The sequence below is a fragment of the Kitasatospora sp. NPDC101447 genome (genome assembly GCF_044767225.1).
Taxonomy (GTDB): domain Bacteria; phylum Actinomycetota; class Actinomycetes; order Streptomycetales; family Streptomycetaceae; genus Kitasatospora.
On sequence record NZ_JBIWNL010000031.1, the window covers coordinates 57,672 to 103,066 of the forward strand.

Consider the following 45,395-nt stretch of genomic DNA (forward strand, 5'->3'; position numbering starts at 1 on the left):
GTAGGCGCCGAAGCCGGCGCCGTAGCCGAAGGCCTGGGCGGGGACGGCGTCCATGGTCCGCCGGTGGCGGTGCCAGACGATGGCGTCCGGCGCGTAGGCGATGGCGTGGCCGGCGACCAGGATGCGGAAGAACGAGAGCAGGTCGTCGCCGCCGCGGGCCGGGGTGCCGGTGCCGGTGGCGGGGTCGAAGCCACCGAGGGCGCGCAGCCGGGCGGTGCGGAAGGCCATGTTGGCGCCGGAGCCGAAGCGGCCCGCCGCGAACGGGAAGAGCGGGTCGGCGGGCCCGTCGGCGAGGGTCCAGGTGCGGGCGGCGAAGCCCTTGGCGAAGCCGCCGTGGCACTCCAGGGCGGCCTGGGCGGGGGTGTCGAGTTCGGCGGGCAGGATCAGGCCGGTGACGCAGCCGATCCGCCGGTCCTCGGCGAAGGTCTGGGCGAGGGCGGCGATCCAGCCCGGGTCGACGAGGGTGTCGTCGTCGGTGAAGGCGGCGATCTCGCCGCGGGCGGCGGCGAGCCCGGTGTTGTGGGCCCGGGCCAGGCCCGCCACCGGCTCGCGCAGGTAGCGGACCCGGCCCCGGTACCGGTCGCGGATCAGTCGTTCGGCGGTGTCGTCGGCGGGGGCGTTGTCCACGACGATGACCTCGAACCGCGGATAGCCGTTCCGCAGCAGGGAGTCGAGGCACGATCGCAGGAGGTCCGCCCGGTTGTGAGTCGCGACGATCACGCTGACCGTGACCGGGTCCGCGGGCACCCGGGCGCGGCCTACCCGACCAGGGCGCGCCGCGGGTGTCGCGGTGGACAGGGAGGGAACTCGCAGTTCCCGGTGAGCGGCGTCGACCAGCGCCCGACGCAGCGCGGCGCTGTGGCCTGCTGCCCCGGTGGCCGTGACCAGACCGAGCGGGTGTCCGTGCAGCCGCACCAACGCCAACACGCGTCCGTCCGGGGCGGCGGCACCGAGACCTCCGGGCGAGCGCAGCCCGCTCGGTTCGTCCAGGTCAAGGTCGACGACACGGACGGGGGTGTGGAGCGAGTCACGAGCGGCGGGGCGCGGGCAGGCGGCTGCGGCGCGCCGGTCGGTGCCATTCATCAGCGCTCCCCCGCGGGGGCGTCCGCCGAGGACCGGGCACCGGGGCGCTCGGCGATCAGGGTCCTCAGCACCCGGCGGCCGTCGGAGACGGCGTGCAGGTGCGAGCGACCGCTGCGGCGGGGGAGTTCCAGGCTCGGCACTTCGGCGATCCGCAGCCCGGAGCGCAGCGCGTGCGCGACCATCTCGGCCTCGATCTCGAAGCCGGTGGACCGCAGGTCGAGCGCGTCCAGGAAGGAACGGCGGAAGGCGCAGTAGCCATAGCACAGGTCGGTGAGGCGCGCGCCGTAGAGCCGGTTCACGACGGCGAGCAGGGCGCGGTTGCCGAGCGAGCGGACCCGGGTGAAGTCGAGCGAGCCGCCGCCGGCGATGCAGCGCGAGCCCTTGACGAAGTCGAACCCGTTGTCCAGGAAGTGCAGGAAGTGCGGGATCTCGCCGGGCCACATGGAGCCGTCGGCGTCCATCATGACGATGTACTCGCCGCCGGCGGCGGCGAACCCGGTGCGCAGCGCGTCGCCCTTGCCGCGGCCGCGCTGCTGCACGCTGCGCACCGTCGGCAGGCAGTACCGGGCCATCGGGACGGTGGCGTCGCTGGACGCGCCGTCGACCAGGATGACCTCGTCCACGCAGCGGGGGATCTGTTCGAACACCCAGGGGATGTTGCGGGCCTCGTTGTGGGCCGGGATCACCAGGCTGACCGTGTGGGTGGGGACGACGCCGTCGCCGGAGCGGCGCATCGGCCGGTCGGTGCGGCGGCGTCCGCCGCGGTCCTCGGCGCGCCGGTTCGGGTGGTCCGGCACGGCCCGGTCGGAGGCCGAGGGGGCGGCGGGGGCCGAGGGGGTGGCGGCGGGGGTCGTCGGGGCGGTCAGGGCCGTCGGGGCGACCGGAGCGGCTGGAGCAGCCGGTGGGGCGAGGAGCGCCGCGGAGGGGGCGGCCTCGGGTGAGTGGCCGGGCGAACCGTCGGCGGATGCGTCCGCCGTGGCGGTGGGCGACCCGTCGGGCGCGGTGTCGGGCGCTCGGCGGCCCGGTCCGGCCTGCGCCGGCGAGGAGCCGGAACTCCGGGCACGGCGGGAGTCTGCGTCAGGGGGCATGGTGATGCTCATGGAGCGGCCTCTCGGGGGGAGGCGGTGGGCGGGCGCCGGCGGGGCGCGGGCCTGGATTATGGCGAACGGGCGACCACGCGGGCGGATACGCGCGGGTCGAGCCCTGCGGGGAAGCCCGGGGAAGGGCCCCGGAGCTGCCGATACGATGCGGAGAGCACTGGGGCGGCCGAAGGGGGTGCGCACCGCCGTCGCGCTCCCGGCGCCCAAAGGCGCCGATCGTACGAACTGGCCTATGTCCTCCCACCCCTGCGGGTGGGGGCCAGACCCCATCCTCGTCCAGTACGGACAGTCACGTCAAGGGTGTTTTGCCCGCTTTTACAGCAACTTTTGGTGACGTTCAGTGATAGTCGGCTGAACCAGGCCTGACCGGGAACCCCGCCCCGACCCCGCCCCGCGGACGGCTCAGCTCTCGACAGGACGGCCCTTCGGCTCCTCCACGATCCGGCGGGCGATCTCGGACGGCCGCACCGGGCGGCCGAAGTGCCAGCCCTGCGCCCAGTCGCAGCCCATGGTCCGCAGCCGTTCGGCGTCCTTGGCGGTCTCCACGCCCTCGGCGGTGACGTTCAGTCCGAGCGCGTGCGCCATCGACACCAGACCGCTGACGATCCGCCACCCGGTGGACTCGTCCTTCCCCGGCTCGTGCAGGTCACCGACGAAGGACCCGGCGATCTTCAGCCCGGAGACCGGAAGGTCGCGCAGGTAGGCGAGGTTGGACCAGCCGGTGCCGAAGTCGTCCACGGCCAGCGACACCCCGAGGTCGACCAGACCGTGCAGGCTGCGCAGCGCCTCGTCCTCGGGCCCGACCACCGTCGACTCGGTGATCTCCAACTGCAGCCGGGCCGGGTCGAGTCCGGTGCCGTCCAGGATCCGGGCGAGGTCGTTGACCAGTGCGGCGTTGCGGGCCTGACGGACCGCCAGGTTGACGTTGAGCTGCGGCGCGTCGTCACCGAACCGCTTGATCCAGTCCGCGGCCTGACCGCACGCCTGCTCCAGCACCCAGCGGCCGAGCGGCATGATCAGGCCGGTCTCCTCGGCGGTGGTGACGAACTCGTCCGGGCCGAGCACGCCCAGCTGCGGGTGACGCCAGCGCACCAGCGCCTCCACGGCAGCCAGTCGGCCGTCCGCCAGCCGGTAGAGCGGCTGGTAGTCGATGAAGAACTCGCCGCGGTCGAGGGCCGCGGGCATCCGCACCGACACCGCGTAGCGGCTGACCGCGCGGGCGTTCTCCTTGGGGTCGAACAGCGTCCAGCGGCCGCGGCCGGCCTCCTTGGCGCGGTACAGCGTGAGGTCGGCGGCCCGGACGGCGGCGCCCGGGGTGGTGGTGGACACCCGCCGCTCCAGCACGCCGACGCTGGCGCCCACGGCGAGCTTGTGGTCGCCGATCAGCACCGGCCCGGCCAGCGCCGCCAGGACGGTCTTCGCCGCGGCCACCGCCTCCTTCTCGCCCCGGCACTTCTCCAGCAGGACGACGAACTCGTCGCCGCCGAGCCGGGCCACCAGGTGCCCCAGCGGGGTGAGGGCGGCCTTCAGCCGGGCGGCGACGGCGGACAGCAGCTGGTCGCCCATGTCGTGGCCGAGGCTGTCGTTGACCACCTTGAAGCCGTCGAGGTCGACGTAGCAGAGGCCGAAGCGGGCGCCCGGCTCCGGGTCCTCGAACAGCTTCTCCAGCCGCTCGAAGAAGGCCGCCCGGTTGGGCAGGCCGGTCAGCGGGTCGTGGGTGGCCTGGTGGCGCAGCCGCTCCTGGAGCCGGTAGCGGTCGGTGACGTCCTCCAGCATCGCCACCTGGTACTGCGGGGTGCCGTCGTCGTCGCGGATCAGCGAGACGGTCAGGTGGGTCCAGACCACCTCGCCGTCCTGGCGGTAGTACGGCTTGTCGAACTGGAAGTACTCGCGCTTGCCGCTGATCAGCTCCTCGTACGCCTCCCAGACGCCCGGGGTGTCCTCGGGGTGCACCAGGTCGCCGACCCGGCGGCCGACCATGTCCGCGGGCCCCGCGCCGAACAGCTCCTGCAGGGCCCTGTTGACGGCCAGGATGTTGCCGTCGGTGTCGCCGATGCCGATGCCGATCGCGGCGCTCTCGAACAGCGCGCGGAACCGGGCCTCGGAGGCGCGCAGCGCCCGCTCGGCCTCCTTGCGGGCGGCGTCCGCGGCGGTGCGGATCGCCTCCTGCTCGCGCAGCGTGCGCTCCCGCAGGGCGGCTGCCCAGCCGGAGGCGAACGCGCCGGTCAGAGCGGGGCCGCGGTCGTCGGTGAGCGACTGGGCCTGGAGCAGCTCGACCGCCCGGGCCAGCAGCACCGGGTCGGTGAAGTGCGCGTCGACCAGCTCGGCGCCGGCCTGCGCGGCCAGCTGCGGCTCGAACGGCGCTTCCTCCTGGGCGCGGTGCAGCAGGGCGGCGGTGCGGGCCACCAGGCGGTTGAGCAGGCCGGGGTGGACGACGATGCCGTGGTCGGCGGAGAGCAGCCGGGACCACTCCTCGTGGAACCGCTCGGCACTGCCGACGGGGGTCCCGGTCATGTCCGTGCCCCTGTCGGTGTCCGTGCCCCTGTCGGTCCGGCGGACCTCGTGGGCCCCGCGTGCGGCGGGCGGGGCCCGGCTCCGGTCCCGGCTCCGATCCCGGCTCCGGTCCTGCCCCTGGTCACCGCGCAGCACCGTACGGCCGCCGCCCGGTGCGCCGCCCGGCCGTCGGTCTCCCGCTCGCTGCCTCCACTCAAGGGCGGAACCCCACGCCCGCCACCCCGGTCATCCGCTCGGGGTGCTCGCCGACCGACTCCGGCTGGTCCGGGCGCCACTGCGGCAGGTAGACCACGCCCGGCTCGACCAGCTCGAAGCCGTCGAACATCGAGGTGATCTGCTCGCGGGTGCGCATGGTCAGCGGGGTCGGCGTCATCCGGTAGAGCTTCTGGTGGTCCTCCGCCTGGTCCGGGCGGCCCTCCAACGAGGCGTGCGAGAGGACCAGGGCGCTGCCGGGCGGCAGCACGTCGCGGATCGCGCCGATCAGCTTCCACGGGTCCTCGGCGTCGCTGACGAAGTGCGCCACGGCCACCAGCAGCACACCCACCGGCTCGCCCTCGGCCAGCAGCCCGGCCACCTCGGGGCGGGCCAGCAGATCGTCGACGTCACGCAGGTCGGCCTGGACGACGGCGCAGGCCCCGTCCCCCTCCAGCAGCAGGCGGCTGTGCGCGACGGCGACCGGGTCGCGGTCGACGTAGACGACCTTCGCCTCGGGGCGGATCGCGCGGGCGATCTCGTGCACCGCGCCGAAGGTCGGGATGCCGGAGCCGATGTCCAGGAAGCGGGTGATGCCCTGCTCCGCGAGGAAGGTCACCGCGCGGCGCAGGAAGGCGCGGTTGGAGCGCATGATCTGCGGCAGCTCCGGCCACAGGGCCATCGCCTTGCGGGCCATCTCCCGGTCGACCTCGAAGTTGTGCGAGCCCCCGAGGTAGTAGTCGTAGACCCGCGCGGCGTTCGGTTTGTCCAGGTCCGTACCCTCCGGTACCCAGCTCGGTCGCCGCATGCCTGTGACTCCTTCACTCCGGTCAACGGGGAGGCAGTGCCGCGAGGGCACTCCTGTGACAGCTGAGACTACAAGCACAGAAGATCCTCCTCCGCACCCCGAACGGGTGCAAGCGGAGTGCCGGGCTCCTGGCGACCGACGGACCGTACGGCCGGTCCGGGCGGGCCGCAGGGCGTGCCGGGGCGTGGCGCCCCGCGGTGTACCGGCCGGGCGTGTCGCGTCGGCGTGGCGCCTCCGGCAGGCCGGGGCGCTCCTGCCGCGCCGGGGGCACGGGCATTCCTGCGGTGCCGCGGGCGCGGGCGCGTCCCACAATGAGCTTGATGACCTTAGCCATCGAGGACTACGCCCTCATCGGCGACCTGCAGACCGCCGCCCTGGTGGGCCGGGACGGATCGGTCGACTGGCTCTGCCTGCCCCGCTTCGACTCCCCCAGCTGCTTCGCCGGGCTGCTCGGCGACCAGCGCCACGGCGCCTGGCGGCTGGCCCCGGCCGGCGCAGCCGAGTGCCACGCCCGCCGCTACCGGGGCGACAGCCTGGTACTGGAGAGCGAGTGGCAGGCCCCCGACGGGCGGGTGCGGATCACGGACTTCATGCCGCAGCGCGGCCAGGGCCGGCAACGCGACCCCCAGCTGATCCGGATCGTCGAGGGCCTGGACGGCACCGTCCCGATGCGCGGCACCCTGCGGCTGCGCTTCAACTACGGGCGGATCGACCCGTGGGTCCGGCGCACCGAGCACCACCGGGTCGCCGTCGCCGGGCCGGACTCCGCCTGGCTCCGGGTGCCCGCGGGCGTCCACACCTACGGGCTGGACGGCGTCACCGTCTCGGAGTTCACCGTCACCGCCGGACTCCGCGTGCCCTTCGTCCTCACCTGGCAGCCCTCGCACCTGGCCTCCGCCCCGCGCACCGACCCCGAGCAGGCGCTGCTCGCCACCCTCGACCGCTGGCAGCACTGGGCGTCCGGCTGCCGGTACCAGGGCGAATGGCGGCCGGCCGTACTGCGCTCGCTGCTCACCCTCAAAGCCCTCGCCTACGCCCCCACCGGCGGGATCGTGGCGGCCGCCACCTCCTCCCTGCCGGAGCGGATCGGCGGCCTGCGCAACTGGGACTACCGGTTCTGCTGGCTGCGCGACTCGTCGATGACGCTCTCCGCCCTGCTGCGCGGCGGGTTCCGGGAGGAGGCCGCCGCCTGGCGCCGCTGGCTGCTGCGGGCCATCGCCGGCGGCCCCCGGCACGTCCAGGCCGTGTACGGGGTCGCCGGGGAGCGGGTGCTCGGCGAGACCACCGCCGACTGGCTGCCCGGGTACGAGGGTTCACGGCCGGTCCGGTTCGGCAACGCCGCCGTCAACCAGCTCCAACTCGACGTCTACGGCGAGGTGGTGGACACCCTCCACCTCGCCCTGCTGGCCGGGCTGCCGATGGAGCGGCACGTCTGGACACTGCTGCGCTCGCTGATGGACCACCTCGAACGGCACTGGCGCGAGCCGGACGAAGGGCTGTGGGAGGTGCGCGGCGGGCGGCGGCACTTCGTCCACTCCAAGGTGATGTGCTGGGTGGCCGCCGACCGCGCCGTCCGGCTCGCCGAGGCCACCGGGCTGCCCGCGCCGGTCGACCGCTGGCGGGCGCTGCGCGACACCGTCCACGCCGACGTCTGCGCGAACGGCTACGACCGTCGGCTCGGCGTGTTCGTCCAGCACTACGGGGGACGGGGGCTGGACGCGGCCACGCTGTTCGTGGTCAAGAGCGGCTTCCTGCCGCCGGACGACCCCCGGGTGGTGCGTACCGTGGACGCCGTCCGGGACGGGCTCGACCACGGCGGACTGGTGCGCCGCTACCGCGCCGGGCCGCACGGCGACGGGCTGCCGGGCGGCGAAGGCGCCTTCCTGGCCTGCTCGTTCTGGCTCGCCGACGCGCTCGCCGCGACGGGGCGCACGGACGAGGCGCGGACGCTGTTCGCGCGGGTGGTCGGGCTCGCCAACGACGTCGGGCTGCTCTCCGAGGAGTGGGACCCGTACGCCGGGCGTCAACTCGGCAACACACCGCAGGCGTTCAGCCATGTGGCGCTGGTCAACACCGCGTTCGCGCTGGCCGAGCCGCGGTAGCGGCGGGGCGGACGCGTCCGGGTCGGGTCGGGTGAGGTGGCGCGGGGCTAGGGTGGCCTCGTGGATCCCAACCACTACCGGTTCCGGGGCGTGTGGCGATTCGCGGCGCCGACGCCCGCGGTGTTCGCCGCGCTGGAGGACGTACGGAGCTACCCGCTGTGGTGGCCCGAGGTCCGGGAGGCCAGGCCGACCGGGGAGGACTCCGGGGAGGTGGTGGTGCGCGCCCTGCTGCCGTACCGGCTGGTGATCGGCCTGGAGAGACGACGGCGCGACCCGGCCGCCGGAGTCCTGGAGGCGGAGATGCGGGGCGACCTCGTCGGGTGGCTGCGCTTCACGGTGCGGGCGGAAGGCGCGGGCGGGAGCGGCAGCGTTGGCGGGGCCGGCAGCCGCGTGCTGTGCGAGCAGGACACCCGGCCCCGGAAGGCGCTGCTGCGCCGGCTCGCCCTGCCGCTGCACCCGGTGTTCCGGGCCAACCACGCGGTGATGATGCGCCGGGGGCGGCGCGGTCTGGCGGCGTACCTGGCGAGCGGGCCGGAAGGCGGGGCACGGCGAACGGGCGACGGCGGACGACTTTCAGCGGACGGATGACAGCTGACAGATTTCGAAATCTGTTATCTGTTCGCTGTCATCTGTCATCTGTTCGCTGATATCTGTTCGCTGTCGGCTGTCAGCTGTCGGCTGTCCGCGGCCGCCCGGGCGCCGTGGCGCCTCACCCTCATTCCTTCGCCCCCGGGAACAGCCACCGCCGCAGCGCCCGCGTCACCACCGGCAGTGCCGCGTACGTCATCAGCACGCTGATCAGCGGTGCGGTGACCAGCGGCCGGACGGCCACCGGCAGGCCCGTCAGGTGCGGCCCGATCACGATCGCGGAGACCACGACCAGGGGCGCGATGGCGACCGTGGAGGCCACCGCCATCTTCCACCGCACCGGCGGGCGGCGCTGCGCGGCCCCCGGAGTGGTGGCGAACCAGCCCTCCATCCCGTGGATCTCGTGCCGGTGCACCTCGTGGTGGTGGCCGTCGGCCGCGACGAAGCAGGCCGCGCGCACCGGGGAGGTCTGCCAGGAACGGAACGCCTCGGCGTCCCGGAAGTGCAGCAGGAGGTGCCAGGGCTCGCCCGGGCCGGAGGGGCGCAGCAGCCCGGTGCCGAGGTTGCCGGTGTGTTCCGTGGCGGCGGCGAGGATGTTCTTCGCCCACAGCTCGAAGGCCTCCTCGTAGCCCGGCTCCACCCGCCGCGCCACGAACAGGGTGAACTCCTCGGCCTGCCCGTCCTGCTCCTCGACCGTCCCCTGCGCCGTCGCCGCCATCCTTGCCGCCCCTCTCCCCGTACGTCGCCGTGGCAGCCCGTGCGTCCCCGCACGTCCCCGTCACGTCCCGAACAACCCGTACGTCCCGGACAACCCGTACGTCCCCGTTGTGTGCGGCCGCGCGTCCGACCGGCCGCGAGCCGCGGGGCAGCCTACGGGCCGTCCGGTGTTCCGCCCACCCGTGCCCGAAGCGTGGGACGCGCGTTCCCCTCCGGGGCTAGCGTGGCCGGAGCGTCCCCACGCACCGGAGGCCCGCCCATGACCGCCACGCCCGTCCCACCTCCCGACCCCGCCGCCGTTCCGGCTCCCACCGGCCCCGAGGGCTTCGACTTCACGTCCCCGTTCAGCCGCGCCGGCACCGGCAGCAGTAAGTGGGCCCGCGCGGGCGGAGCCCCCGGGGTGATCCCGATGGGCCTCGCCGACATGGACCTTCCCGGCCCGCCCGCCGTGGCCGAGGCCCTGCGGCAACGCGCCGGCCACCGCGCGTACGGGTACACGGTGTGCGACCCGGCCGGCCGCACGCTGGTGGCCGACTGGTACCGCGCCCGGCACGGCGTCGAGGTGGATCCGGACTGGGTCCTGCTGCTGCCCTGCGGCCCGCGCACCGCCCTGCGCATCCTGCTGGAGACCGTACGGGCGGACACCGGTCGGCCGCAGCCGCCCGTCCTCTTCCCGACCCCCGAGTGGGGCGGCTTCGCCCAGCTCTGCCGCGCCGCCGGCCTCCCGTACCGGGAACTGCCGCTGCACCTCGGCCCGGGCGGGTACCGGATGCCTCGCGGCCCGTTCCCCCGCCCCGCCGCCGCCGTGCTGCTGAGCAGCCCGCACAACCCGTCGGGCATGGTGTGGCCAAGCGGCTTCGTCCGCGGCCTGGCCGGCTGGGCGGCGGACAGCGGCGCGTTGCTGGTCTCGGACGAGGTGCACGGCGACCTCACCCACCCGGGTTTCAGGCACTCGGTGGCCGTCACGACCGCCTCCCCGGAGGACCGGCACCGCGTCGTGACCCTCAACTCGGTCGGCAAGACCTTCAACTTCTCCGGCCTCCCGAGTAGTTGGGCGCTCGTCCCGGACCCGGCCCGGCGCACCCGGTTCACCGACGCCCTGGCCGGCTACGGCCTGTGGGAGGGCGGTCTGCTGGAGCAGACCGTGCAGCAGGCGGCGCTGCGCGAGGGCGGCCCGTGGCTGGACGCGCTGCTCGCCCACCTGGTCGCCGCCCGCACCCGGCTCACCGACCGGCTCGGGCCCGCCGTCCGTTCGGCCCCGCGGGCCTCCTACCTGCTCTGGCTGGACGCCGCCGCCCTCGGCCTGCCGCCCGCCTCCGCCCGGCAGGCGCTGCTGGAGCGCTGCGGCCTGGAGTCCTCCGACGGCTCCGAGTTCGGCCCCGGCGGTCACGGTTCGCTGCGGTTGAACTACGCCCTGCCGGGCTCGGCGCTGGACACCGTCCTGGCGCGGCTGGAGCGGCTCGACCCCGGATGGGGACAGCCACCGACGACCCGCCGGTGACCACGGCATGTGCCCCGGACAAGCACGCCGGGTGCACGCCGGATCCACACCGCGCGCAGACCCTCCCCGAACCCCCGCCTCACCCGTTCGCCACGCCCCTGACCTGCAAAAACGAACGTTCACACGATATTTGCGCAGCGCCCCCGCATGCTCCGTAGCAGACTGGGCAGGGTAGACCGGGCCGCAATCGTGATCCCGAGGATGGTGAGTCCGGTGATACCGATATCCCACACCACTCCGCCCGACCGGCAGAGCGCACCAGCACCCCCACCGGGGGTGACCCCGTTGACCGAATCGGGGGCGCGCAGCCACGTGTCGGGCGTCTGCTTCAAGATCGGACCGCCCCGACTGGTGGGCGTCGAGGTGGAGTGGTTCGTCCATGACGATCGATGTCCGACCCGGCCCGTCCGGCCGGACCTGCTCCACGCCGCACTGGAGTCGCTGCCTCTCGGCGGCGCCGACGGCACCTCGCTCCCCTCCGGTTCGCGCCTCACGCTCGAACCCGGCGGACAGGTCGAGCTCAGCTCCCCGCCCGCCACCGGCCTCGTGGCCTGCGTCGACGACACCCGACGCGACATGACCGCCCTGCGCGCCGCCTTCGCGGCACAGGGCCTGCGCCTCACCGGCACCGGGACGGACCCGCTGGCCCGGCCTCGCCGGATGGTGCTGGACCACCCCCGCTACCTCGCGATGGAGCGCTTCTTCGACTCTGCCGGGCCCTGGGGCCGGATCATGATGACGGGCACCGCATCCGTGCAGGTGTGCCTGGACGCCGGCGACGCGGAGGGCCCGCACGCGGTGGACCGCCGCTGGCAGCTGGTCCACCGGCTGGGCCCGGTGCTGGTCGCCGCCTTCGCCAACTCCCCGCTGCTGGACGGCAGGCCGACCGGCCACCGGTCGACCCGGCAGACCGTCTGGTCCCGGATGGACCCGACCCGCACCCTGGCCCCGGAGCCGGACCACGGCGACCCGCGCGAGGCCTGGGCCCAGTACGTGCTGGACGCCGAAGTGCTGTGCGTGCAACGACCGGAGGGCCTGCCGTGGACCGCCCCTCCCGGACTGACCTTCCGTGACTGGATCCGCGGCGCGGGCGAACGCCCGCCCACACTGGCCGATCTGGACTACCACCGCACCACCCTCTTCCCACCGGTGCGCCCGCGCGGCCACCTGGAGCTGCGGATGATCGACGCCCAGCCCGGGGACGGCTGGATGGTGGTCGCCGCGCTGGTGACCTCGCTCCTGGACGACCCGCTGGCCGCCGACACCGCACTGGCCGCTCTGGAGCCACTGGACTCCACCGACCGGAAGCAGGGGGCCGACGGTCCGCGAGCGCCCCGCAGCGAGGTCTGGCGCCGGGCCGCCACCCTGGCGGTCGCCGATCCCGAGCTGCGCCGCGCCACCCTCACCTGCTTCGCCGCCGCCGACGCCGCGCTGGGCCGCCTGCCCGGCGCCGGGCGGCTGCGCACCGCCGTCGCCGAGTTCGCCGAGCGCTACCCCGCACGCGGCCGCTGTCCGGCCGACGACCAGCTGGACGCCCTGCGCTCCGGCACCCGACGCACTCCCACGGAGGAGGCCGCACCATGACCGACGTCCGACCGAACGGCCCGACCGCAGCCCCCACCGAGGCAGCCGGAACGCCCCGCGCCACCGGGGCGGTCGGCGGAACCGGTACGGCCCGCGTCACCGGGGCAGTCCGCGGCATCGAGGCGGCCCGCGGCGTCGAGGACCTGCGCGAGACCATCGCCGCCGAGCTGCTGGCCGCGCGCGCCCGGACCGCCGCGCTCACCGACTGCGTCGAGGACGGCGACCTCACCGCCCAGCACTCCCCGCTGATGTCCCCGCTGGTCTGGGACCTCGCGCACATCGGCAACCAGGAAGAGCTCTGGCTGCTGCGCAACGTCGGCGGCCGCGACCCGATGCACCCGGAGATCGACGGGCTGTACGACGCCTTCCAGCACCCCCGCGCCGAGCGCCCCGGACTGCCGCTGCTGCCGCCGGCCGAGGCCCGGGCGTACTCCCACGAGGTACGCGGCCGGGTGCTGGACATGCTCGCCGCCAGCCCGCTGGAGGGCGCGCCGCTGCTGGAGGCCGGGTTCGCCTTCGGGATGATCGTGCAGCACGAACAGCAGCACGACGAGACGATGTTGATCACCCATCAGCTCCGCAAGGGCGAGCCGGCCCTGGCCGCTCCCCCGCCGCCGCCCGCGCCCGCCGACGCGGCCGCGCTGCCCGCCGAAGTCCTCGTCCCCGCCGGCCCGTTCACCATGGGCACGGACACCGAGCCGTGGGCGCTGGACAACGAGCGCCCGGCCCACACCGTCGACCTGCCGGCCTTCCTGCTGGACACCACGCCGGTCACCAACGCCGCCTACCAGCGCTTCATCGCCGACGGCGGCTACGACGACCCGCGCTGGTGGACGCCGGAGGGCTGGACCCACCGGCAGCAGGCCGGCCTGAGCGCCCCGCTGTTCTGGCAGCACCGGGACGGCGAGTGGCTGCGCCGCCGCTTCGGCGTGGTCGAGCCGGTCGCACCCGACGAGCCGGTGCTGCACGTCAGTTGGTACGAGGCCGACGCGTACGCCCGGTGGGCCGGGCGGCGGCTGCCGACCGAGGCCGAGTGGGAGAAGGCGGCCCGGCACGACCCGGCGACCGGCCGCTCCCGCCGCTACCCCTGGGGCGACGGGGCACCCGGCCCCCAGCACGCCAACCTCGGCCAGCGCCACCTGCGCCCGGCCGCGGCCGGCAGCTACCCGGAGGGCCAGTCCCCGTACGGCGTCCGGCAGTTGATCGGCGACGTGTGGGAGTGGACGGCCAGCGACTTCCGCGCGTACCCGGACTTCCGGGCCTGGCCGTACCGGGAGTACTCGGAGGTCTTCTTCGGCCCCGAGCACAAGGTGCTGCGCGGCGGCTGCTTCGCGGTGGCGCCGGTCGCCTGCCGGGGCACGTTCCGCAACTGGGACTACCCGGTCCGGCGGCAGATCTTCGCCGGATTCCGCACCGCCCGTGACGCGGAGCGCGCCTGATGTGCCGTCACATCGCCTACCTGGGCGAGCCCGTGGCGCCGCAGGACCTGCTGGTGCACCCGCCGTTCGGGCTGTACCGGCAGTCCTGGGCACCCCGGACGCAGCGGCACGGCACGGTCAACGTGGACGGCTTCGGCCTCGGCTGGTACGCGGACGGCGACGAGGTGCCCGCCCGCTACCGCCGGACCGGGCCGATCTGGGCCGACGAGACCTTCGCCGACCTCGCCCGGGTGGTCCGCACCCGCGCGCTGCTGGCCGCCGTGCGCTCCGCCACCGAGGGCTGCGCGGCGGGCGAGAGCGCGGCCGCACCGTTCGCCGCCGGGCGCTGGCTGTTCAGCCACAACGGCGCGGTGGCCGGCTGGCCGGGCAAGCTGGACGCCCTGGCCTCGCTGCTCCCGCCGGCCGAACTGCTGGAGCTGGAGGCGCGCACCGACTCGGCCCTGCTGTGGGCCCTCACCCTGCACCGGCTGCGCGCCGGCGCCGGGCTCGACGAGGCCCTCGCGGGCACCGTCTCGGATGTCGCCGCGCACACCACCGGGCGGCTCAACCTGCTGCTGACCGACGGCACCGCGATCGCCGCGACCACCTGGGGCGACACCCTGCTGCACCGGACCCTGCCGGGCCTCGGGACGGTGGTGGCCTCCGAGCCGTACGACGACGAGCCCGGGTGGACACCCGTGCCGGACGGCGCGCTGCTGCTGGTCGACGGGCGCGGCGCCGCCGTCCGCCCGCTGCCGAGCCACTACTGACCCCCACCCTCCCTTCATCTTCTGAACAGAGGAACCACCCTGTCATGGACACCTTCGATCTCACCCGACTGCTGCCCGCCGACCACTTCAGCACCGCGCTGCGCCACGACGTGCAGCACGGCCTGACGTCCGAACCCAAGCGGCTGCCGCCGAAGTGGTTCTACGACGCGCGAGGCAGCGAGCTGTTCGAGGAGATCACCCGGCTGCCCGAGTACTACCCGACCCGCGCCGAGCGGGCCATCCTGACCGCCCGGGCCGGCGAGATCGCGGCCGCGACCCGGGCCCGCACCCTGGTCGAGCTGGGCTCCGGCTCCTCCGAGAAGACCCGGCTGCTGCTGGACGCCCTGCGCGCGCTCGATACCTTGGAGACCTACGTCCCGGTGGACGTCAGCGAGAGCGCGCTGACCGCCGCCGGCTCCGCGCTCGCCGCCGAGTACCCCGGACTGGCGGTGCACGGCGTGCTGGCCGACTTCACCGCCCGGCTCGGCCTGCCCCCGGAGGGCGGCCCCCGCCTGGTCGCCTTCCTCGGCGGCACCCTCGGCAACCTGCTGCCCGAGGAGCGCGCCGTCTTCCTGCGCGGCCTGCGCGCCGCCCTCGACCCGGGCGACTTCCTGCTGCTCGGCACCGACCTGGTCAAGGACCCCGCGGTGCTGGTCGCCGCGTACGACGACTCCGCCGGGGTGACCGCCGAGTTCAACCGGAACGTGCTCAACGTGCTCAACCGCGAGCTGGGCGCCGACTTCGACCCGGACGCCTTCGAGCACGTCGCGCTCTGGGACGCCGAGCGGGAGTGGATCGAGATGCGGCTGCGCTCGCTGCGCTCGCAGACCGTGAAGATCCCGGCCCTGAACCTGCCGGTGCACTTCGCCCGCGGCGAGGAGCTGCGCACCGAGGTGTCGGCCAAGTTCCGCCGCGAGCGGGTGGCCGAGGAGCTGGCGGCGGCCGGACTGCGGCTGAGCCACTGGTGGACCGACCCGCAGGGCCGCTTCGGGCTCTCGCTCTCCGCCCCCGCGTAGGCGGCGCCGCGGGGAACCGCCGGGAACCGCCGGGAACCGCGGGGAACCGTCGTGGACCGCCGGGGAGGTGGCCGGGGACCGTCGGGGACTGTCGGGGAGGTGGCCGGGAGGCTCAATTTGCTTGTTCACCTTACGAATTCTTGAACGGCGAATTGGCCTGCCGGTGTACAAGACTTAAACGAACAAGGGTTACGATCTCGACTACCGAGCTCAGTGTTGAGTACCAGGAGTCAGATCGTGAGCGTCACCCAGAAGCCCTCCGGGGCGGTCGAGGCCCCCGCGCCCGGCCGCCTCGGCTTCGTCGTCTTCATCACCGCCGCCGCGGCCCTCGGCGGGTTCCTGTTCGGCTACGACAGCTCCGTGATCAACGGTGCCGTCTCGGGCATCCAGGAGAAGTTCGGCGTCGGCGACGGCGTGACCGGCCTGATCGTCTCCTCGGCCCTGCTGGGCTCGGCCGTGGGTGCGGCGGTGGCCGGCCGGTTCGCCGACCGGTACGGCCGCATCAAGGTCATGAAGGCGGGCGCACTGCTGTTCGCGGTCAGCGCCGTCGGCTCGATGCTGCCCTTCTCCGCCTGGGACCTCGCGCTGTGGCGCGTCCTCGGCGGCGCGGCCATCGGCATCGCCTCGGTGATCGCCCCGACCTACATCGCCGAGGTCGCACCGACCAAGTACCGGGGGCGGCTGGCCTCCTTCCAGCAGGCCGCGATCGTGCTCGGCATCGCGATCTCCCAGCTGGTCAACTGGCTGCTGGCGGACTCCGCCGGCGGGGACACCCGCGGTCAGCTGCTCGGCCTGGAGGCCTGGCAGTGGATGCTGGGCATCTGCGTCGTCCCGGCCGCGGTCTACTTCGTGCTCGCCTCGGTCATCCCCGAGTCCCCGCGCTACCTGATCCAGGCCGCCCGCCTGGCGGACGCCCGCAAGGTGCTCACCGAGGTCGAGGGCGAGGGCGTGGACGCCGACGCCCGGATCGCCGAGATCCAGGGGCTGATCGCCTCCGACCACCGCCCGCGCTTCCGCGACCTGCTCGGCGGCCGCTTCGGCCTGCTGCCGATCGTCTGGGTCGGCATCGGCCTGTCGGTCTTCCAGCAGCTGGTCGGCATCAACGTGATCTTCTACTACTCGTCGATCCTGTGGCAGTCGGTCGGCATCGACCAGAGCAACTCGCTGCTGATCAGCTTCATCGGCTCGGTCATCAACATCCTCGGCACCGTGATCGCGATCGTGCTGGTCGACCGGATCGGCCGCAAGCCGCTCGCCCTGATCGGCTCGGTCGGCATGGCGGTCGCGCTCGGTGCGGCCGGCTGGGCGTTCTCCTCGGCCACCGGCAGCGGCGACAACCTCACCCTGCCCGACCTGCAGGGCACCGTCGCCCTGATCGCCGCCAACGCCTTCGTGCTGTTCTTCGCGATGTCCTGGGGCGTGGTCGTCTGGGTGATGCTCGGCGAGATGTTCCCGAACCGGATCCGCGCCGCCGCGCTCTCCGTCGCCGCCTCCGCGCAGTGGATCGCCAACTGGGTGATCACCGTCTCGTTCCCCTCCATGGCGCGGTGGAACCTGTCGGTGACCTACCTGATCTACGCCGCCTTCGCGGCGCTCTCCATCCCCTTCGTGGCGAAGTACCTGAAGGAGACCAAGGGCATCCGACTGGAGGACATGGGCTGACAGTCGGACATCGGCTGATCCGACAGTCGGACCTTCGGCCCCCGCACCCTAGCGCGATCCGCGCGGGTACGGGGGCCGAATCGTTCACTCTCTGCGGTGGACCGAGCACCTCCGGTACTCCTGTGCGGCAGGAGGGATGTGTCCTTGATCTTCAACCGGCTTCGCACCCGCAGGACCGCAGCCACCGCACCGACCGGCGGCTGCCCGTACGCCCACACCCACGCGCACCCGCAGGCCCACGGCGACCTCTCGACCCCGGGCGCCCACCCGCAGACCGCGCCGACGTCCCTGCCGCCCCAGCCGGACGCGCCGACGCTCTCGCTCCCGCTCCCGCCGTCGGCTTCCGCTTCGACTTCGGCTCCCGTTTCAACTTCCGCTTCGGCTTCGGCTTCGGCTTCGCGGGATGCGCAGCAACTGCCGTCCGAACCGCCGCCGTTCACCGACCCGGCGCAGGCCGCGGACTTCATCCGGCAGTTCCACCACGAGCAGCCCGCCGCCGGGTCGCCGGAGCCGCGACTGCGGGCCGTCCTCGACGAGATCGACCGCACCGGAAGCTACCGGCACACCCCCGCCGAACTCACCTACGGCGCCAAGCTCGCCTGGCGCAATGCCGCCCGCTGCATCGGCCGGCTGTACTGGCGCAGCCTGGTGGTCCGCGACCTGCGCCACCTCACCTCGGCCGACGAGATCGCCGCCGAGTGCTTCGAGCACCTGCGACTGGCAGGCAACCGCGGGCGGATCCGCCCGGTGGTCTCGGTGTTCGCCCCCGACCGTCCGGACCGCCCGGCCGCCCGCATCCTCAACCAGCAGTTGGTCCGCTACGCCGGTCACCGGGTCGACGGGGAGGCCGACGGGGTGGTCGTCGGCGACCCGGCCGGCGCCGCGCTCACCGTCCGGGCCCGCGAGCTGGGCTGGAAGTGCGCCGAGGACCGCTTCGAGGCGCTGCCGCTGCTGGTCCAGGAGCGGCCCGACGAGCGCCCCGCCTGGTACGAACTGCCGGACGACACCACGCTGGAGGTGCCGCTCAGCCACCCCGACCACGCCTGGTTCGCCGACCTCGGGCTGCGCTGGTACGCGGTGCCCGCGATCAGCGACATGACGCTGGAGATCGGCGGTGTCCGCTACCCGGCCGCACCGTTCAACGGCTGGTACATGGGCACCGAGATCGGCGCCCGCAACCTCGCCGACGCCGACCGCTACGACATGCTCGGCACCGTCGCCGAGCGGCTGGGCCTGGACACCTCCAGCGACCGCACGCTCTGGCGCGACCGCGCGCTGATCGAGCTCAACATCGCCGTGCTGCACTCCTTCCAGGAGGCCGGGGTGACGATCGCCGACCACCACACCGAGTCGGAACGCTTCCTCAAGCACGTCGCCCAGGAGGAGCGCCTCGGCCGGCCGACCCCGGCGGACTGGAGCTGGATCGTGCCCCCGGTCTCAGGCGGTCTGACGCCGGTCTACCACCGGTACTACGACCCGGTGGACCCGGCCCTGCGGCCGGCCTTCGTCGCGCGCGACCCCTGGTAGCCCCCGGGTCCGAGGGCTACGGACACGGAGGACGAGGACGACCCCGAGGACCCCGAGGACCCGGAGGGCAAGGAGGCCGCGGAGCGCCGGAGGACGCGGACGCGGAGGCCTACGGGCGCGGGGCGAGGCGCTCGAAGCGCAGCGCGAGCCCGTCGAGCAGGGCCTCCAGGCCGGTCTCGAAGGCGCCCTCGTCGACCGTCCCCCGGTGCCCGGCCAGCCGGTGGGCCTCGCCGAGGTGCGGGTAGTCGGCAGCGTCGTAGACCTCGGCGTCCGCCGGGAAGCCGGCTGCGAAGGAGGCCAGCGCGGAGCCGGTGACGAAGTAGCGCATCAGCGCACCGATCCTGGTCGCCTGGCCGCGCGGCCACCCGGCCTCGACCAGGTGCCCGAAGACCGCGTCGGCCAGGCGCAGCGCGTTCGGCCGCCGCCCCGGGCCCTGGGCGAGGACCGGGACGATGTTGGGGTGGGCGGCCAGCGCGGCGCGGTAGGACCGGGCCCAGTCGCGCAGCGCCTCCGGCCAGGGGGTCCAGACCTCCCCTGCCGCGGCGACCGCCCCGGCGGGTCCGGCCGCCCCGGAGGACCCGGCCGCGCGGGCGGGTCCGGCCGCCCGGGCGGGCCCGAACATCGACAAGTCGACTTCGCCGATGACACTGTCCACCACCGCGTCCAACAGCTCGTCCTTGGTGGCGAAGTGGTTGTAGAGCGAGGGCCCGCTGACCGACAGCTCGGTGGCGAGGCGGCGGGTGGAGAGGGCGTCCAGCCCTTCGTCGTCGATCAGTCGCAGAGCGGTGACGACGATGCGCTCGCGGCTGAGCAGCGGGGTGCGTGGGCGGGCCATCTCGGCGGCGTCCTCCGGTTCGTCCGGTCGGGTGCGGTGGGGACCGATTCTGGCAGGTGCCCCTTCCCAGCGCGGGCCGGGCGGGGCTACAGTCCCCCCATAAAACTTGCAGCGCTAGTTTAATCGGCCCGGACCTCCCCCCCGGGTCCGGATACGGGATTCGGGAGCCGCCATGAACCTGGAGTTGTCCGAGGAGCAGAGCGCCGTCCGGGACCTCGCCGCCGCCTTCACCGACCGCGAGATCGTGCCGTACGCCACCGAGTGGGACCGCGCCGAGTCCGTCGACCGCGCGATCGTCGGCAAGCTGGCGAAGGTCGGCTTCCTCGGCCTGACCATCCCCGAGGAGTACGGCGGCAGCGGCGGCGACCACCTCGCGTACTGCCTGGTCCTGGAGGAGCTCGGGCGCGGCGACTCGGCCGTGCGCGGCATCGTGTCGGTCTCGCTCGGCCTGGTCGCCAAGTCCGTCAACGGCTTCGGCACCGAGGAGCAGAAGCAGCACTGGCTGCCCAGGCTCACCTCCGGCGAGGCGCTCGCCTGCTTCGCGCTCACCGAACCCGGCACCGGCTCGGACGCCGCCAACCTCACCACCCGCGCGGTGCGGGACGGCTCGGACTGGGTGCTCAACGGCACCAAGACGTTCATCACCAACGGCACCTGGGCCGATGTCGCGCTGGTCTTCGCCCGCACCGGCGGCGACGATCCCGAGCAGGGGGGCCACCGGGGCATCACCGCCTTCCTGGTCCCCACCGACCTGCCCGGCTTCACCCGCACCGAGATCCACGGCAAGCTCGGCCTGCGCGGCCAGGCCACCGCCGAACTCTCCTTCGAGGACGTCCGGGTGCCGGACGGCGAAGCCCGGCTCGGCGAGGTCGGCAAGGGGTTCACGGTCGCGATGGCCGCGCTGGCGAAGGGCCGGATGTCGGTCGCCGCCGGCTGCGTCGGCATCGCCCGCGCCTGCCTGGAGGCCGCGGTCCGCTACGCGGGCGAGCGCGAGCAGTTCGGACGGCCGATCGCCTCGCACCAGCTCGTCCAGGAACTGCTGGCCGGCATCGCCGTGGACGTCGAGGCGGCCCGGCTGCTCACCTGGAAGGTCGCCGACCACATCGAACGCGGCCTGCCGTTCGCCACCGAGTCCTCCGTCGCCAAGCTCTACGCGAGCGAGGCCGCCGTCCGGGCCGCCAACAACGCGCTCCAGGTGTTCGGCGGGTACGGGTTCATCGACGAGTACCCGGTCGGCAAGTACCTGCGTGACGCTCGGGTGATGACCCTCTACGAGGGCACCAGCCAGATCCACCAACTGCTCATCGGGCGCGCCCTCACCGGCATCAACGCCTTCTGACATCCATCAGAGCATCCCACCCCTTTCGCCAAGGAGCCCGACGACGTGCGTCCCGTCTACTTCGCCGCAGCCCGCCGCACACCCATCGGCCGGCTGCGCGGCGCGCTCGCCACGGTCCGCCCGGACGACCTCTCGGCCACCGTGCTGCGCGCCCTGCTCGCCGACGTACCCGCCCTCGACCCGGCCCGGATCGACGACGTCTACTGGGGCGCCGCCAACCAGGCCGGCGAGGACAACCGCAACGCCGCCCGGATGGCCGTCCTGCTGGCCGGCCTGCCGGAGACCGTCCCCGGAGCCACCGTCAACCGGCTCTGCGCCTCCGGACTGGAGGCCGTCACCCTCGCCGCCCGGGCGATCGGCTCCGGCGAGGCCGACGTGGTACTCGCCGGCGGCTGCGAGTCGATGACCCGCGCCCCCTTCGTGCTGCCCCGCCCCGACGAGGCGCTGCCGCACCGGATGGAGACCTACGACACCCGGCTCGGCTGGCGGCTCACCAACCCCCGGATGGCCGAGCTGCACGGGGTGCTCGGCATGGGCGAGACGGCCGAGGAGGTCGCCACCCGGTACGGCATCACCCGCGAGCGCCAGGACGCCTTCGCGCTGCGCAGCCACCAGCGCGCGGCGGCCGCCCGCAAGGACGGGCACTTCGACGCCGAGCTGATCCCGGTCCAGCGGCCCGACGGGGTGACGGTCGGCCAGGACGAGGGCATCCGGGAGGACACCAGCCTGGCGAAGCTCTCCGGGCTCAAGCCGGTCTTCCGGCCCGGGGGCACCGTCACGGCCGGGAACGCCTCGCCGATGAACGACGGCGCGGCCGGGCTGGTCCTGGTCAGCGAGGAGGCGCTGCGCGACCTCGGCCTCCAGCCGCTCGGCCGGTACGTGGCCGGCGCCTCGGCCGGGGTGCACCCGGACGTCATGGGCATCGGCCCGGTGCCCGCGACGGCGAAGGTGCTCGGACGGGCCGGCTGGACGCTCGCCGATCTGGAGACGGCCGAGCTCAACGAGGCCTTCGCCGCCCAGGCGCTGGCCTCCGCCGACGGCATCGGGTTCGACCCGGAGCAGGCCGACGAGCTGGTCAACCCCAGCGGCGGCGCGATCGCCCTCGGCCACCCGCTGGGCGGCTCCGGCGCCCGCATCCTCACCACCCTGCTGCACCGGATGCGCCGGACCGGCGCCCGGCGCGGCCTGGCCACCATGTGCGTGGGCGTGGGGCAGGGTACGGCCGTGCTGGTCGAGAACGTCTGACAACGGACCGAGAACGTCTCACAACGGACAGGGACGGACTGTCCGCTGTCGCCACTCACTCTTCCTTCCAAGGAGTTCACATGACCCGTTTCGCGGGGAAGGTCGCCGTCGTGACCGGCGCGGCGCAGGGCATCGGTGCGGCCACCGCCCGTCTGCTGGCGGAGGAGGGCGCGGCGGTCGCCGTCGTCGACCTCAGCGCCGAGCGGGCGGCCGGGACGGTCGCCGAGATCACCGCCAAGGGCGGCACCGCCCGGGCGTACGGCTGCGACGTGGCCGACTACGACGCGGTCGAGGCGGTGTTCGCGCAGATCGCGGCCGACCTGGGCGGGGTGCACGTCCTGGTCAACAACGCCGGGATCACCCGGGACAACCTGTTCTTCAAGATGCCCAAGGCCGACTGGGACGCGGTGCTGACGGTCAACCTGACCAGCGCGTACAACTGCAGCCACGTCGCGCAGAAGTACATGGTGGCGCAGAAGTACGGAAAGATCGTCTCGCTCAGCTCGCGCTCCGCCCTCGGCAACCGCGGCCAGGCCAACTACGCGGCCGCCAAGGCCGGCATCCAGGGCCTCACCGCCACCCTGGCGATCGAGCTCGGCCCGTTCAACATCAACGTCAACGCCGTCGCCCCCGGCTACATCGCCACCGCGATGACCGCGGCCACCGCCGAGCGGGTGGGCGCCACCGCCGAGGACCACCAGACCGAGGTGGCCGCCCGCACGCCGCTGCGCCGGGTCGGGCAGCCGGAGGAGGTCGCTGCGGTGGTCGCCTTCCTGGCGAGCGAGGACGCCTCGTACGTCAGCGGCCAGACCCTCTACGTCAACGGCGGCGCGCGCTGACCTGACGGCGGCTTACCGGGCGCCGGTGAACTTGGTAAAGTTGGCCAACACGGTGAAAACTGTGAAGACGATGGTGATTTACTGACTGATCGTCAGACGGCCGTCCCAGATGCGGGGTTACCTTCCCCTGGGACGGCCTTTACCTTTTCGCGTGGCCGAGCGTGACCATGCTCTTGATCGGACTACCCCACCAAATGACTATGGCATGATCATGTTGCAGTCGATGGGATGGCCGGACCGACCCGACCTGACCAGGTCGGGCCCAGCGTCCCCCTCAAGGAGTCCCATGGGCAGCCCCGCTTCCCTCCGCCGCGCCCTGGCTCTGCTCGCCGTCGGGGCCACCGCCCTCACGGCCGGCACCGTCGCAGTACCGGCCGTCGGCACCGCGACCGCCGCCCCCTCGCACGACCTCGCGGGCGTCCACGTCCGCCCGGCCTCCTTCGGCCACCACAACGCCCAGGCGCGCCCGGCCCCGCTGACCACCACCCAGTGCGTCAGCCAGATCGGCATCCACTGCTACTCGCCGCTGCAGTACCGCGAGGCCTACAACCTCAACCCGCTGTACCAGCAGGGCGTCACGGGCAAGGGCCGCACGATCGTCATCGTCGACTCCTTCGGCTCGCCGACCATCCAGCACGACCTGGAGGTCTTCGACAAGCAGTGGGGCATCCCGGACACCAACGTCGAGGTGGTCAAGTGGGGCAACGTCCCCGTCTTCGACCCGACCAACCCCGACCACACCGGCTGGGCCGGCGAGACCACGCTGGACGTCGAGTACGCCCACGCGGTCGCCCCCGACGCGCACATCATCCTGGTCGAGACCGGCGTCGCCGAGACCGAGGGCACCACCGGTCTGCCCGAGATGATGGACGCCGAGAAGAGCCTCATCAAGCAGGGCCGCGGCGACGTCATCTCGCAGAGCTTCGGCGCCACCGAGAACACCTTCCCGGGCTTCGACAAGGGCGACTTCAAGTCGATCACCGACCTGCGCTACGCCTTCCAGGCCGCCGCCGACCGCAACGTCACCGTGCTCGCCGCCTCCGGCGACAACGGCGCCACCGACGCCAAGGAGAACGGCACCGACCTGTACCCGTTCAAGGTCAACTCCTGGCCGTCCTCGGACCCGCTGGTCACCTCCATCGGCGGCACCCAGCTGACCCTGGACGACAGCGGCAAGCGCACCGCGGACGACAAGGTGTGGCACGACAGCTACGGCGCCGGCGGCGGTGGCGTCTCCGGCGTCTTCGAGCGCCCGTGGTACCAGGCCGGCGTCGCCAACGTCACCGGCAACCACCGCGGCACGCCGGACATCAGCATGAGCGCGGCCGTCGACGGCGGGGCCTGGACCTACGAGTCCTACGACCCGACCGCGGTCGGCTGGCACCTCACCGGCGGCACCAGCGAGGCCACCCCGATCTTCTCGGGTGTCGTCGCGCTCGCCGACCAGCTCGCCGGCTACCGCCTGGGCCAGATCAACTGGCGCCTGTACGGCCTGAGCCTGCTCCCGAGCCAGTGGAGCGGCATCAAGGACGTGAAGGAGGGCGACAACGGCTGGAACGGTGTCACCGGCTACAACGCCACCCCGGGCTACGACCTCTCCAGCGGCCTGGGCACCGTCGACGCGGCCAAGTTCGTCCACGCGATCGCCGGTCGCTGATCGGGTGTCGGCCCGGTCGGGCGGCGGCTGACCGAGCCGGCAGCCGGCACGGCTGACACAGCTGACACATGACAGCGGACAGCTGACAGATTTCGAAATCTGTCAGCTGTCCGCTGTTTTCTGTCTGCTGTGCGCCGACTTCGGTGCGCCGCTTCCCGGCTCCCGTCGCCCGTCAGCCGGTGGCGGCCAGCTGGGCGAGGTAGCGCTCGGCCGCGCGGAGCTTGCGGCCCTCCGGGCCCGGAAGGTAGGCGCGCAGCTCGATGATCTCCGGGGCGATGCGGATGGCCTCCGCGCGGTCGGTGATCGATCGCCAGCAGGCCTCGGCGTTGGTGGCCGCCTGCTGGGTCTCCGGGTGGTCCGGGCCCTGCGAGCGGAGCAGCGTCAGGGCCACTTCGCGGTAGATGTCCGCGGCCTCGGCCGGTCGGCCCGCGAGCCGGCACACGTGTGCGCGGACCTGGCGCACCTGGAGCACCGGCTCGGAGACGGCGCCGTGCTCGGCGATGGCCTCCAGTTCGAGGGCGAAGGCCAGGTCCGTCGCGGCGGCGTGGTCCCCGGCGTCGGCGCTGCGGACGATCCGCCCGATGACCTCGCGGTAGTCCTCACGCGGCCGGCCGTCGGCAGCGGCTTCGGCCGGGGCCGGCGCCTCGGCGGGGGCCTCCGCCGGCGCGGGCGGAGCATCGGCCGGCACCTCGTCCTGCGGCGCCTCGTCCTGCGGAACGGCGTCGGCAGGCACCTCGTCAGCGGGCACGGCGTCAGCGGGCACGGCGTCCGCAGGCACGTCGTCGGTCTGCTCGGTCTCGGGCGTCTCCTCCGTCACCGTTTCCGCGACGACGGCGACGTCGGCGTCCCCGGCCGACTCCACGGCCTCCGCGGTCGCCACCGCGTCCTCCACCGAGGGGAGTTCGGCCTCGACGGCGGCGTCCGCAGCCTCCGGCCGGCCCTTGTGGAGCGTGACGCCCGCCGGGGGCAGGGTGTCTACGGGTGCGGCATCGGCCGGGGCGGGCTTGCGCAGGGTCACGCCCGACGCCACCACGTCGGTCCGGGAGGACCCGGCCGGTTCGAAGGACTCGGAGGCTCCGGAAGACTCGGAGGGCTCGGAGGGCTCGGAGGGCTCGGAGGGCTCGGAGGGCTCGGAAGACCCGGCAGACTCCGAGGACCCGCCCGCCTTCAGCAGGCTGACCGGGCGGGCCGGCCGGGGCGGGGTGGGCGGCACGCCCGGCTTGACCAGGCTCACCGGGCCGCCGACGCCCACCGGAGCGGCGGCAGGGGCCGGCACCGGCGGCGCGGCGACGCCGTCCTGCGGCCGCGCGGGGCGCGGCAGCGACGGTGCCGGGGGCTGCGGAAACTCCGCGGGCACCGCGTCCGCACCCCGGTCCGCGGCCCGCACCGGGTCCGGCACCTGCGGCAGGTCGACCGACGGGCCGTCGCCGCGCCGCGCGGTGTTGCGGAAGACCGGGCGGTCCGGGGTGTGCGTGGCCAGGATGACGACGTCCGGCCGCAGCACCGAGTACACCTGCTGCCGCAGCTGCTCGGGCGCGAGCACCTCGCCCGCACCGGGCCGGCCACCGTGCAGCGCCTCGATCAGCGCGCGGGTGAAGGTGCCGATCTGCTCTGCGTCCGGGCTGACCACGGCCCACAGCGGAATGCCCTCGCTGAGCGGCGAGACGGTGCCCTGGAGGTACGGCCAGGCGTTCTGGTCGGCGCTCAGGTCGGCGATGACCAGGGTCTGCCACTCGGCCGGACGGTGGCTCAGTTCGGCGGCGATGGCCTGCCAGGGCAGACCGTCCTGCTTGGCGTCGCGCAGCGTCAGCTGCAGCTGGCCGCCGCGCTTGTCGGCGACCACGTGGCCGCCCACGTGCACGAGCAGCGGCCCGGGGTGCCGGGAGGCGGCACGCAGGTGGGCGAGGACGGTGTGCGGGTCGCTGGCGCCCGGGAGGTGGACGGCGTCCACCGCGTCGGCCGCGAGCAGCACCTGCGGGGAGACCGCGGCGAGCATCGCGGAGAGCACCGGCGCCTGGGCCGGTCCGCCCCGGCCCCAGGTGCGGCGCCCGGAGTTGCCGTACCCGCCCTCGATCACCAGGATCCGTCCGCGCGGCGCGGCCCCGAGCCCCCCGGCAACGGCGGCGGCCACGCCCGGCAGGCCACTCGGTGCAACGCCCGCGGCCGGGAACGGAGGCGGCGTCACCGGGGACGCCGACCCTGCGGCCGGCAGTCCGGTGAGCGTCCAGCCGGTCGGCGGGACGGGCGGCGCGGCGGGAGGTGCGGCAGGCGGCGCAACCGGAGGCGCCGGCACCTGCGCGGGCTGCTGCGGCACGAGCGGAGCAGACGCGGCAGCAGGCACCGCCGGAGGCACGGCAGCGGGTACCGGAGCAGGCATCTGAGCCGGTACGGCCGGGGGCGCGGGCGGCGGCTCGTAGAGCGCCGCGGGCCCGGGCGGGTGCTCCTCGGACGGGAGGCGCGGGCCCGGCGGCGGTACGGCGTCCCAGGGGCCCGAGTCCGCAGTCGGGTCGGGGCCTCCGGAAACCGCTGTCGTCTCCGCCATCTCCTGGTCACCGCCCCGCCCCGCCGCTCCCGCGGCGTCTGATGCCCTTGCCTGCATGGTGCCAGCCACCACACTCCGTGCGCCGCCACCCTACGAGATCCCGCCGCACCCGATCCAGGCCGGGTGGCCGATCGGCGCGCCACGGCCCCCGCGCCGGCCGCTATCGTGCCGTCATGACCGGTACCGACCGCCCGTTGCTCTTCCTCGACGTGGACGGACCGCTGATCCCCTTCGGCGCCCCGCCCCCGGGCGGCTACCCCACCTACCGCAGCCCGTACGGATCCGGCACGGCCACTGGCGGGAACCCGTTGGTGGCCCGCGTCGACCCCGCACTGGGGCCGCGCCTGCTCAGCCTGCCGTGCGAACCGGTGTGGGCGACGACCTGGCTGGCGGACGCCAACCACTGCCTGGCTCCGTGGCTGGGGCTGCCGCAACTGCCCGTCGTGGACTGGCCGGTGGAGGAGGAGGACGAGCCGGGCGGGGTGCACTGGAAGACCCGCACGCTGGTGGCCTGGGCCGCCGGCCGTCCGTTCGCCTGGGTGGACGACGAGATCACCGAGGCGGACCGCCGCTGGGTCGCGGCCCACTCCCCCGCCCGCACGCTCCTCCACCGGGTGGACCCCCAACGCGGCCTCACCGAGGAGGACTTCACCGCCCTGGACACCTGGCTGCGCACCAGCTGAACACGGGTTCCCCGCACGGGATCCGCACGCGAAGTCCGGACACGAACCGCCGATCGGTCGGCTACGGCGGCGTGCGCAGCCCGACCGTGAGACGATCCGCGCCGGACGCGACGACCGCCGGCACCGCCACTACCGCTTCCTCGAACTCGGCTTCCCGCTCCTTGAGTTCTGGTTCGGTCGGAGCGGCCATGTCGCGCACCGCCCCCGCTCCACGACCGACGACCCGCGCCCCGCGACCCCGCCCGCGCGGCAACGACGGATGCCACGCGGCCGGGGACGGCCCTGCCCTGACGCTGGCCCTCAGGACCCGGCGAGCAGGTCCCGCAGCAGGGCGACGGTGTCGGCGTCGAGGTCGCGGCCGGTGCGGCGGCTGAGGGCGTCCAGCCGGTTGACCGCTCGCAGCAGCTGGTCGCGGGCGCCGGCCGAGGCGTAGGCGTAGAAGAGGTCCCGGTGCAGGAGTTCGACGTCCGGGGCCACCGCGAGGCCGCGGAAGACGGCCGCCTCGGCGCTGCGGTGGTCGCCGTACTGCAGGCGGCGGGCGGCCAGTTCGTGGGCGGTGTCGACGATCGCCGCGATCATGTCCTGGCGCTCGGCCTCGGCCCAGCCGTACGAGGCGGGCGGGGCCTCGGCGAACGGGGCACCGCGGACCAGGGCGAGTGCGTGGGCCAGGGCGGCATCGGCGGTGGCACTGGTGCTGCGCATGCCGCGCCGGTAGAGACTGCGGAACTCGTCCCAGTCGCAGGTGACCGCCGGGGCGAAGGAGTAGCCCTCGGTGGTGTCGGTGGGCAGGAAGGCGCGGCCTTCGGGCGAGGTGCCGAACCAGGCGGCCAGGTCGGCCAGTTTGTCCGGCAGCGGACTCTTCGCGTCGGCCGTGGTGGGGTGCGGATCGAGGTGCGCGGCGCCGGGGTGCAGGTCGTGGTCGAGGGCGTGGTGGTCGGAGCCGGGGCGCAGCGCGAGGTAGACGGCGAGTTCGGTGAGCCGGGGCAGCGCGCCGGCTTCGGCGGTGCCGAGCACCCCGGCGACGTCCACCGGGCCGAGCAGCCGGATCCGCGGCGCGTTGCGCTGGGCGTGCGCCTCCGGGGAGCGCAGGATGGCGAGCAGGTCGTCGCTGTCGCTGCGGCCGGGGGTGGTCCGGGCGACGGGGGCGACGGCTGCGGGACCGGGCTCGGCCGCCGGCCCGGGCTCCACGGCGGGCTCGGGGGCGACGGCTCGGGTGTCCCCGGTCCCCGCCGTCACCACTGTCCCCACCGGGGTTCCGGCCCCGGCTTCGTCATCGGCCTCGACGCCGGCCTCGACCTCCGCCTCGGCCTCGACCTCGGCGGTCGGCTCCGCAGCCGGCACCGACTCCTCGCCCGGGCCGGGCTTCGGCACCACCGGAACCACCGGCACGACGGCGAGCACGGCCGTCGGGGTGTCCACGGCCTCCGCGGCACCGCCGGCGGCACCGTCGGCGGCACCCGCAGCGGCCTCCTCGGCCCCATCGACCTCGGACACGCTCGGCCGGCGCAGATCCCGGGTGGCTTCGTCGCCCGCGGCGTGCCGCCCCTGCCCGTTGACGGCGAACCGGGCCGGTCCGGCCGGAACCGCACTCGACCCGCCGGGAACCGCACCGCCCGACGCCGCACCGCCGGACGCCGTACCGCGCGACGCACCACCCGAAGCCGGCCCGCCCGACGCGCCGCCCGACGCGCCGGCCGGCAGCGGCGCCGGAGCGGGCGTCACCGGGTCCGTGCCCGCGAACGGGCTGGCGCCGGTGCCGATGACCCGGGCGAGCAGCCGCGGGCCGGCGGCCGCGTCCGTACCGCTCTCGTCCGCACCGCCCGAGGCCCCGACGGCGGCCAGCACCGGTACGGCGGCGGGCAGTTCGGTGGTGTCGGTGTCCTCAGGGCCGTCCAGGGTCCAGGCCGGGGCGGGGTGCTGGGTGGTGTCGTCGGCGGCCCGGAGCAGCTCGGCGACCTGGTCGTACTGCCGTCCGCTGAACCGCTGCAGCTCGACGGTGAGGTGCAGGCCGGGGATGGCGGCCTGGCCGGCGGTGGGCAGCGTCCAGCGGGCCACCGGGCCGGTGCCGCGCTCCGGGGCCCGGGTGATGACGGCGACGCAGGTGCGCGGGCGGGCGTCGAGCAGCCGGCCGAGTTCGGCGGGGATCTCGCCGCCGGGCTGTTGGGCGCAGAGCACGATCTCGGGGGTCCACGACTCGTCGGCCTGGCCCCGGCTGCGGGCGTCGCGCGGGCTGGCGGCCTCGGCGGCGACCAGGGTGGCGCGGGCCTTGGCGGTGCGCGGGCCGAGGGCGGCGAGCGCCGCCTCCAGGGTGGGGTGGCGGTGCACGCGTTCGGCGGCCGGGCCGCTGATCGGCACCTCCTCGGCGAGGTCGACCAGGTGCAGGTGGAGCCGGTCGGCGAGCGGGCTGTGGGCGAGCTCGACGGCGAGGGCGCGCAGCACGTCGCGGGCGTCGTCCGGGTGGCCGGAGAGGTGGAGCAGTCGGACGGCCTCCAGGTCGGCGAGGACCACCGAGCCGTCGGGCGAGGTGCCGAGGGTGACCAGCGCGGGGTACGGCGCGGCGGTCTTGCGGGCCTGCGCGGGGCTCAGCATGTCGCCGGAGTCGGCGCTGCACCACCAGACGTTGGCGGCGTGCGCGGCGCGGAACGGCGCGATCGGGGTGGCGGGGCCGGACAGGTGCAGCTCGACGGTGTGACCGGGGGTGATCCGGGCGGCGACGATGGCGGGCAGGCGCTTGCCGCCGCGCACGGTGTTGCGGGCCAGGGTGCGCAGGGCGCGGTCCAGCAGTTCCAGCCCGGCCTGGTCCTGCCGGGCCATCAGCTCGTTCTCGAAGGCGGCGGCCTCGGCGGCGGGCATCGCGATGCGGTGCCGGGGGCGGCGGGCGCGCTGCTGGGTGCCGCGCTTGTGGGCGACGGTGCCGATCATGATGGCGGCGAGCAGGACGCCGACGGTGGAGGCCGTGAGGGCGATGGTGTAGTCGTCGCTGGGGGCCGGGTCGGCGTGTGCGGCGGGGGCCGGCGCGTGGGTGGGCGGCGCGTGCGTCGGCGCCGGGGCCGACTGCGGCGCGCCCTGCGAAGGCGCGGGCGCAGGAGCAGGAGCCGGAGCCGGGGCGGGCGCCGGAGCGGGCACAGGGGCAGGAGCAGGCACAGGGGCAGGAGCAGGCGCGGGCGCCGGTGTGGCGGCTGCCCCCGGCACCGTGAGCACCATCCCCGGCACCACCACGTCCGGGTCGGTCAGCTGCTCCCCGTCCGGCGCCTGCACCCCCTTGTTCGCCTCGAAGAGCTTCGGCCACTCCTCGCCGTCCCCCAACTCCCGCTGGGCGATGGCGGACAGGCTGTCCCCGGACTGCACGGTGACGGTCCGCTGCCCGTTCGAGCCCGCACCCGGTTCCGTGCCGGCCTGCGGTGACGTCGCCTGCGGAGCGCCCTGCGCAGCCCCCTGGGGAGCACCCTGGGGAGCGCCCTGCGCCGTGCCGCCCGACGGGGCGGGCGCCGGCGCCGGGCTCCTCGCCTCGTCCGGCTTGGCGTCCGTCGGCATCAGCAGTTCCCAGCCGGGCTGGATCGGCCGGTCGGCGTCGAAGCGGGTACCCGAATCGTCCATCGCCCGGCCGTCGTTGAGCTTGGCGATCTCCACCCATCGTTCTCCCGAGCCCAGTTGGTGCTCGGCGATGGACCACAGACTGTCGGCCGGCCGGCTGTCCCGCACGGTGTAGGTGGGCTGTTGCTCGGCGGCGGGCGCGAGCGCGGGTGCGGACTGCACGGCGGGGAGCGCGGCGCGCTGCACGCCGGGGGTCAACTGGGCCTGGACGGCGGGGGTGTGGGCCAGTTCGGGGACGGCCGCGAAGGCCGAGCCGGCCACCGGCAGCAGGGCGAGCACCGAGCCGACCAGTCCGGCCGCGAGCCGCTGGCTCCAGCCGAACGCCGGGATCCGGCGGGCGATCCGGCCGCGCAGCTGGGCGGGGATCTCCAGCAGCACGGAGAACGCGAAGCACGCCCAGGCGAGCCAGCCGACCACCACCAGCGCCCACAGGAACAGCCGTCCGTCGTCCGGACTGGTGAGCGCCTCGCCCACGCCGCCCGGCGCGACCTCGCCCATCCCGGCGACCGCGTGGGTGCCGTAGAGCAGCAGCGCGGGAACGCCGAACAGCAGGACGAGCAGGGTGACCAGCGCGGCGAGCGCCGTGAGCAGGGCACCCCCGCGGCCGCGTCCGCGCGGCGGTCGGGGCGCCGGGGCGCCGGGCCGTCGCGCGCCCCCGCCGCCTCGATGTGCGGCCCCGGCCCGGCCGTTGCGGGCCCGGGCGGTTCGGGCCTGGTCCTGGGCGGTTCGGGCCTGGTCCTGGGCGGTTCGGGCCTGGTCCTTGGCACGTGGCGCGGCCATCAGTCGGTCTCCGCTTTCTCGACTCCGTGGACGAGGGTCGCACTGCCCCTGCCCGTTACCTTCCGCTCCCCGAGGGCGCCCAGCAGGACCGGCCGGTAGTCGGCCTGCACGGTGACGGTGACGACCTTGCCGTCGCCGGAGAACTCGATGCCGCCGGCCCGCAGGCCGTACAGGCCGAGGTAGGCGTCGGCGGCGTCCCGCACGTACTGCTCCTGGACCTTGAAGCCCTTCCCCTGCAGCACGGCGGCCTGGTCGAGCTGCTGTCCGCCGACCCGCGCGGCCTCCTGGGCGTAGGCGTCGGTGCGCTCGGCGACCCGCAGTCGGCCACCCGCGTCGATCACCAGGGCGATGACGAGCACGACGTAGGCCGCGCAGATCGCGACGAAGAGGGCCACCGCGCCCCGGTCGGACCGTCGCGCCCGCAGGGCTCGCCGCAGACGGCTCAACACCCGCATCCCCTCCCCCCGATCCGCACGTCCCTCTCCCCACCGGCCCCCACCGGGCGCCACTCGGTACCGTTGTGTCATCCCCCGAGCGCTCTCCGCTTGCGTCTCCCCCGCGCGGGCCGCCTCCAATCCCCCGTTTTCCCGGTGGTGGCGGCGCGCGCCCTCATGCGCCCCGGTAACGGTCCACCACCGAGGTGAACTCTCCGACGAGGTGCTTCGTCACGGGTACCCCGGACGGTCCGCCGATCAGGTCGGCCAGTTCGACGTCACAGACCACCGTGACCTTGACGGTCCGGACGGTGCCGTCCGGCAGCTTCAGCTGCCCGTCCTCGACGTGCACGTCCTGGTTCCGGCAGACCACGCCCTGCTGGCCCAGCGTCGCCAGGGCGGAGTCCTTGGCCTGCGCCTGCGTCTGCGCCGCGGTCGGATCGCGCTGCAGCGAGGCGGTCCGGGCTCCGGCGCGGGCGGCGGCCTCGACGGTGCCGGCCGCGGTCTGCACCCGCCCGGCGGCGACGGCCACCAGGATCAGCCCGACCACCGCCGGGGCGACGATCGCCGCCTCGATCGCGACCCCGCCCCCGTCCCGGCGCAGCCGTCGCCACCGGCGCAGTGCCGGGAACCCCCGGCTCACGGCTTCACCACCGGCGGTACGAAGCGCTCCCGCGGCGCCTCGGCGAACTGCCGGATGACGGGCGCCGAGAGCCCGGGTATCAGCAGCGGCGGCGTCAGCTCGACGGTGACGCGGATGGTGGTGGCCGAGCTGCCGTCGGTCCTCACCTCGTACCCGTGCGCCCCCTGCCGTTCCAGGAAGTCCCGGGCCTGCCGCACCGCCGCGGCGTTCTTCTGCTCGTCCGTCGCGTTCCCCTGCACCCGCCCGGCGTCCACGCCCTCGCGGGCCGCGGTGAGCGCGACCTGCCGGTCGAACCAGATCAGCCCGGCCTGGACGGTGATCAGCAGGAGCAGCAGGACGACCGGGAAGACGATGGCGAGACTGACGCTCATCGACCCCTGGTCGCCACGACGGACCGGACGCTTCATCCCTTGGTGGCCCCGCCCGCGCCGCCGGCGCCGCCCGGCATGTTCGGGTCCTGCTGGACCTTCTGGACGACCTTGTCCTTCAGCAGGTAGAGCGCGGTCGCGACGGCGCCCGCCACGAAGACCAACGCGATGATGGCGAGGGCGAGTTCGATGCTGATGGCGCCGCGGTCGCCGCGCGCGCGGGCGGCCCGTAGCCGGCCCAGCCGCAGTGTGAACAGCAGCAGGGCGAACTGCACGGGCAGCAGCGCGGGTCGCAGCACCCGGCCTGCCAGGTCGGCGAGTCGAACGTACATCGGGTTCTCCCGGTATGTGGTGTGGTGTCAGCTGCTGGGCTGATCGTTCAGTTGAGCATCTGGTGGAGCGCGGGAAAGACGATCAGGACGGTCATCAGCAGCGTCAGGGCGGCCCCCGGCGCGACCATCCGCTCGCTGTCGGCGTTGGCCCTGGCGAGGTCCTCGGCGAGCAGTTCGCCGCGCAGGCCCTTGGCGCGGGCCCGCAGGGTGTCGTACACGGCGGCGCCGTCGGTGCCGGACAGCCGCATGATGTCGGCCACGTCCTGCAGCGGGGTGAGGCCCAACTCCTCGGCCAGCGCGTCGAGTCCGGCCCACGGCGGGAGCCGGTCGGTGGCCGCGCGCTCCAGGGCGTCGCGGATCCGCCGGAACACCACGCCCCGGCCGACCGAAGCGGCCCGGCGCAGCGCCTCGGCGGGGCCGCAGTCGGCGGCCCGCTCCAGCGCGACGAGCTCCAGGTAGGCGGCGATGCCGTGCAGGTACTCGGTACGCGCCTCCTTGGCCTCGCCGCGCACGACGGCGTCCGGGACGAACCACAGCAGGCCGGCCAGCAGCGGCCCGACGACCAGCGGCAACGCGAAGGGCAGGCCGATGTCCATCAGCACGGCCATCGCGCCGAGGTAGGCGGGCAGCACCAGGCCGAGCGCGGCGAACAGCAGCTTGTGCACCATGAACCGGGCCGGGGTGCGACCGATCAGGGCGAGTTCGCGGCGCGGGACGGAGACCCCGCGCAGCCGGACGGACCGCTCGCCGATCCGGTCGTACCAGCGCGGACGTTCGTCCGGGTCCTGCGCGCGGTCCGCGGGTACGGCGTGCAACCGGTCCAGCGCCTGGCGCAGGTCCGGGGGTGCCGGCCGCAGTTCGGCCACCAGCAGGGCGAGGCCGCCGGCCGCGACGGCGCCGGCCAGCACGGACCAGGGGGAGATCACCGGACCTCCCCGAGCTGCTCGGTCGGCTCCTGCTCGCGCGCCGGTGCGCCCGTGCCCCGCCCGCTCCTGCTGCGCCGGTCCGGCGTCAGCAGCCGGGGCACCGGCGGGTGGGAGGCCAGCGCCCGCATCCAGGCGATGATCGCCACGAACAGGGCGGCGACCACGGCCAGGACCAGCTGGCCGAGGAAGGTGCCGTACGGCCGGGTGTACTCGGTGTTGAAGGACCCGATGGTGACGACCAGCACGATGATGCCGACCAGCCAGCGGATGGTGGTCCGGTGTTTGGCCCGGTCCGCCTCGATGGCGCGGCGCTGGCGGACCTCCTCGCGGACCGAGTCGGCCATGTCGGACAGCGTGCGGGCCAGGCCGGGGCCGCTGTCCCCGGCCCGCAGCACGAGCGCGGCGAGCACCTTGTCGGCGGTGGCGTCGGCCAGGCTGTCGGCGAAGGCGTGCAGCGCCTCCTCGGGCCGCCAGCGGGCCTGCAGCCGGGCCGCGAGCTCGCCGACCTCGTCCTCCAGGGCGGCGGGGGCGGTGCGGCGGCTGGTGACGATGGCCTGGTTGAGGCCGACGCCGAGCAGCAGCACGTCGGCGATCCGCTGGGTCCACTCGGACAGCGCCTCCAGGCGCTCGATCCGGTGGGTGTCCGGGCGGGTGGTGTCGAACAGCCAGGGCAGGCCGAAGACGGCCAGCGGCACCAGCAGCGCGGTCAGCGGGATGCCGGTGAACAGCCAGGCCAGCGGCGCGCCGACGAGCGCGAGCGGCAGCTGGACCCGGCGCAGCCGCACCATCCGGGCCGGGGCCGCCCCGGGGGCGCCGTACCAGAAGACGTGGGCGCGCCCGGCGAGCGGGTTGGGCCGCCCGGCGGTGTCCTCGTCGGCGGGCTCGCTGCCGCGGGCCCAGGCCACCAGGGCGACCAGGCCGCCCGCGACCGCCAGCCCGCACAGGGCGAACAGCAGCATCACCGCGCGCCACCGCCGATCCGCAGCTGCAGCGGGGTGGCCCAACTCCCGTACCGGGAACCGAGCAGGCCGGCGTCGAAGCCGGCCCGGCGCAGGTCGTCCAGGCACTGCGGCGGGGTGTGCGGGACGGCCCGCGGCTCACCGAGGTCCGGCCGGGGCCCGAAGACGGTGTTCAGTGCGGGCCGGCCGCTCTCGCCGAGGCCGGTGACCTCCAGGACGTGGGAGACGAAGCGGTGCCGTCGGCCGCCGACGGCGGTCTCGTCGACCATGCTGACGTGCACGATGAGGTCCAGGGCGTTGGCGGTGAGCCGGTAGGCGAGCGAGTCGGTCATGTGCGAGCCGTACTCCAGGCAGAGTTCGGCGATGCGGTCCACCACCATGTGCGGGCCGCGGGCGTGCAGGGTGCACATCGAGCCGCCCTCGCCGTTGGTCATCACGCGGAGCATCGGGACGACCTCGCCGGAGCGGACCTCGCCGACGATGATGCGCGAGAGCGTCATGCGCAGCGCGGCCGGGATGAGGTCGCCGATCGTCAACTCCCCGGCGAGCCGCCCCTCGACGCGTTCGCCGTTGCCCTCGCGGGCCTCCATCGGGACGACCTGGCGCAGGTGGCCGAGGGTGTGCAGCCAGAGCTCGAACTCCGACTCCAGGGTGCCGATCCGCTCGTCCGGCGGGATCTCGGCGGCCATGGCGCGCAGCAGGCTGGTCTTGCCGACGCCCTGGGTGCCGGTGATCATCACGTTCTTCCGGGCCCGGATCGCGGCGGCCAGGAAGGCGGCCAAGGTGCCGTCCAGGGTGCCGAGTTCGACCATCTCCGGCAGCGTCGCGGAGGCCACCCGGTGGCGCCGGATCGCCACGTAGGGGCGGGGCGTGACCTCGGTGAGCGCCTGCAGGCGCATGCCGCCCTCAAGCCGGAGCGCGAGGGTCGGGCTTGCGGTGGACAGGCTGCGCTCGCCGCCGCCGTGCTGGCGGGCCAGGTCCTGTAGCAGCTCGACGAGTTCGGCGTCGCTGTCGGCCACCGGCGGGACCTGGCGCAGGGGTTGGTGCACCTTGGAGACCCAGACGTCGTCGCAGCCGTTGATCAGGATGTTCTCGATCTCCGGGTCGTCCAGGTAGGGCTGGAGCCGCCCGGCCCGGAAGAGCAGGTCGAAGACGGCCTCGGCGAGGGCGCGGTCCTGCTCCCGGGTGGGCGGGATGCCGTGGGTCTGCGCGTAGGCGTCGGACCAGCGGGCGACGGACTCCTCGATCAGCGCCCGGCCGCGCTGGCGGCGGGTGGCGCGGTCCGGCTCGGAGCCGGAGGTGGCGGTCAACCTGCTGATCTGCTGGTGCAGTTCGGCCGCGACCTGGCGTTTGAGCTCCCGGGCGACCTGCGGGTCGACGGCCGGCCGGGTGGCGGCGCCGCGCACGTCCAGCGAGGGCAGCTGGGAGGGGACGGCGGTGGGCGCGGCCGCGCCGGGAGCGACCGGGCCCGGCACGACGGGCTGCGGCATCGGCGCGGCCGTCGGCGCAGGCGTGGGCGTCGGCGTGGGCGCAGGCGCAGACGTGGGCGTGGCCCAGGGCAGTGCGGCCGGGTCGGCCGCGGGGTGCTGGTGCAGGGGGCTACCGCGCACGGAGCACCTCCCCGGGGTTGTGCGGGTACTGCCCGTTCACCTGCACCTGACCATCCGTCACCATCGGTTGCTGAAGCGGGTACTGGTCGTCGGGCTCGGCCGGATCGGGTGACTGGACGTGCGCCGGGAACGGCGCCGGAGCGGCCGGCTGCGGCGCCAACCCGGCCAGCGGCGCCACCGGACCGGTGGTGATCACCGGCGGGACCGGCTGCGGCGGCGTGTACGACGGCGGCTCGGCCTCCCCGGGGCCGTAGGCCGACTGCCCGTACCCGGCCTGGCCGTACGCCGTCGAGCCGTGGGCCGTCGAGCCGTACGCCGTCGCGCCGTGGGCGGGCTGCGCGTAGGCCGACTGCCCGGAGCCCGCCTGGCCGTACCCGCCCTGCCCGTACGCAGCCTGGCCGTACGTGGTCTGGCCGTACGTGACCGGGGCGGGTGTCGGCATCGGCCGGGTCGGCACCGACGGCGCGGGCACCACCGGTGTCGGCGCCGCGGCCGCCGGCGGTGCGCCGGCCGCCGGCGCACCCGCCGCCGGAGCGGGCGCCACCGGCCGGGCGGGTGCCTGCCCCGGCACCGACCCGGGGGCGGGACTCGGCGCGAGCCGCTGCCGTCTGCGCCGGACCAGCAGCTGCACCTCGTCCGCCGCCGACCGCGCCGTGCGCATCAGCTCTGAGCGGATGAACCGCCGGTCGGTGGTGTCGCCGCCGTCGGAGAGCACCTTGGCGGTCCGGGTGGCGTGCGGCAGGACGCCGAGCACCGGCAGCCCGAGTTCGCGCGACACCTCCGCCCGGGTGTACGGCCCCTCGGCGACCAGCATCAGCCCGAGCGCGTCCGACCCGGTGCCGCCGGAGGCGAGGTCCTCGACGAGGGCGGACAGCCGGGGCCGGACGGCGCTCAGCCCGCGCAGCGTGGTCCGCACCGTCACCGCCACCACGTCCGCCCGGCGGGCCAGCACCGCGCTCGCGCCGGTGGCGCCGGAACGGCCGAGGTCCACGATGACGTCGTAGCCCTGCTGCTCGATGCCGTGCAGCAGCTCGACGAGCGGCTCCCAGGTGTAGGCGAGACCGGGGGCCTGGGTGGGGTCGGTCAGCCCGGGCAGCAGCAGGCGTTCGGCGTCGCCGTCGGGCGAGAGGTCGATCAGCTGCTCCCAGATGGTCTGCGCGAGCAGCCCACGACGGTCGGCGACGGCCAGGTTGCGCAGCCCGTACACCGCCTCGACCCGGCCCTCCAGGGCGCCCGCGAGCACGGCGCCGCCGTCCGGGTCGGCCTCGACCAGCAGGATCCGCCGACCGGGCTGGAGCGGCCAGGCCAGCAGCAGCGCCAGCGCGGTCGTGGTCGCGCCGGGCGCGCCCGGACCGCCGACCACCGCGATCACCGCCATCAGGCGCCCCCGGTCGCGCTCGGGGCTCCGGTGGAAGGCACACCCGTGGCCGGCGCACCGGCCGACGGCGCGCCCGCGGCGGGTGCGCCGCTCGGCGCCGGGCTCGGCGCGGCACCACCGGCCGCGGCACCACCGGCCGCGGCACCACCGGCCGCAGTGCCGCGCGGAGCCAGCAGCACCTGGATCCGGCCGCTCGCCACCCACTGCGCCAGCCGTGGCCCGTCGGCCGTGCCGACCGCGACGTCGATCACCTGGCTGCCGTCGGTGTCCACCCGGCCGACGGTGATCACCGTCGCGGGCAGCGAGTCGGCCCGGCCGTTGTCGGGCGTGAACACCACGACCAGCTGCACCCCCGGCTGGAGCCGGCTGGCGGGCAGTTGACTGCGCCTGGCCGACACGCCGACCACGATCTGCCCGGGCTGCACGGTGAGGCCCTGGGCGAGGTCCCCGCTGGTGAGCATGGCGCCGCGCTTGAGGTCGGTGGCGGCGCGCATGCCGATCGCCTTCGCCCGGTCCTGGGCCGACACCGGGTGCAGCGCCGGGTCACCCGCGATCCGGGCGACCACCAGGTCGTCCTCGGTGATCACCTGGCCCCACGGCACGTCCCGGGCGAGGGCGAGCACCGCGACCCGCTGACCGGTGCTGTTGTAGAGGACGGCCCCGCCCAGCCCGCCGGCCGCGATCAGCGCGACCGCCATCGCCAGCACCGCAGGGCGGCGCCGCCTCGCCCGCATGGTCCGCGCGGGCGCGTGCGGTGTCGCCCGCCCCCGGCCCTTGCCCTGAGCGCCGCCCCGCTCCTGCTGCTCCGGGAGCGCCACGGACGCCCCGGCGCCCGTGGGTGTGCCGGATCCCGGCGTCGCGAATGTACGGTTCTCCACCGGGTTCCGCCCTTCCCTGGTTCGTTGCCGGCTCGTCAGTCGTCGAATCGCTCTGGTGGCGTGGTCAGTTGAGGACCTGCACCTCGGCGACCTTGAGTGTGAAGAGCGGACTGGTCTGCTTCATGGGGATCGTGAAGGTCCGCGGGTTCGGTCCGCCGACGACGGCGACGGCGACCTCCCACTTCATCGTCACCGTGGCGTTGTACACCCCGTCCTTCTGCCTGCCGGACGCGGCCTTGAACACGAAGCCGCAGTCCGGGGACTGGGCGGCGCCGTACTTGGGGTCGTACGGCGTTCCGGCCGTCGCACAGCTGGTCGCGAGGTCGTTGCCGAAGTCCCAGTACGACTCGACCAGCTTGGGGGTGACGGTGACCGAGATGCCGTGCACCGCCGCCGTCTTCGGCTCGGGCGTCGCTGCGTTGTCCGCCCAGAGCCACACCGGGGAGTTGACCACCGCCGTGCCGCCGGGCGCCACCCGGCCCACCGGCTGCCCGAAGACGAGCTTCTTCTTCGCTTCCTCGACGGCCCTGGAATCGTCCAGTGCGGTCGCCGCGCCGCCCGGCGCGGTGGCCAGGAAGACGATCTGGGCGCCGTCCTGGCCCCCACCGGTCTGCGGACAGACCTTCGAGTAGAGCGCGCCGTCCTTCGGATCGTGGTTCTCCCAGGCCGGGTCGCCCGCCGCCGGCGGATCGTCCAACTCGCGGAAGTAGCAGCCCTCACCGCTGTCGAACCAGCCCCACTGCGGGTCGTAGCAGGCCCACGGCACACCGTGGTAGCTGCAGAGCTGCGGGCCGCTGTCCGATCCGCCTCCTCCGCCGCCGCCGCTCGCTTTCGTCGAGCCCGGCGCGGGGGTCTTTCCGCCGGAATTGGCGCCCGCGCAGATCACGTTCGGGAAACACTGCTCGGCACCGCCGCTCGGCGGTTCGTCCGCCGTCGCCGACACCGCCGAGGACAGCAGCACACCGGCCGACAGCGACGCGACGACCGCGAACCGCCGGGCCGGTTTCCGCGCGTTCAGCATGTCCGGTCCACCTCCCGCTTGAACTCGTAGATCAGCCAATGTGCTTGGAACAGTCGCAGCGACGCGGTCGCGACATACCTGTTCAGGCGCTGGGCCGGATCCTTTGCGGCCCCGGTGACGGCGTCGACGCGGTGCCAGCCCGTCAGATCGACGCAGTCCTCGATCACTGCGGTTTGCGGATCGGTTTTCAGACCCACGGACTTGACCACCGGAGAATTGCGCGGTGTTCCGGTCATCACCACTTTGGCGTCGTGGAGTTGCCGGAGACCGGCGAGGGCGTCGGATAGGGCGCGCCCGGAGGAGTACTGCTCCAGCGCGTACCCGTCCGAATCCGATCGCCCGAAGAGCTCGGCCTGGGCCTGCCACCAATCCTGATAGGCCCTCAGGGCCGCTCGCCCCGTCGCCCCTTCCGGACCGTCGGTCGGCGCGATCGAGGCGTTTGAGGAACCACTCGAAGGAGTTACCGGAGCCACTCCCGCAACCGTGGGCGCCGCCGTCCCGAGGTGATCGACGGAACCGCCGGAACCACCGCCCGCACAAGCACCGAGCAGCAACGCCAGAACCGCCCCACCGACCCCAACCGCCCCAGGGCGCAACACATTTCCGCGCTGCCGCATTGCCCCACCTCGTCGCGACCGACCCGGTCCGTGATCCACGGCCGCCAGAACAATTCCGCCGTCCCGCCGGTCTTTCCGCTGGGGATCGATTCTTCGCCAACCCACCCCATCACGGCAACACCTCAGGCCCCCTGACCTTACGCGGAAGGCGGTTCCGTCGGGGCACTTTCCCGCCACAGAACGGCCAACAGTTCTTCGGAAAGCGACAATCCGGCCAATGCGCCCCGAACCGCGGCCCGATTGCGCATCAACAGGCGCCCGCCGTGCGGCGGAACGAGCAGGCGCGCGCCCGGCGCACCCGAACTACCGGCCGACTCTCCCCCGTCCGTCAGCGCCGCCACGGCGGGCTGGAGGTCGAGCGGGGCGACGGCCGCGGGGGCACCCGGGACACCCTGGCGCAGGACGGTGGTCAGGCCCCGGCTGAACGAGCCCTCACCGCCCGGCAGTACGGCGTCCCGGCCGCGTCTGCCCGGGGTGTAGCGGCCGATCCGGCCCCACAGCGGGACGCGCGAATAGCTCAGCAGTTCGCCCGCGCTGTCCTCGCCGCCGCGCTCCAGGGCCACCCAGGTGTCCCGGTCGGCCACCGCGTCGACCACCAGCAGCGCCTCCTCCTGGTCCCCGTGCACCATCGCGCTGACCACCCAGTCCCAGGCGAGGCCCCTGCGGTAGGCGTTGTCGGGGGTGCTGCCGCCGGTGACCAGGGCGAGCCGGCGCCCGCGCGGGTCGGCGACCAGCTGACCGACCAGGCAGACCACCAGCCAGCGGCCGGGGTGCTGCGCCGCGTCCCGCACGGCGGTGAGCATCGCGTTGGCGTCCGCGTCCGGCGGCGCCGTGACGACCCGACAGCCGGCCGCGCCGGTGTCGAAGCACATCCCGGGCAGCACCTCCGCGAGCAGCCGGGCACCGTCCGGTGCGAGCGCCGCACCGCCGAAGGCCCGGTCGGGCCCGCCGTCCGCCCCGATCACCACCAGATCGACCCCGCCCGCCATCGGTTCCCCCCTCCTGGCCGGCCCCGGCGCACCCGGGGCCGCCGCCCTCACTGCGGTCCGCCGCGCTCACTGCGGTCCGCCGCGCTTCGCGGACGGGCCGCCGTCCGCGTCACCGTTCCCGGCCCGCGTCACCGTTCCGCCGCCGGGCAGGCTATCGCCCGGGCGGCCTCCGACGGGGCTCCCGACCCGCCCGCTCAGGGACCATGGGCCCTATCGACGCACGCGCCGACCGAGGACGATCGGACGCATGGAGCGTGAGGACCGAGTGGAGACCCTGAGCGAGGCCGAGTGCCTGCGGCTGCTCAGCACCGTGCCCGTCGGGCGCGTGGTGTACACCGAGCACGCACTGCCGGCCGTCCTGCCGGTCTCCTTCGAGGTCCTGGACGGGCGGCTGGTGCTCGCGGTGCGCCGGGGAAGTGCCACCGCGCGCGGGCTCGACGGCACGGTGGTGGCCTTCCAGGCCGATCTGCTGGACCCGGTCACCCGCACCGGGTGGAGTGTGCTGGTGCACGGGCGGGCCGACGTGGTGCGCGATCCCGAGCAGGTGCGGCGGGTGCTGCGTTCCGGGCTGCGGCCGTGGGTGGGCGACCCGGAGTCGCTGTTCGTCGCGCTGGTGCCGGAACTGGTGAGCGGTCGGCGGCTGTTCCCGACCGGGCAGGGCGCCGTGGGGGGCGCCGCGCTGCGGCCCTGAGCAGCCGGGCGGCCGCCGCGGCCCGCGGGCCTGGTTCCGGTTCCCGTCTCGGACTCGGTTCCGGTTCCGGGCTCGGTTCCCGGCTCGGGTCGGTTTCCGTCTCGGGCTCGGGACCGGGCTCGGGCTCGGACTCGGTTCCGGTTCCGGTTCCGGGCTCGGTTCCCGGCTCGGGTCGGTTTCCGTCTCGGGCTCGGGACCGGGCTCGGGCTCGGGCTCGGACTCGGTTCCGGTTCCGGGCTCGGTTCCCGGCTCGGGTCGGTTTCCGTCTCGGGCTCGGGACCGGGCTCGGGCTCGGGCTCGGGCTCGGGCTCGGGACCGGGCTCGGGCTCGGGCTCGGGCTCCTGACAGATACCGGTGGGTAGGCATACGCTTCCGGCGTCCTGGCCCCTTCGCGGGCCCGTCCCCCTCCAGGAGCGCACCGTGACGACCTTCGCCTCCCTCGCCGACCTCACCGCCGCCGTCGGCACCGAGCTGGGCACCAGCGAGTGGCACACCATCGAGCAGCGGCAGATCGACCTGTTCGCCGAGGCGACCGGCGACCACCAGTGGATCCACGTGGACCCGGAGCGGGCCAAGGAGAGCCAGTTCGGCTCGACCATCGCGCACGGGTACCTGACCCAGTCGATGATCCCGGTGCTGGCGAAGGAGTGCTACGCCGTCGAGGGCGTACGGATGGCGCTGAACTACGGTTCGGAGAAGGTGCGCTTCCCGGCGCCGGTGCCGGTCGGCACGGCGATCCGGGCCACCGCCGAGCTGCTCTCGGCGACCGAGGTGCCCGGCGGCGTCCAGGCCGTGGTGCGCTTCACCATCACGAGCGAGCGGAGTGCCAAGCCGCACTGCGTCGCGGAGACGATCACGCGCTTCTACGCCTGACCGGGCCGGCCCGGACGCCGCAGCCCGGCCGGGCCGGCGGCGCCGGAGCCCGCCCCGGGTACGCCGATTGGACCGCGCCGGGCCCTCCACCAGGTCCGGACGGCCCACGGCGAGTAACCTCCGACGAGATGGTTGTCGTACCGCAGTGACCCCGGCCGACGGCCGTGACCACGGCCGTCACCGAGGTGCGCGCCCCGGCCTGCCCGGTAGCCGTGACCGTCCTTGGAGGAGCCGTGCCCCGCCCCGTCCCCTGGTTCTCCCGCCTCGCCGGTCTGTCCTCGCAGTTCGCCCCGCCCGCCGCCGGCCCCGCCGCCGACCGCGCCGTCCCCGGGCTGGCCGGACTGCCCCGGGCCGCCTGGCACCGGGTGCGGACCGACGCGTTCGGCGCCGAGCCCCGGGGCGAGAGACTGGCCCGGATCCGCCGCTCCCCGCAGTTCGCCGACGGCGCCTTCCGCAACCCGGTACCGACCCGCCGCCTGGTGTACGAGCGCAGCCCGCTGGAGATCACCCGCGCCCAGCTGACCGGGGACAAGACCCGACGGGCCCCGGCCGCCGCCGTACCCGTGCACCGGCTCCTCCCGGGCGACCTGGCCACGCCGCCGGACTCCGGACTGCGGCTGACCTGGCTGGGCCACGCCACCGTGCTCGCCGAGATCGACGGACGGCGCGTCCTGCTCGACCCGGTCTGGGGCGAGCGCTGCTCCCCGTTCGGCTGGACCGGCCCCAAGCGGCTGCACCCGGTGCCGCTGCCGCTGTCCGAACTCGGGCCGGTGGACGTGGTCGTGGTCTCCCACGACCACTACGACCACCTGGACATGGCCACCATCCGGGCACTGGCCGGGACGGCGGCCGTGTTCGCCGTGCCGCTCGGGGTCGGGGCGCACCTGGAGCACTGGGGCGTACCGCCCGAACGGATCGTCGAGCTGGACTGGTGGGAGTCCGCCGAGGTCGCCGGACTGACCCTGACCGCCACGCCGGCCCGGCACTACTGCAGCCGCGGCCCGCGCACCAGCAGCCTGTTCCTGTGGGCCTCCTGGGTGGTGGCCGGCGACGGTCACCGGATCTTCCACAGCGGGGACACCGGCTACTTCCCGGGCTTCGCCGAGATCGGCCGCCGGCTCGGCCCGTTCGACGCGACGATGGTGCAGGTCGGCGCGTACAGCGACTTCTGGCCCGAGGTGCACATGACGCCCGAGGAGGGCGTCCGGGCGCACCTGGACCTCGGCGGCGAGCTGCTGCTGCCGATCCACTGGTGCACCTTCAACCTGGCGCTGCACCCGTGGGAGGAGCCGGCCGAGCGGGTGGTCACCTCCGCCCAGGTGCTCGGGGCACGCCTCGCGATGCCCCGGCCCGGCAAGCCCTTCGAGCCCGCCGACCCGCCCGCCCTGCGCCTCTGGTGGCGCGCCGTCACCGCCCCGCGCGGCGTCGAACCGCCGGCCGAGGAGCGGGCGGCCGCAGCGGGGGCTGAGGCAGAGGCTGCCGCCCCCGCGTCGGCGGCGTCGGCCGCGTCGGCCACGGAGACGGCCGAGCCGCGCGAGCAGGTGACGGAGTTCAGCTGACAACTTTCAGCGAACAGATTT

General features: G+C 74.6%; 38 protein-coding genes (1 of these 38 only partly in view). 17 read left to right on the forward strand and 21 right to left on the reverse strand.

The window, feature by feature from the left end:
• From ACIRST_RS31875 to ACIRST_RS31890, 4 genes are all read right to left on the reverse strand, one after another.
• Positions 1 to 1,083, reverse strand: the 5' portion of a protein-coding gene (locus ACIRST_RS31875) for a glycosyltransferase family 2 protein (protein WP_350526256.1). It extends 234 nt beyond the left edge of the window; the window shows 1,083 of its 1,317 coding nt (coding positions 1-1,083); the start codon lies at positions 1,081 to 1,083; its stop codon lies off the left edge, out of view.
• Entirely contained in the window at positions 1,083 to 2,171 is a 1,089-nt protein-coding gene (locus ACIRST_RS31880; RefSeq protein ID WP_402806480.1) for a glycosyltransferase family 2 protein, read from the reverse strand. Before ACIRST_RS31880 ends, ACIRST_RS31875 begins: the two co-directional genes overlap by 1 nt.
• Before the next feature lie 414 nt (positions 2,172 to 2,585).
• Entirely contained in the window at positions 2,586 to 4,697 is a 2,112-nt protein-coding gene (locus tag ACIRST_RS31885) for an EAL domain-containing protein (protein ID WP_350526258.1), read from the reverse strand.
• 193 nt (positions 4,698 to 4,890) lie between these two features.
• On the reverse strand, positions 4,891 to 5,697 hold the full coding sequence (locus tag ACIRST_RS31890) for an SAM-dependent methyltransferase (RefSeq protein ID WP_402806484.1): 807 nt from the start codon (positions 5,695 to 5,697) through the stop codon (positions 4,891 to 4,893).
• A gap of 320 nt (positions 5,698 to 6,017) precedes the next feature.
• Between ACIRST_RS31890 and ACIRST_RS31895 the strand changes: the two genes are divergently transcribed.
• The gene (locus tag ACIRST_RS31895) at positions 6,018 to 7,799 is read left to right on the forward strand and encodes a glycoside hydrolase family 15 protein (protein WP_350526260.1); all 1,782 of its coding nucleotides are present in this window, start codon (positions 6,018 to 6,020) and stop codon (positions 7,797 to 7,799) included.
• 60 nt (positions 7,800 to 7,859) lie between these two features.
• A complete protein-coding gene (locus tag ACIRST_RS31900) occupies positions 7,860 to 8,387 on the forward strand; it encodes an SRPBCC family protein (RefSeq protein ID WP_350526261.1) in 528 nt (175 codons plus the stop codon).
• 127 nt (positions 8,388 to 8,514) lie between these two features.
• Here the strand turns inward: ACIRST_RS31900 and ACIRST_RS31905 are convergent, their stop codons facing one another.
• The gene (locus tag ACIRST_RS31905) at positions 8,515 to 9,105 is read right to left on the reverse strand and encodes an antibiotic biosynthesis monooxygenase (RefSeq protein ID WP_402806487.1); all 591 of its coding nucleotides are present in this window, start codon (positions 9,103 to 9,105) and stop codon (positions 8,515 to 8,517) included.
• 258 nt (positions 9,106 to 9,363) lie between these two features.
• On the opposite strand from ACIRST_RS31905, the gene ACIRST_RS31910 reads away from it, so the two are divergent.
• From ACIRST_RS31910 to ACIRST_RS31940, 7 genes are all read left to right on the forward strand, one after another.
• Positions 9,364 to 10,605 carry a MalY/PatB family protein gene (locus ACIRST_RS31910; protein ID WP_402806489.1) on the forward strand — a complete coding sequence of 414 codons (1,242 nt, stop codon included), beginning with the start codon at positions 9,364 to 9,366 and terminating at the stop codon, positions 10,603 to 10,605.
• 276 nt (positions 10,606 to 10,881) lie between these two features.
• Complete coding sequence (egtA, locus tag ACIRST_RS31915; protein WP_402806492.1) at positions 10,882 to 12,189, forward strand: ergothioneine biosynthesis glutamate--cysteine ligase EgtA; 1,308 nt, start codon at positions 10,882 to 10,884, stop codon at positions 12,187 to 12,189.
• Positions 12,186 to 13,628 (forward strand): ergothioneine biosynthesis protein EgtB, encoded by a 1,443-nt coding sequence (gene egtB, locus ACIRST_RS31920; protein WP_402806494.1) that lies wholly within the window; start codon positions 12,186 to 12,188, stop codon positions 13,626 to 13,628. Before egtA ends, egtB begins: the two co-directional genes overlap by 4 nt.
• Positions 13,628 to 14,377, forward strand: coding sequence for an ergothioneine biosynthesis protein EgtC (egtC, locus tag ACIRST_RS31925; RefSeq protein ID WP_402806497.1), 750 nt, complete (start codon positions 13,628 to 13,630; stop codon positions 14,375 to 14,377). The genes egtB and egtC overlap by 1 nt, the downstream gene beginning before the upstream one ends.
• A gap of 44 nt (positions 14,378 to 14,421) precedes the next feature.
• Complete coding sequence (gene egtD, locus ACIRST_RS31930; RefSeq protein ID WP_350526266.1) at positions 14,422 to 15,393, forward strand: L-histidine N(alpha)-methyltransferase; 972 nt, start codon at positions 14,422 to 14,424, stop codon at positions 15,391 to 15,393.
• A gap of 234 nt (positions 15,394 to 15,627) precedes the next feature.
• Entirely contained in the window at positions 15,628 to 17,055 is a 1,428-nt protein-coding gene (locus ACIRST_RS31935) for a sugar porter family MFS transporter (RefSeq protein WP_402806540.1), read from the forward strand.
• A 414-nt stretch (positions 17,056 to 17,469) separates the two neighbouring features.
• On the forward strand, positions 17,470 to 18,582 hold the full coding sequence (locus tag ACIRST_RS31940) for a nitric oxide synthase oxygenase (protein WP_402806543.1): 1,113 nt from the start codon (positions 17,470 to 17,472) through the stop codon (positions 18,580 to 18,582).
• Between the two features lie 109 nt (positions 18,583 to 18,691).
• On the opposite strand, the gene ACIRST_RS31945 is transcribed toward ACIRST_RS31940, so the two are convergent.
• On the reverse strand, positions 18,692 to 19,417 hold the full coding sequence (locus tag ACIRST_RS31945; RefSeq protein WP_402806501.1) for a TetR/AcrR family transcriptional regulator: 726 nt from the start codon (positions 19,415 to 19,417) through the stop codon (positions 18,692 to 18,694).
• 172 nt (positions 19,418 to 19,589) lie between these two features.
• On the opposite strand from ACIRST_RS31945, the gene ACIRST_RS31950 reads away from it, so the two are divergent.
• The 4 genes from ACIRST_RS31950 (at position 19,590) to ACIRST_RS31965 (ending at position 24,497) form a co-directional block, all read left to right on the forward strand.
• The gene (locus ACIRST_RS31950) at positions 19,590 to 20,756 is read left to right on the forward strand and encodes an acyl-CoA dehydrogenase family protein (RefSeq protein ID WP_350526269.1); all 1,167 of its coding nucleotides are present in this window, start codon (positions 19,590 to 19,592) and stop codon (positions 20,754 to 20,756) included.
• A gap of 45 nt (positions 20,757 to 20,801) precedes the next feature.
• Complete coding sequence (locus ACIRST_RS31955) at positions 20,802 to 22,001, forward strand: thiolase family protein (protein ID WP_402806504.1); 1,200 nt, start codon at positions 20,802 to 20,804, stop codon at positions 21,999 to 22,001.
• An 80-nt stretch (positions 22,002 to 22,081) separates the two neighbouring features.
• Positions 22,082 to 22,840, forward strand: coding sequence for a 3-oxoacyl-ACP reductase FabG (gene fabG, locus ACIRST_RS31960; protein ID WP_350526271.1), 759 nt, complete (start codon positions 22,082 to 22,084; stop codon positions 22,838 to 22,840).
• Positions 22,841 to 23,126: 286 nt separating this feature from the next.
• On the forward strand, positions 23,127 to 24,497 hold the full coding sequence (locus tag ACIRST_RS31965) for a S53 family peptidase (RefSeq protein ID WP_350526272.1): 1,371 nt from the start codon (positions 23,127 to 23,129) through the stop codon (positions 24,495 to 24,497).
• 172 nt (positions 24,498 to 24,669) lie between these two features.
• On the opposite strand, the gene ACIRST_RS31970 is transcribed toward ACIRST_RS31965, so the two are convergent.
• Entirely contained in the window at positions 24,670 to 26,628 is a 1,959-nt protein-coding gene (locus ACIRST_RS31970; protein WP_402806507.1) for a hypothetical protein, read from the reverse strand.
• Between the two features lie 584 nt (positions 26,629 to 27,212).
• Here ACIRST_RS31970 and ACIRST_RS31975 point away from each other — a divergent pair.
• Positions 27,213 to 27,722: an HAD domain-containing protein gene (locus tag ACIRST_RS31975; RefSeq protein WP_402806510.1), complete on the forward strand. Its 510-nt coding sequence runs from the start codon at positions 27,213 to 27,215 to the stop codon at positions 27,720 to 27,722.
• Between the two features lie 61 nt (positions 27,723 to 27,783).
• Here the strand turns inward: ACIRST_RS31975 and ACIRST_RS31980 are convergent, their stop codons facing one another.
• The 14 genes from ACIRST_RS31980 to ACIRST_RS32045 all read right to left on the reverse strand — a co-directional run bounded on the left by ACIRST_RS31980 (position 27,784) and on the right by ACIRST_RS32045 (position 42,251).
• Complete coding sequence (locus ACIRST_RS31980) at positions 27,784 to 27,921, reverse strand: hypothetical protein (protein WP_402806512.1); 138 nt, start codon at positions 27,919 to 27,921, stop codon at positions 27,784 to 27,786.
• Between the two features lie 101 nt (positions 27,922 to 28,022).
• Positions 28,023 to 32,096 (reverse strand): LysM peptidoglycan-binding domain-containing protein, encoded by a 4,074-nt coding sequence (locus tag ACIRST_RS31985; RefSeq protein ID WP_402806515.1) that lies wholly within the window; start codon positions 32,094 to 32,096, stop codon positions 28,023 to 28,025.
• Positions 32,096 to 32,545, reverse strand: coding sequence for a hypothetical protein (locus ACIRST_RS31990; RefSeq protein WP_350525548.1), 450 nt, complete (start codon positions 32,543 to 32,545; stop codon positions 32,096 to 32,098). The genes ACIRST_RS31985 and ACIRST_RS31990 overlap by 1 nt, the downstream gene beginning before the upstream one ends.
• 160 nt (positions 32,546 to 32,705) lie before the next feature.
• Positions 32,706 to 33,173 carry a TadE/TadG family type IV pilus assembly protein gene (locus tag ACIRST_RS31995; RefSeq protein ID WP_350525547.1) on the reverse strand — a complete coding sequence of 156 codons (468 nt, stop codon included), beginning with the start codon at positions 33,171 to 33,173 and terminating at the stop codon, positions 32,706 to 32,708.
• Positions 33,170 to 33,544 carry a TadE/TadG family type IV pilus assembly protein gene (locus ACIRST_RS32000; protein ID WP_350525546.1) on the reverse strand — a complete coding sequence of 125 codons (375 nt, stop codon included), beginning with the start codon at positions 33,542 to 33,544 and terminating at the stop codon, positions 33,170 to 33,172. The genes ACIRST_RS31995 and ACIRST_RS32000 overlap by 4 nt, the downstream gene beginning before the upstream one ends.
• Positions 33,545 to 33,576: 32 nt before the next feature.
• The gene (locus tag ACIRST_RS32005; RefSeq protein ID WP_350525545.1) at positions 33,577 to 33,873 is read right to left on the reverse strand and encodes a hypothetical protein; all 297 of its coding nucleotides are present in this window, start codon (positions 33,871 to 33,873) and stop codon (positions 33,577 to 33,579) included.
• A gap of 47 nt (positions 33,874 to 33,920) precedes the next feature.
• Complete coding sequence (locus ACIRST_RS32010) at positions 33,921 to 34,799, reverse strand: hypothetical protein (protein ID WP_350525544.1); 879 nt, start codon at positions 34,797 to 34,799, stop codon at positions 33,921 to 33,923.
• Complete coding sequence (locus tag ACIRST_RS32015) at positions 34,796 to 35,758, reverse strand: type II secretion system F family protein (RefSeq protein WP_350525543.1); 963 nt, start codon at positions 35,756 to 35,758, stop codon at positions 34,796 to 34,798. The genes ACIRST_RS32010 and ACIRST_RS32015 overlap by 4 nt, the downstream gene beginning before the upstream one ends.
• Entirely contained in the window at positions 35,758 to 37,368 is a 1,611-nt protein-coding gene (locus ACIRST_RS32020; RefSeq protein WP_402806522.1) for a CpaF family protein, read from the reverse strand. Before ACIRST_RS32020 ends, ACIRST_RS32015 begins: the two co-directional genes overlap by 1 nt.
• Positions 37,358 to 38,746, reverse strand: coding sequence for a hypothetical protein (locus ACIRST_RS32025; RefSeq protein ID WP_402806524.1), 1,389 nt, complete (start codon positions 38,744 to 38,746; stop codon positions 37,358 to 37,360). The genes ACIRST_RS32020 and ACIRST_RS32025 overlap by 11 nt, the downstream gene beginning before the upstream one ends.
• Positions 38,746 to 39,564, reverse strand: a complete 819-nt coding sequence (locus ACIRST_RS32030) for an SAF domain-containing protein (RefSeq protein WP_402806526.1) — start codon at positions 39,562 to 39,564, stop codon at positions 38,746 to 38,748. The genes ACIRST_RS32025 and ACIRST_RS32030 overlap by 1 nt, the downstream gene beginning before the upstream one ends.
• A gap of 124 nt (positions 39,565 to 39,688) precedes the next feature.
• Complete coding sequence (locus ACIRST_RS32035; RefSeq protein WP_402806528.1) at positions 39,689 to 40,645, reverse strand: hypothetical protein; 957 nt, start codon at positions 40,643 to 40,645, stop codon at positions 39,689 to 39,691.
• Positions 40,639 to 41,262, reverse strand: a complete 624-nt coding sequence (locus ACIRST_RS32040) for a hypothetical protein (protein WP_350525538.1) — start codon at positions 41,260 to 41,262, stop codon at positions 40,639 to 40,641. The genes ACIRST_RS32035 and ACIRST_RS32040 overlap by 7 nt, the downstream gene beginning before the upstream one ends.
• Before the next feature lie 137 nt (positions 41,263 to 41,399).
• Positions 41,400 to 42,251 carry a hypothetical protein gene (locus ACIRST_RS32045; protein WP_402806531.1) on the reverse strand — a complete coding sequence of 284 codons (852 nt, stop codon included), beginning with the start codon at positions 42,249 to 42,251 and terminating at the stop codon, positions 41,400 to 41,402.
• Positions 42,252 to 42,498: 247 nt separating this feature from the next.
• On the opposite strand from ACIRST_RS32045, the gene ACIRST_RS32050 reads away from it, so the two are divergent.
• From ACIRST_RS32050 to ACIRST_RS32060, 3 genes are all read left to right on the forward strand, one after another.
• The gene (locus ACIRST_RS32050) at positions 42,499 to 42,942 is read left to right on the forward strand and encodes a pyridoxamine 5'-phosphate oxidase family protein (RefSeq protein ID WP_402806533.1); all 444 of its coding nucleotides are present in this window, start codon (positions 42,499 to 42,501) and stop codon (positions 42,940 to 42,942) included.
• Positions 42,943 to 43,362: 420 nt separating this feature from the next.
• Positions 43,363 to 43,815 carry a MaoC family dehydratase gene (locus ACIRST_RS32055; RefSeq protein ID WP_350525535.1) on the forward strand — a complete coding sequence of 151 codons (453 nt, stop codon included), beginning with the start codon at positions 43,363 to 43,365 and terminating at the stop codon, positions 43,813 to 43,815.
• Between the two features lie 332 nt (positions 43,816 to 44,147).
• The gene (locus tag ACIRST_RS32060; protein ID WP_402806546.1) at positions 44,148 to 45,374 is read left to right on the forward strand and encodes an MBL fold metallo-hydrolase; all 1,227 of its coding nucleotides are present in this window, start codon (positions 44,148 to 44,150) and stop codon (positions 45,372 to 45,374) included.
• Positions 45,375 to 45,395 lie beyond the last annotated feature (21 nt).

Coding starts and splice junctions, on each gene's coding strand:
- ACIRST_RS31880 (WP_402806480.1), bottom strand. CDS start 2,171: ATGCCCCCTGACGCAGACTCCCGCCGTGCCCGGAGTTCCGGCTCCTCG.
- ACIRST_RS31885 (WP_350526258.1), bottom strand. CDS start 4,697: ATGACCGGGACCCCCGTCGGCAGTGCCGAGCGGTTCCACGAGGAGTGG.
- ACIRST_RS31890 (WP_402806484.1), bottom strand. CDS start 5,697: ATGCGGCGACCGAGCTGGGTACCGGAGGGTACGGACCTGGACAAACCG.
- ACIRST_RS31895 (WP_350526260.1), top strand. CDS start 6,018: ATGACCTTAGCCATCGAGGACTACGCCCTCATCGGCGACCTGCAGACC.
- ACIRST_RS31905 (WP_402806487.1), bottom strand. CDS start 9,105: ATGGCGGCGACGGCGCAGGGGACGGTCGAGGAGCAGGACGGGCAGGCC.
- ACIRST_RS31910 (WP_402806489.1), top strand. CDS start 9,364: ATGACCGCCACGCCCGTCCCACCTCCCGACCCCGCCGCCGTTCCGGCT.
- egtB (WP_402806494.1), top strand. CDS start 12,186: ATGACCGACGTCCGACCGAACGGCCCGACCGCAGCCCCCACCGAGGCA.
- egtC (WP_402806497.1), top strand. CDS start 13,628: ATGTGCCGTCACATCGCCTACCTGGGCGAGCCCGTGGCGCCGCAGGAC.
- egtD (WP_350526266.1), top strand. CDS start 14,422: ATGGACACCTTCGATCTCACCCGACTGCTGCCCGCCGACCACTTCAGC.
- ACIRST_RS31945 (WP_402806501.1), bottom strand. CDS start 19,417: ATGGCCCGCCCACGCACCCCGCTGCTCAGCCGCGAGCGCATCGTCGTC.
- ACIRST_RS31950 (WP_350526269.1), top strand. CDS start 19,590: ATGAACCTGGAGTTGTCCGAGGAGCAGAGCGCCGTCCGGGACCTCGCC.
- fabG (WP_350526271.1), top strand. CDS start 22,082: ATGACCCGTTTCGCGGGGAAGGTCGCCGTCGTGACCGGCGCGGCGCAG.
- ACIRST_RS31965 (WP_350526272.1), top strand. CDS start 23,127: ATGGGCAGCCCCGCTTCCCTCCGCCGCGCCCTGGCTCTGCTCGCCGTC.
- ACIRST_RS31975 (WP_402806510.1), top strand. CDS start 27,213: ATGACCGGTACCGACCGCCCGTTGCTCTTCCTCGACGTGGACGGACCG.
- ACIRST_RS31985 (WP_402806515.1), bottom strand. CDS start 32,096: ATGGCCGCGCCACGTGCCAAGGACCAGGCCCGAACCGCCCAGGACCAG.
- ACIRST_RS32000 (WP_350525546.1), bottom strand. CDS start 33,544: ATGAGCGTCAGTCTCGCCATCGTCTTCCCGGTCGTCCTGCTGCTCCTG.
- ACIRST_RS32005 (WP_350525545.1), bottom strand. CDS start 33,873: ATGTACGTTCGACTCGCCGACCTGGCAGGCCGGGTGCTGCGACCCGCG.
- ACIRST_RS32015 (WP_350525543.1), bottom strand. CDS start 35,758: ATGCTGCTGTTCGCCCTGTGCGGGCTGGCGGTCGCGGGCGGCCTGGTC.
- ACIRST_RS32025 (WP_402806524.1), bottom strand. CDS start 38,746: ATGGCGGTGATCGCGGTGGTCGGCGGTCCGGGCGCGCCCGGCGCGACC.
- ACIRST_RS32035 (WP_402806528.1), bottom strand. CDS start 40,645: ATGCTGAACGCGCGGAAACCGGCCCGGCGGTTCGCGGTCGTCGCGTCG.
- ACIRST_RS32040 (WP_350525538.1), bottom strand. CDS start 41,262: ATGCGGCAGCGCGGAAATGTGTTGCGCCCTGGGGCGGTTGGGGTCGGT.
- ACIRST_RS32045 (WP_402806531.1), bottom strand. CDS start 42,251: ATGGCGGGCGGGGTCGATCTGGTGGTGATCGGGGCGGACGGCGGGCCC.
- ACIRST_RS32050 (WP_402806533.1), top strand. CDS start 42,499: ATGGAGCGTGAGGACCGAGTGGAGACCCTGAGCGAGGCCGAGTGCCTG.